The 56663-nt window shown below is 67.1% G+C and carries 51 protein-coding genes and 2 tRNA genes (1 of these 53 running past the window's edge); 33 read left to right on the top strand and 20 right to left on the bottom strand.

Features of this window, described 5'->3' with window-relative positions:
• From ilvN to ilvD, 3 genes are all read right to left on the bottom strand, one after another.
• A protein-coding gene (gene ilvN, locus AB0N75_RS12890; protein WP_136786644.1) for an acetolactate synthase small subunit crosses the window boundary here: on the bottom strand, positions 1 to 276 show its 5' portion. 237 nt of this gene lie to the left of the window's left edge; only the first 276 of its 513 coding nucleotides appear in the window; its start codon is at positions 274 to 276; its stop codon lies off the left edge, out of view.
• A 2-nt stretch (positions 277 to 278) separates the two neighbouring features.
• A complete protein-coding gene (locus tag AB0N75_RS12885) occupies positions 279 to 2180 on the bottom strand; it encodes an acetolactate synthase large subunit (RefSeq protein ID WP_364650328.1) in 1902 nt (633 codons plus the stop codon).
• Positions 2181 to 2580: 400 nt separating this feature from the next.
• Positions 2581 to 4284, bottom strand: coding sequence for a dihydroxy-acid dehydratase (gene ilvD, locus AB0N75_RS12880; protein ID WP_364650325.1), 1704 nt, complete (start codon positions 4282 to 4284; stop codon positions 2581 to 2583).
• A gap of 133 nt (positions 4285 to 4417) precedes the next feature.
• Here ilvD and AB0N75_RS12875 point away from each other — a divergent pair, with 133 nt between their 5' ends.
• On the top strand, positions 4418 to 4894 hold the full coding sequence (locus tag AB0N75_RS12875) for a nucleoside deaminase (protein ID WP_364650322.1): 477 nt from the start codon (positions 4418 to 4420) through the stop codon (positions 4892 to 4894).
• Positions 4895 to 5174: 280 nt separating this feature from the next.
• On the opposite strand, the gene AB0N75_RS12870 is transcribed toward AB0N75_RS12875, so the two are convergent.
• Entirely contained in the window at positions 5175 to 5774 is a 600-nt protein-coding gene (locus AB0N75_RS12870) for a nucleotidyltransferase family protein (RefSeq protein ID WP_364650319.1), read from the bottom strand.
• Between the two features lie 13 nt (positions 5775 to 5787).
• Complete coding sequence (locus AB0N75_RS12865) at positions 5788 to 6705, bottom strand: LysR family transcriptional regulator (protein WP_364650316.1); 918 nt, start codon at positions 6703 to 6705, stop codon at positions 5788 to 5790.
• Between the two features lie 72 nt (positions 6706 to 6777).
• Between AB0N75_RS12865 and AB0N75_RS12860 the strand changes: the two genes are divergently transcribed.
• From AB0N75_RS12860 to AB0N75_RS12835, 6 genes are all read left to right on the top strand, one after another.
• Entirely contained in the window at positions 6778 to 6933 is a 156-nt protein-coding gene (locus AB0N75_RS12860) for a hypothetical protein (protein ID WP_364650313.1), read from the top strand.
• Positions 6934 to 7081: 148 nt separating this feature from the next.
• Positions 7082 to 7510 (top strand): hypothetical protein, encoded by a 429-nt coding sequence (locus tag AB0N75_RS12855; protein WP_364650310.1) that lies wholly within the window; start codon positions 7082 to 7084, stop codon positions 7508 to 7510.
• 170 nt (positions 7511 to 7680) lie between these two features.
• A complete protein-coding gene (locus AB0N75_RS12850; RefSeq protein ID WP_364650307.1) occupies positions 7681 to 8361 on the top strand; it encodes a hypothetical protein in 681 nt (226 codons plus the stop codon).
• A 3-nt stretch (positions 8362 to 8364) separates the two neighbouring features.
• Complete coding sequence (locus AB0N75_RS12845; RefSeq protein ID WP_364650304.1) at positions 8365 to 9444, top strand: PQQ-dependent sugar dehydrogenase; 1080 nt, start codon at positions 8365 to 8367, stop codon at positions 9442 to 9444.
• Positions 9445 to 9555: 111 nt separating this feature from the next.
• Positions 9556 to 9628 (top strand) — tRNA-Lys (locus AB0N75_RS12840).
• A gap of 271 nt (positions 9629 to 9899) precedes the next feature.
• On the top strand, positions 9900 to 10883 hold the full coding sequence (locus AB0N75_RS12835) for a nitronate monooxygenase (protein ID WP_364650301.1): 984 nt from the start codon (positions 9900 to 9902) through the stop codon (positions 10881 to 10883).
• A gap of 49 nt (positions 10884 to 10932) precedes the next feature.
• Here the strand turns inward: AB0N75_RS12835 and AB0N75_RS12830 are convergent, their stop codons facing one another.
• Positions 10933 to 11415: a MarR family transcriptional regulator gene (locus tag AB0N75_RS12830; protein WP_364650299.1), complete on the bottom strand. Its 483-nt coding sequence runs from the start codon at positions 11413 to 11415 to the stop codon at positions 10933 to 10935.
• A gap of 89 nt (positions 11416 to 11504) precedes the next feature.
• Between AB0N75_RS12830 and bcp the strand changes: the two genes are divergently transcribed.
• From bcp to AB0N75_RS12805, 5 genes are all read left to right on the top strand, one after another.
• The gene (bcp, locus tag AB0N75_RS12825) at positions 11505 to 11978 is read left to right on the top strand and encodes a thioredoxin-dependent thiol peroxidase (RefSeq protein WP_364650296.1); all 474 of its coding nucleotides are present in this window, start codon (positions 11505 to 11507) and stop codon (positions 11976 to 11978) included.
• A 95-nt stretch (positions 11979 to 12073) separates the two neighbouring features.
• Positions 12074 to 12158, top strand: a tRNA-Leu gene (locus AB0N75_RS12820).
• 293 nt (positions 12159 to 12451) lie between these two features.
• Positions 12452 to 14146, top strand: a complete 1695-nt coding sequence (locus tag AB0N75_RS12815) for an ABC transporter substrate-binding protein (RefSeq protein WP_364650293.1) — start codon at positions 12452 to 12454, stop codon at positions 14144 to 14146.
• A gap of 93 nt (positions 14147 to 14239) precedes the next feature.
• Positions 14240 to 15241 carry an ABC transporter permease gene (locus AB0N75_RS12810; RefSeq protein ID WP_127511529.1) on the top strand — a complete coding sequence of 334 codons (1002 nt, stop codon included), beginning with the start codon at positions 14240 to 14242 and terminating at the stop codon, positions 15239 to 15241.
• Positions 15241 to 16188, top strand: a complete 948-nt coding sequence (locus AB0N75_RS12805) for an ABC transporter permease (RefSeq protein WP_364650289.1) — start codon at positions 15241 to 15243, stop codon at positions 16186 to 16188. Before AB0N75_RS12810 ends, AB0N75_RS12805 begins: the two co-directional genes overlap by 1 nt.
• A 35-nt stretch (positions 16189 to 16223) precedes the next feature.
• Here the strand turns inward: AB0N75_RS12805 and AB0N75_RS12800 are convergent, their stop codons facing one another.
• Both AB0N75_RS12800 and AB0N75_RS12795 read right to left on the bottom strand, forming a co-directional pair.
• Entirely contained in the window at positions 16224 to 16532 is a 309-nt protein-coding gene (locus AB0N75_RS12800) for a hypothetical protein (RefSeq protein ID WP_364650286.1), read from the bottom strand.
• Positions 16522 to 18258 carry an ABC transporter ATP-binding protein gene (locus AB0N75_RS12795; protein ID WP_364650283.1) on the bottom strand — a complete coding sequence of 579 codons (1737 nt, stop codon included), beginning with the start codon at positions 18256 to 18258 and terminating at the stop codon, positions 16522 to 16524. The genes AB0N75_RS12800 and AB0N75_RS12795 overlap by 11 nt, the downstream gene beginning before the upstream one ends.
• Positions 18259 to 18385: 127 nt before the next feature.
• On the opposite strand from AB0N75_RS12795, the gene AB0N75_RS12790 reads away from it, so the two are divergent.
• From AB0N75_RS12790 to AB0N75_RS12765, 6 genes are all read left to right on the top strand, one after another.
• Positions 18386 to 20062 carry an ABC transporter substrate-binding protein gene (locus AB0N75_RS12790; RefSeq protein ID WP_364650280.1) on the top strand — a complete coding sequence of 559 codons (1677 nt, stop codon included), beginning with the start codon at positions 18386 to 18388 and terminating at the stop codon, positions 20060 to 20062.
• 174 nt (positions 20063 to 20236) lie between these two features.
• The gene (locus AB0N75_RS12785; protein ID WP_364650277.1) at positions 20237 to 21730 is read left to right on the top strand and encodes a malate:quinone oxidoreductase; all 1494 of its coding nucleotides are present in this window, start codon (positions 20237 to 20239) and stop codon (positions 21728 to 21730) included.
• Positions 21731 to 21778: 48 nt separating this feature from the next.
• Positions 21779 to 25081 (top strand): efflux RND transporter permease subunit, encoded by a 3303-nt coding sequence (locus AB0N75_RS12780; RefSeq protein ID WP_364650274.1) that lies wholly within the window; start codon positions 21779 to 21781, stop codon positions 25079 to 25081.
• A 38-nt stretch (positions 25082 to 25119) separates the two neighbouring features.
• Complete coding sequence (locus tag AB0N75_RS12775) at positions 25120 to 26262, top strand: aromatic acid exporter family protein (RefSeq protein ID WP_364650271.1); 1143 nt, start codon at positions 25120 to 25122, stop codon at positions 26260 to 26262.
• Between the two features lie 172 nt (positions 26263 to 26434).
• On the top strand, positions 26435 to 27544 hold the full coding sequence (locus AB0N75_RS12770) for an LLM class flavin-dependent oxidoreductase (RefSeq protein ID WP_127511521.1): 1110 nt from the start codon (positions 26435 to 26437) through the stop codon (positions 27542 to 27544).
• The gene (locus tag AB0N75_RS12765) at positions 27537 to 27995 is read left to right on the top strand and encodes a MarR family transcriptional regulator (protein ID WP_364650268.1); all 459 of its coding nucleotides are present in this window, start codon (positions 27537 to 27539) and stop codon (positions 27993 to 27995) included. The genes AB0N75_RS12770 and AB0N75_RS12765 overlap by 8 nt, the downstream gene beginning before the upstream one ends.
• Before the next feature lie 104 nt (positions 27996 to 28099).
• Here AB0N75_RS12765 and AB0N75_RS12760 read toward each other — a convergent pair whose 3' ends face one another.
• The 6 genes from AB0N75_RS12760 to AB0N75_RS12735 form a co-directional block, all read right to left on the bottom strand.
• Positions 28100 to 28876, bottom strand: a complete 777-nt coding sequence (locus tag AB0N75_RS12760) for a hypothetical protein (RefSeq protein WP_364650265.1) — start codon at positions 28874 to 28876, stop codon at positions 28100 to 28102.
• A gap of 222 nt (positions 28877 to 29098) precedes the next feature.
• Entirely contained in the window at positions 29099 to 30241 is a 1143-nt protein-coding gene (locus AB0N75_RS12755) for a cysteine desulfurase family protein (protein ID WP_364650262.1), read from the bottom strand.
• Positions 30238 to 31176, bottom strand: a complete 939-nt coding sequence (gene nadC / locus AB0N75_RS12750) for a carboxylating nicotinate-nucleotide diphosphorylase (protein ID WP_364650259.1) — start codon at positions 31174 to 31176, stop codon at positions 30238 to 30240. Before nadC ends, AB0N75_RS12755 begins: the two co-directional genes overlap by 4 nt.
• The gene (nadB, locus tag AB0N75_RS12745; RefSeq protein ID WP_364650257.1) at positions 31173 to 32825 is read right to left on the bottom strand and encodes an L-aspartate oxidase; all 1653 of its coding nucleotides are present in this window, start codon (positions 32823 to 32825) and stop codon (positions 31173 to 31175) included. The genes nadC and nadB overlap by 4 nt, the downstream gene beginning before the upstream one ends.
• Positions 32822 to 34150 (bottom strand): quinolinate synthase NadA, encoded by a 1329-nt coding sequence (nadA, locus tag AB0N75_RS12740; protein WP_364650254.1) that lies wholly within the window; start codon positions 34148 to 34150, stop codon positions 32822 to 32824. Before nadA ends, nadB begins: the two co-directional genes overlap by 4 nt.
• A gap of 67 nt (positions 34151 to 34217) precedes the next feature.
• Positions 34218 to 34925, bottom strand: coding sequence for an NUDIX domain-containing protein (locus AB0N75_RS12735; RefSeq protein WP_364650251.1), 708 nt, complete (start codon positions 34923 to 34925; stop codon positions 34218 to 34220).
• Between the two features lie 191 nt (positions 34926 to 35116).
• Between AB0N75_RS12735 and AB0N75_RS12730 the strand changes: the two genes are divergently transcribed.
• Entirely contained in the window at positions 35117 to 35926 is an 810-nt protein-coding gene (locus AB0N75_RS12730; protein ID WP_364650248.1) for an SUMF1/EgtB/PvdO family nonheme iron enzyme, read from the top strand.
• 9 nt (positions 35927 to 35935) lie between these two features.
• Positions 35936 to 36487, top strand: a complete 552-nt coding sequence (locus AB0N75_RS12725) for a hypothetical protein (RefSeq protein ID WP_364650246.1) — start codon at positions 35936 to 35938, stop codon at positions 36485 to 36487.
• Here the strand turns inward: AB0N75_RS12725 and AB0N75_RS12720 are convergent.
• On the bottom strand, positions 36462 to 36935 hold the full coding sequence (locus AB0N75_RS12720; protein ID WP_353917095.1) for an Lrp/AsnC ligand binding domain-containing protein: 474 nt from the start codon (positions 36933 to 36935) through the stop codon (positions 36462 to 36464). The two genes, AB0N75_RS12725 and AB0N75_RS12720, sit on opposite strands and share 26 nt — an antisense overlap.
• A 195-nt stretch (positions 36936 to 37130) precedes the next feature.
• Here AB0N75_RS12720 and AB0N75_RS12715 point away from each other — a divergent pair, with 195 nt between their 5' ends.
• The 6 genes from AB0N75_RS12715 to AB0N75_RS12690 all read left to right on the top strand — a co-directional run bounded on the left by AB0N75_RS12715 (position 37131) and on the right by AB0N75_RS12690 (position 43029).
• Positions 37131 to 38444 carry an amino acid permease gene (locus tag AB0N75_RS12715; protein ID WP_364650750.1) on the top strand — a complete coding sequence of 438 codons (1314 nt, stop codon included), beginning with the start codon at positions 37131 to 37133 and terminating at the stop codon, positions 38442 to 38444.
• Between the two features lie 185 nt (positions 38445 to 38629).
• Positions 38630 to 39676 (top strand): thiamine pyrophosphate-dependent enzyme, encoded by a 1047-nt coding sequence (locus AB0N75_RS12710; protein ID WP_364650242.1) that lies wholly within the window; start codon positions 38630 to 38632, stop codon positions 39674 to 39676.
• Positions 39669 to 40763 carry an alpha-ketoacid dehydrogenase subunit beta gene (locus AB0N75_RS12705; RefSeq protein WP_364650239.1) on the top strand — a complete coding sequence of 365 codons (1095 nt, stop codon included), beginning with the start codon at positions 39669 to 39671 and terminating at the stop codon, positions 40761 to 40763. The genes AB0N75_RS12710 and AB0N75_RS12705 overlap by 8 nt, the downstream gene beginning before the upstream one ends.
• Complete coding sequence (locus tag AB0N75_RS12700) at positions 40756 to 41088, top strand: biotin/lipoyl-containing protein (RefSeq protein WP_364650236.1); 333 nt, start codon at positions 40756 to 40758, stop codon at positions 41086 to 41088. The genes AB0N75_RS12705 and AB0N75_RS12700 overlap by 8 nt, the downstream gene beginning before the upstream one ends.
• A gap of 2 nt (positions 41089 to 41090) precedes the next feature.
• Positions 41091 to 41897, top strand: a complete 807-nt coding sequence (locus AB0N75_RS12695; protein WP_364650233.1) for an alpha/beta fold hydrolase — start codon at positions 41091 to 41093, stop codon at positions 41895 to 41897.
• Between the two features lie 88 nt (positions 41898 to 41985).
• Positions 41986 to 43029 carry a serine/threonine-protein kinase gene (locus tag AB0N75_RS12690; protein ID WP_364650230.1) on the top strand — a complete coding sequence of 348 codons (1044 nt, stop codon included), beginning with the start codon at positions 41986 to 41988 and terminating at the stop codon, positions 43027 to 43029.
• Positions 43030 to 43114: 85 nt separating this feature from the next.
• On the opposite strand, the gene AB0N75_RS12685 is transcribed toward AB0N75_RS12690, so the two are convergent.
• Entirely contained in the window at positions 43115 to 44053 is a 939-nt protein-coding gene (locus AB0N75_RS12685; RefSeq protein ID WP_364650227.1) for a zinc-binding dehydrogenase, read from the bottom strand.
• A gap of 329 nt (positions 44054 to 44382) precedes the next feature.
• Here AB0N75_RS12685 and AB0N75_RS12680 point away from each other — a divergent pair, with 329 nt between their 5' ends.
• The 5 genes from AB0N75_RS12680 to AB0N75_RS12660 all read left to right on the top strand — a co-directional run bounded on the left by AB0N75_RS12680 (position 44383) and on the right by AB0N75_RS12660 (position 50256).
• Positions 44383 to 45855 carry a fumarylacetoacetate hydrolase family protein gene (locus AB0N75_RS12680; protein WP_364650747.1) on the top strand — a complete coding sequence of 491 codons (1473 nt, stop codon included), beginning with the start codon at positions 44383 to 44385 and terminating at the stop codon, positions 45853 to 45855.
• A complete protein-coding gene (locus AB0N75_RS12675) occupies positions 45831 to 46520 on the top strand; it encodes a GntR family transcriptional regulator (protein WP_364650224.1) in 690 nt (229 codons plus the stop codon). The genes AB0N75_RS12680 and AB0N75_RS12675 overlap by 25 nt, the downstream gene beginning before the upstream one ends.
• 47 nt (positions 46521 to 46567) lie before the next feature.
• Positions 46568 to 48097, top strand: a complete 1530-nt coding sequence (hpaE, locus tag AB0N75_RS12670) for a 5-carboxymethyl-2-hydroxymuconate semialdehyde dehydrogenase (protein WP_364650221.1) — start codon at positions 46568 to 46570, stop codon at positions 48095 to 48097.
• 31 nt (positions 48098 to 48128) lie between these two features.
• Positions 48129 to 49226, top strand: coding sequence for a 3,4-dihydroxyphenylacetate 2,3-dioxygenase (hpaD, locus tag AB0N75_RS12665; RefSeq protein ID WP_364650218.1), 1098 nt, complete (start codon positions 48129 to 48131; stop codon positions 49224 to 49226).
• Between the two features lie 181 nt (positions 49227 to 49407).
• Positions 49408 to 50256, top strand: a complete 849-nt coding sequence (locus AB0N75_RS12660; RefSeq protein ID WP_364650215.1) for a Rieske (2Fe-2S) protein — start codon at positions 49408 to 49410, stop codon at positions 50254 to 50256.
• A gap of 1 nt (position 50257) precedes the next feature.
• On the opposite strand, the gene AB0N75_RS12655 is transcribed toward AB0N75_RS12660, so the two are convergent.
• The 3 genes from AB0N75_RS12655 to AB0N75_RS12645 form a co-directional block, all read right to left on the bottom strand.
• Positions 50258 to 51778, bottom strand: coding sequence for an MFS transporter (locus tag AB0N75_RS12655; protein ID WP_364650212.1), 1521 nt, complete (start codon positions 51776 to 51778; stop codon positions 50258 to 50260).
• Between the two features lie 74 nt (positions 51779 to 51852).
• Positions 51853 to 52389, bottom strand: coding sequence for a hypothetical protein (locus tag AB0N75_RS12650; protein WP_364650744.1), 537 nt, complete (start codon positions 52387 to 52389; stop codon positions 51853 to 51855).
• Between the two features lie 16 nt (positions 52390 to 52405).
• Positions 52406 to 54322: a primary-amine oxidase gene (locus tag AB0N75_RS12645; protein ID WP_364650210.1), complete on the bottom strand. Its 1917-nt coding sequence runs from the start codon at positions 54320 to 54322 to the stop codon at positions 52406 to 52408.
• Positions 54323 to 54473: 151 nt separating this feature from the next.
• Here AB0N75_RS12645 and AB0N75_RS12640 point away from each other — a divergent pair, with 151 nt between their 5' ends.
• Both AB0N75_RS12640 and AB0N75_RS12635 read left to right on the top strand, forming a co-directional pair.
• A complete protein-coding gene (locus tag AB0N75_RS12640) occupies positions 54474 to 55070 on the top strand; it encodes a TetR/AcrR family transcriptional regulator (protein ID WP_364650207.1) in 597 nt (198 codons plus the stop codon).
• A 198-nt stretch (positions 55071 to 55268) separates the two neighbouring features.
• Complete coding sequence (locus AB0N75_RS12635) at positions 55269 to 56195, top strand: helix-turn-helix domain-containing protein (RefSeq protein WP_364650741.1); 927 nt, start codon at positions 55269 to 55271, stop codon at positions 56193 to 56195.
• 6 nt (positions 56196 to 56201) lie between these two features.
• Here the strand turns inward: AB0N75_RS12635 and AB0N75_RS12630 are convergent.
• On the bottom strand, positions 56202 to 56663 hold a 462-nt coding region (locus AB0N75_RS12630), incomplete at its 5' end, for an integrase core domain-containing protein (protein ID WP_364650204.1).

Here is a 56663-nt window from a genome sequence, read left to right as displayed (position 1 = left end):
GACCTTGACCAGGATGTGGTCGCGTTGCACGGAAGTTTCGGGAACCAGCTCGACGATCTTGATGACGTTAACGAGCTTGTTCAGCTGTTTGGTGACCTGCTCCAGCAGGTCACCCTCGGCCTCGACCACCACGGTGATGCGGGAGAACCCGTCTGCTTCCGTGGGGCCGACGGCCAGAGAATGGATGTTGAACGCGCGGCGGGCGAAGAGGCTGGCGACGCGGGTGAGCACACCCGGGACGTCCTCCACCAGCACTGAAAGGGTATGGCGGGCCATGCCTAGTCCTCCTCTTCCCACTCGGGGGTCATGTCGCGGGCAATCTGGATGAGGTCGTTGCTCACGCCGGAGGGGACCATCGGCCACACCATCGCGTTGGGGCTGACCACGAAGTCGATCACCACCGGACGGTCGTTGATCGCCAGCGCCTGTTGGATGGTGGCGTCGATGTCCTCCACTCGTTCGCAGCGCAGGCCCACGCAGTCGTAGGCGTCGGCCATCTTGACGAAGTCCGGCACGCGCACGGTGTCGTGGCCGGTGTTCAGGTCGGTATTGGAATACCGGCCGTCGTAGAACAGGGTCTGCCACTGGCGGACCATGCCCAGCGAGGAATTGTTAATCACCGCCACCTTGATGGGGATGTTGTTCAGCCGGCAGGTGGCCAGTTCCTGGTTGGTCATTTGGAAGCAGCCGTCGCCGTCGATCGCCCAGACCACCCGGTCCGGGTTGCCCACCTTGGCGCCCATCGCGGCCGGCACCGAATAGCCCATGGTGCCCAGGCCGCCCGAGTTCAGCCAGGCGTGCGGGCGTTCGTACCTGATGAACTGGGCGCTCCACATCTGGTGCTGGCCCACGCCGGCAACGTAGACGGCTTCCGGTCCGGTCAGCTCGCCGATCCGCTGGATCACCTGCTGCGGGGCCACCAGGCCGTCGTCCGGTTCGGCGAAGCCCAGCGGGTAGGTTTCGCGGAGCCGTTCCAGCATGGCCCACCAGGCGGAGAGGTCCGGCGTGCCTTCGGCGGCGAACCGCTCGCGGCAGGCGTCGGCCAGCTCCGGGATGATCTCCTTGACGGAGCCAACGATCGGCACATCGGCGGGGCGGTTCTTGGAGATTTCCGCCGGGTCGATGTCCGCGTGGATCACCTTGGCGCCCGGGGCGAAGGTGCTCAGCACGCCGGTGACACGGTCGTCGAAGCGGGCGCCCAGAGTGATCAGCAGGTCGGCCTGCTGCAGCGCGGTCACCGCGGAGACGGAGCCGTGCATGCCGGGCATGCCCACATGCTGCGGATGCGAATCCGGGAACACGCCGCGGGCCATCAGCGTAGTGGCCACCGGGGCACCCACCAGCTCGGCCAGTTCACGCAGCTCCTGCGAGGCGTGGGCCTTGATGACGCCGCCGCCCACATAGAACACCGGGCGCTCGGCCGCGGCGATCAGTTTGGCCGCCTCGCGGACCTGCTTGGAGTGCCCGCGCACCACTGTGCGGTAGCCGGGGAGGTCGATCTTCGGCGGCCAGGAGAAGGTCATCATGGACTGCTGGGCGTCCTTGGCGATGTCCACCAGCACCGGGCCGGGGCGGCCGGTGGTGGCAATGTGGAACGCTTCGGCCAGCACGCGCGGAATCTCCTGCGCCTTGGTGACCAGGTAGGAGTGCTTGGTGACCGGCATGGTGATGCCGACGATGTCCGCTTCCTGGAACGCGTCCGAGCCGATCACGGCCGAGGACACCTGCCCGGTGATCGCCACCATCGGCACCGAATCCATGTGCGCGTCGGCAATGGCGGTGACCAGGTTGGTGGCCCCCGGGCCGGAGGTGGCAATGCAGACGCCGGCGCGGCCGGTGACCATGGCATATCCCTGTGCGGCGTGGCCTGCACCCTGTTCATGACGGACCAAGATGTGGTTGATCTTGGCCGAATCCATGAGCGGGTCGTAGGTGGGGAGGATGGCCCCGCCTGGCAACCCGAAGACGTCATCGACGCCCAGTTCTTCCAGCGAACGGACAACGGCTTGTGAGCCGGTCATTTCCGTGGGCGGCACGATGTTGTTCGGCCCGACTACCGGGCTGAGTCCGTCCACGACGGAAGAGACAGAGGCAGCTACATCTTTGGTTTTGGCGGCGTCGGCCACGGCCGGCGCCTTGTTGGCCATCAGCGAGGGGCTGATTGGCGATCCCTTAGTCATCGGATTTTCCTTTGCGGATCTTACGTTCTGGCGATGTGCTTGCCGTCCTCCGCGAGCGGAAGAAGGCCCTGTGCTCTTCTGCAAATAAAAAAACCCCGTCGAGCCGGTTGGCTCCGATGGGGTTTAGCGCGTGACGTGGTCGAACCAGACGGGCGTTACGCCACGCGCTTGATAAGGACGACCACGGATACGCTTTGCATGGCTTCAGTTTCTGCCACGCGGATACCAGTGTCAACCTGAGACATCAGCGTCTCATTATTTGGGCAATTGCGTCCAAAACATGGACTCCCCCTGAGTACGACGGCGGTGCGCGGCCCGCGCTGGGCGCGCACCCGCCGTCGTGGTTCTGCGGCAGTACGGCCCTCTTTGGGATGCCGTACTGCCGCTGAACTTGCGCGATTTAGCCGCAGTACGCGCCGGTGGAGGCGGACTTGACCAGCTTGGCGTACTTGGCCAGCACTCCGGTGGTGAACTTGGGTGCCAGCGGCTCCCAGCCCACCCTGCGGGTTTCCAGCTCGTCCTCGTCCACCAGCAGGTCGAAGCTGCGGGCCGCGATGTCCACGCGGATCCGGTCGCCGTCGCGCACAAAGGCGATCGGACCGCCGTCGACCGCTTCCGGCGCCACATGGCCGATGCAGAGGCCGGTGGTGCCGCCGGAGAACCGGCCGTCGGTGAGCAGCAGCACGTCCTTGCCCAGCCCGGCACCCTTGATCGCACCGGTGATGGCCAGCATTTCGCGCATGCCCGGACCGCCCTTGGGGCCTTCGTAGCGGATCACCACCACGTCACCGGCCTTGATCTGGCCGTTATCCAGCGCGTCCAGCGCACCCTGCTCGCGTTCGAACACGCGGGCGGTGCCTTCGAAAACGTCGGCGTCGAAGCCGGCGCTCTTGACCACGGCGCCCTCCGGGGCCATGGAGCCGTGCAGGATGGTGATGCCGCCGGTCTTGTGGATCGGGTTGTCCAGCGCGCGCAGGATCTTGCCGTCGACATCCGGCGGGTTGATCGCCTCGAGGTTTTCGGCGACGGTCTTGCCGGTGACGGTCAGGCAGTCGCCGTGCAGCAGGCCGGCGTCGAGCAGCGCCTTCATGATGACCGGCACGCCGCCGATCTTGTCCACGTCGGTCATGACGTAGCGGCCGAACGGCTTGAGGTCACCCAGGTGCGGGATCTTGTCGCCGATCCGGTTGAAGTCCTCAAGCGTCAGGTCTACCTCCGCTTCGCGGGCGATCGCCAGCAGGTGCAGCACGGCATTGGTGGAGCCGCCGAAGGCCATGGTGACGGCGATCGCGTTCTCGAACGCCTTCTTGGTCATGATGTCGCGGGCCGTAATGCCCTTACGGAGCAGGTTCACCACCGCCTCGCCGGACTTGCGGGCAAATTCATCACGCCGGCGATCGGCGGAGGGCGGCGCGGCCGAGCCGGGCAGGGACATACCCAGCGCCTCGCCGATGCACGCCATGGTATTGGCGGTGTACATGCCGCCACAGGCACCTTCGCCGGGACAGATCGCCTTTTCGATGCGGGTGAGGTCTTCCATGCTCATCTTGCCGGCAGCGCACGCCCCGACGGCTTCGAACGCGTCGATGAGGGTGACTTCCTTTTCGGAGCCGTCCTCAAGCTTGACCCAGCCGGGCATGATGGAACCGGCGTAGAGGAAGACGGAAGCCAGATCCAGCCGGGCCGCAGCCATCAGCATGCCGGGCAGCGACTTGTCGCAGCCTGCCAGCAGCACCGAACCGTCGATCCGCTCCGCCTGCATGACGGTTTCGACCGAGTCCGCGATGACCTCGCGGGAGACTAGCGAGAAGTGCATGCCTTCGTGGCCCATCGAAATGCCGTCGGAGACGGAGATGGTGCCGAACTGCATCGGGAAGCCGCCGCCGGCGTGCACGCCTTCCTTGGCGCCCTGGGCCAGTCGGTTCAGGGAAAGGTTGCAGGGGGTGATCTCGTTCCAGGAACTGGCGACGCCGATCTGCGGCTTGGCAAAGTCGTCGTCCCCCATTCCCACTGCTCGGAACATTCCGCGCGCCGGAGCGGCGTGGATGCCATCGGTGACTACCCGGCTACGGGGCTTGATATCAGGGGTTACGTCCGCGCTCATGGGTTTGATTCTATGACCCGCGCCGCAGTGTTCAGGGCATATTACGACGGCGGTGCCCCACCGCCGCGGCCGAGGCACCCTCGCCGTGCCACTATCTGTGGTGTTGGCCACGCTGGCCTGTTAGTCTGCGCCCATGAATGCCGGAAGCAACGAGTACTTGGCCCGCGCCGTTGAAATCGCCGTGGAGAACGTCGGCAAGTCCGGCGGCCCCTTCGGCGCCACGGTGGTCACGCGGGACGGACAGGTCTTCGACGGGGTCAACCGCGTGACCGCCACGAACGATCCGACGGCGCATGCGGAGGTGGTGGCGATCCGCCGTGCCGCCGCGGAGACCGGGTTCAACCTGTCCGGTGCGGTGCTGTATTCCAGCTGCGAGCCATGTCCCATGTGCCTGGCCGCCGCGCTGTGGGCGCGGATCGAACGGGTTGTTTATGCCGCGGACCGCGACGACGCCGCCAGCTCCGGCTTTGACGATGCCTTGTTCTACGACTACTTCGGCCCCGAGGGCGATAAGCAGCTCATGCCGGTGGTCCGCGACGGCTACGAAACGACCGACTACCTGGCACCGTTCCGGCTCTGGGACCGCTTGCCGGACAAAGTGGAGTACTGACCCGCCGGTGATCGAGTAGCGCCGCTTACCCCGAATTTGACCCGCGGCCCCAGAGGCGAGGGCAGGGTAAATCGTTGAGGGCAGGGGCCATGGATGGTGCCCTCACCGATTTACCCCGCCCTGACGAAAAGCTGCCGCGTTTCGCCGCACCCCCGTGATCGAGTAACGCGGCCCGCGGGTTTCTCTCCCGGTGATCAAGTAAGGCCGCTGGCTGCCCGCCCTCCCTCGGTGATCGAGTAAGGCCGCTTGCGGCCGCACCGAGATCCGGCCGCACCAGACGCTAGCCGAGCCGGCCGAGCTCCGACGGCGTATCGATGTCGCCGCCGTCGGTCAGATCCGAGCAGTCCACTAGGTCCACCAGCTCGGGGTGCGCCGACAAGAAGGGCCGCGCACCGGCGTCGCCCGTCGCCTGCTCTGCTGCCTGGGCCGCCAAGCCGGGCGCGAAAAGCACCGGATGCCCGCGGCGCAGCTTTCCGTCCGGGCCGGAATAGCCTGCGGCGGTGATCCGGCCCGGGGTCCCCGCGTGAATCAGGCGGGCCACCAGTTCCGGGCCGAGGCCGGGCTGGTCCACCAGCGCCACGAGCACCGCTTGCTCCGGCTGCGCGTGCTGCACGCCGAGTCGGAATGAACCGGCCATGCCTTCACTCCACTGCTCGTTGACCAGAACCGCGCAGCCGGCCAGATCCGTGGCCCTTTGCACCTCGGCCGCGCCGGCGCCCAGGACCACCGCCACGCTGGCGCAGCCTCCGTGCCGGAGCACGTCCGCGATCTTCCGGACCAGCGGCACGCCGTCGGACCCGGCCAGCAGCGCTTTTGGTCCGCGGCCCAACCGCCGCCCGGCGCCGGCTGCCAAGAGCACCCCAAGGACAGGCGCCTCCATCTGGTCCGCACCTTCAGCCCTGCTGGCTGGCAATCGCCGCGGCTTCCTGCTGCAGCATGCCGATGACCCGGTGCACGCTGCTGCGTTCGGCCACATCGCTACGGGCTAACACCACAATGCTTCGGCTGGCGCGGATTCCCTCCAGCGGCCGCATCACGAAGCCGCGGGCCGTCTGCGCCTTGCGGGAGGTGAACCGCGGCACGATGGCCAGCCCGTGTCCGGCCGCGACCATGGCCTCCATGACGCGCAGATCCGCGTAGCGCGTAGTCCGCTTGGCCAGCCGGCCGGTGCGTGCTTCGATCTGCCGCAACACCTGTTCAAAGGGAAAACCCGGGGGCACGCCGATCCACGGATAGGCCACCACGTCCTCGGGCTTGAGGGCGTCAAATGCGGCCAACGGATGCCCGGCGGGCATCGCCACGTCCAGCGGCTCATCCAGCAGGGGCAGCACGGTGATGCCGCTCCGGGCAAAAGCCTCCACGCCCTGCTGGCTGTGCGCCAGCACCAGGTCATAGTCGGCCGCCAGCCGCAAGAAGCCGTCCACGGAGGGGTCCTCCATGCAGGGCTCGAAGTGCAGCCCCTCGATTTCCTGCAGCCGGTACATCAAGCCTGGCAGGAACATCTCCGCCGCGCTGGGAAAAAACGCGGCGCGGATCTGATTCTGCCAGCCGCTGCGGTAGCCGTCCACGGTGGCCTGCGCCCGCTCCATCGCGGCTGACACGTCCGAGGCAGCCGCCGCCATCGCCAGTCCGGCTTCGGTCAGGCGCACTCCCCTGCCGGCTTTTTCCACCAGCGTGACGCCGACTTCCTCCTGCAGCACCTTGAGCTGCTGGGACACCGCCGAAGCTGTGACCTTCATCGCAGCCGCCGTCGCAACGACCGACCCCCGGTCGCCGAGTTCCCGCAGAATCTGGAGCCGCTTGATGTCCATAAAGCGATCCTACATAGTGTGCTTAGTAACGTTAGATTGAACTTGACGGTCCGCGCAGTTGAGAATAGTGGCATGACAGTCTCAACAGCCATGATCGTAGTGGGGATGGCCGCCGTCCTGGCGCGCCTCGCCGTCGTTGTTCGCCGTGACCTGGGGCCGGTCCCTCGCAGCCACGGGTGGGAGACCGATCACGCGGCCATGCCGGTGAAAGCAGTCGACGCCGTCTGACCTTTCCAGCACCGCAACCGAGCGCCGGGCACCACAAGGGCCAGGCGCTTTTTTGTGGGTCCGGCCCCCTAGGCTGGCCGGGAGCAATGTTCGCTTCCGCGGCCGCAGGCGCCCCCGACCAGCCATTCCCGCAGATCCGAAGGCCACTATGCCCACCAGCGACGAACTCAAAGACGCGCTCAGCGCCATCTTTGACTCCCAGATTCCCAACTACGGCGACTACAACCTGGTCTTCGGCAGCACCCGCCAAGACAACCTGCAGGAGGCACCGGGCGACGGCACCGGGCACTGCTACGTGATTGGCTACCGTTGGCGGCCGCAGGAACTGGTCATCGCCCCGTTCGACGGCACCGGCCTGACGGCCGACGGAATTCCCGTGGCCATCAACATGACCAACCTGTCCCACGCCGTCCAGCTGGGTGGCGGCGAGTACGAAGTCGGCACCAGCACCGGCAAGACGTTCCGCTTCGGCGTGCAGGCCGAAGGCAAACTGCCCGGCGAGGAGCGCATCATCGACCAGTCCGAGGACCAGCCAGACTTCCACAGCTTCATGGCGGAGCTGATCTTCCGGGCGTAGCCCCGCCGTTCCCCGCGCGTAAGTTGTGGCGCTCGGGGCCTGGTTTTCCGGGCAGGACTCGGCCCGGACCAGCCCTCCAGACCGCACTGCCGGCTCTATGGACACCGCTCTCCCCCGCACGTAACGTCGAAACCAGTTGCACCATAACCATCAACTGGAAGGTGAAGTCCGTGGACTGGATATGGGTCATCGGGATCGTCGTCGTCATGATCGTTGCCGCCCTGCTGTGGTGGCTGTTCTCCCGCAACTCCAGTTCCACTGAGGCCGGGGCCCTAGCCCACGCGACCAATCCCCCGCGCGGCGCTTCCGATGCCGACAGCCAGAATCCCGTGGCGGGCAGCCAGTCGGCGGCTGATCGAGGGTCCGCTGGAGAGCCTGAACTCCCCGCAGCCGAGCAGTTGGCCGCAGCGACGGCCGCGACCGCCCAGCCGAGCCAGGCACCGCCGTCGCACAGTTCACCGGCGGGCCCCACAGGCCCAGCCCGTGACCGGGAGCGGCAGGCACGCGACACGGACGCCGACCGTCCGCTCGGGGACTCGGGCAATCGTCAGGAACACGTCGCCGACGCCATGTATGAGGAAGAGGTCGGCGGCGCGGCTGCTGACGAAGACATGATGGTGGAAGAGACGATGCCCGACTCGCCGGGCGCCAGCGGCGCTATCACCGCGCAGGGTGCCGGGGCGGAGGAACCGCCGCCGGCCGAGGTCGAGGACGCGGTGGCCGAGCAGGCGCCGGCTACGGCCGAACCGCTCTACGATGAAACCGAATGGCTCGGCTATGCGGGCGAAGCGGTCATCGAACCGTCCGTCGCGGCTGAGAACGGAGATGGGCCGGACCGGCGAAGGGGATGACGCGTGGACGCCGATAGAAAAGACAGCGCCGAGCGGCCGCGATACGCCGGGCTTGGGCTGGCGGTGGTGCTGGCCACCGTCCTGGCCGGGTGCACCGGCGGCGTCAATGGAGCGCCGAACACCGACGGCGGCGCAGCGTCCGCCCCGGAGGTGGGCACGGCCGCTTCGGGACTGGACGAGCCGTGGTCCATCGCGGTGCTGCCCGACGGCAGCGCCCTCATCTCCGAGAACGACACCGGCCTGATCAAGCACGTGGTGGACGGCGAAACCGTGAGCGCCGTGCCCGTGGAGTCGCCGCTGGAAACCACCGGCGAGGGAGGTTTACTGGGACTGGAGCCCAGCCCGGACTTCGACGCCGATGCGCGGCTTTACGTCTACCTCACCTCCCCCGAGGACAACCGCGTGGTCAGCTACCGCTGGAAAGACGGCCAGCTAAGCGACGGGCGGGAGGTTGTGACGGGAATTCCCAAAGCCGGGAACCACAACGGAGGCAGAATCAAGTTTGGCCCTGACGGCTACCTTTACATTGCCACCGGAGACGCCGCCGTGTCCTCCCGGTCCCAGGATCGTTCCTCGCTCGGCGGCAAGATCCTTCGTGTCACTCCCGAGGGAGACCCCGCGCCCGGCAACCCGTTCGGCGACAGCCCGGTGTACAGCTACGGCCACCGCAACGTGCAGGGACTGGGATGGGATGAGGACGGCCGGCTGTGGGCCACCGAGTTCGGTCCGGACCGGGACGACGAACTGAACCTGATCGAGGCCGGCGGCAACTACGGCTGGCCGGAGGTGACCGGCGCCCCGGGCGACGATCGCTTCATCGACGCCAAGGTGGTCTGGCCGTCCACTGCGGACGCTTCCCCCAGCGGCATGGCCCTGGTGGACGGCACGGCGTGGATCGCGGCGCTGCGTGGCCAGCGGCTGTGGAAGGTGGAGTTGGACGGCACAGACGCCGGCGAGCCCGAAGCGCTTCATGAGGGCGCCTACGGCCGACTGCGCGACGTTGCGGCCGCTCCGGACGGGGGGCTCTGGGTGCTGACCAACGGCACCGGAAACGACCGGATGCTGTCCGTTCCTGTGAAGTAGGCTACAAAGGCCCGCTCGATTTCACTTTCGCGGAAATGTCCTGCTAGAGTTACATGTCGTTGCGAGGGAAAAAACAGAGGGAAACCGCTGCTGAAACCTTCACAGACAGATGCACCTCTAGCTCAACTGGCAGAGCAATTGACTCTTAATCAATGGGTTCCGGGTTCGAGTCCCGGGGGGTGCACGGACAAACCCCGTCCGACAAAGCGAAACGCTGAGTCGGACGGGGTTTCTTTTTGTCCGGAGGCCGCCCAGTCAAAGTTGCCCCTCGCTCTCGCGGTAGGACGAACGCCATTCAATAAGCTGCCCATCGTCACTAGGATGAAGGTCCGTGCGTTGGAGGAGTCCGTCATGAAAGCTGCCCGCTACTACGATCAGAGGGACATCAGGATCGAGGACATCCCGGAACCGGAGCTCACATCCGGAACGGTTGGCGTGGACGTGAATCCGAAAGCATGAGCCTTTCCCCAGCCTCGGATGATTTTTGCGGCCGCCTAGGCCTGGCCCAACCCCTGCTCAATGCCCCGATGGCAGGGGCCGCCGGCGGCCGCTTGGCTGCGGCGGTTTCATCGGCCGGTGGACTGGGCATGGTGGGCATCGGCGGCGGCGTGGCCTCCGACTGGCTGGAGCGCGAGCTGGCCTTGGCAGCCGCTTCGGGCAAGCCGTGGGGTGCGGGGCTAATGGCGTGGGTACTGGAGGAGTCGTTGGAGCCACTGCGCGTGGTGCTGGAACACCGTCCGGATCTGGTCTGTGTCAGCTTCGGCGATCCCGGTGCGGCCGCGACGCTGGCCCGCGACGCCGGTTCGCTGGTGGCCATGCAGGTGGGGAACGCAGCGGATCTTCGGCGTGCGCTGGAAGGGGACATTGACGTCGTCGTGGTCCGCGGCAGCGAAGGCGGCGGGCACGGCCGCAATGAAGTGGCTACCCTGCCGCTGCTGCAACTGGCCCTGGACCAGACGGACAAGCCCGTACTGGCCGCGGGCGGGATCGCCACGGCGCGCGGGGTGGCGGCTGTGCTGGCGGCCGGCGCGCAGGGGGCGTGGATCGGCACCCGGTTCGCGGCCTGCACCGAATCCATCAGCCCCGCCAAGGTCAAGGAAGCCATCGCCAGCGCGGGCACGGATGACACGGTCTACACCCGCGCGTTCGACATTGCCCAGCATCTGGCGTGGCCCGCCGAGTTCGGCGGCCGCGCGTTACGCAACCGTTTCAGCGAGCGTTGGGCCGACGACATTGAATCGCTGCAGGGCGAGGTAGCTGCATCGCCCTCGATCACGGAGACGGTCGAGGCCGCACGCCGTGATGCGGATGTGGCCCAGGCTCCCGTTTATGCCGGGCAATCTGCAGGCCTCACGCACGGCGGGGAATCTGCCGCCGACGTAGTGGCGGATCTAGCCGGGTTCCGGACCTACCTGAGGGCGTCGGTGTCCCGCTGGTAAAGCCAGAGCCGGCGCTGGTGAACAACCAAGCCGAAGGTTATGCGGCGGATTAGTCGCCGTCCTCGAACTTCTCAAGTTCGACGACGTCGATGGGTTCGCCTGCGCCGATGCCAAAACGGGTGTTGCCCAGCCTGCGGATGATGACGGTCAAGCGTTCCTTGAGCTCTTCCATCTGGTCGCCGTTGCCACTGCTGAGCAGGCGCTCGAGCTCGGCGGCCTGCTTGAGTGCCAGATGCCCCTCGTCGCTGATCTGTACGATCTGCCGCCGCCGGTCCACCTCGCTGCGTGCCCGGACGATGTGCCCGTGCACTTCGAGCCGGCCCAGCGTCTTACCCATGGTCTGAGCCTGAACGCGCACCCGGTTCGCCAATTGCGCCTGGGTCATTTCGCCGTCGGCTGCCAGCACCTCAAGGGCGATCACACCGGCATGGGTTAGTCCGAGGCCGGCCAGTTTGTCGTTCCACTCATGCTCCACCAACCGCGCGGCGGTGGAGAGCAACCGTGGCATCGGCCAATTTTTCAAATCCGGCATGCCCACAAGTATACGTACGATGCCCGGGCAGGCCGAGGGCCGACTTGGCTATGCTGGTGCTGGAACCCGAATTGCTAAGGAGCTGCCCTATGGCCGAACGACTGTCTACCGGCGACATCGCCCCGGAATTCACGCTTCAGGACTCGGCGGGCAACAATGTCTCGCTGGCGGACTATCGTGGCCAAAACGTTGTGGTCTACTTCTATCCGGCCGCATCCACACCGGGCTGCACGAAGGAAGCCTGCGATTTCCGCGACAGCCTCGAGTCCTTAAAGAGCGCCGGTTACGCAGTGCTGGGTGTCTCGCCCGACCCGCTTCCCAAGCTGGTGAAGTTCGCGGACAACGAGCAACTGAATTTCCCCTTGCTCTCCGATGAAGACCATGCCGTGGCCGAGGCCTACGCCGCCTGGGGAGAAAAGAAGAACTACGGCAAGGTCTACGAGGGCCTGATCCGTTCCACGATCGTGGTGGATCCCGCGGGCAAGGTGGCGCTGGCACAGTACAACGTGCGCGCTACCGGACACGTGGCCAAATTGCGCCGCGACCTCGGCCTGGACAACTAGGCCCGCTTCTAGACGGCAGGGCGCCCGAAGGCCCGGCTGGATGCCGGTAGACTAATGGCTGTTCCAGATCGGCCGGAGTCAGGCCCGGAGCAGATGCGCGAGTGGCGGAATTGGTAGACGCGCTGGATTTAGGTTCCAGTGTCTTCGGACGTGCGGGTTCAAGTCCCGCCTTGCGCACCACCTTCCAAGAGCCCTGCAGCCCAGACGCTGCGGGGCTCTTCGGTTTAACGCCGTTGCCCCTCCGGTGCCCGCCCGCGCCGGCACCTGCCGGCGGAAGACGCGCACCGCCGTCGTGCTGCATGGGTCGCTGTCACCAAATTGTGATGCTTTTGTCCCGCGCCAGAACGTGAAACCGATGCTTTCGATCTTTCCTGTGACTAAGCTCTCATCAAGCGGAGCCGTGCCATAGCGCGGCTCCGCCGGTCGCCGCACACACGGTCGGCGCCCCACCTCACGTCCACGAGGAGCAGTCCATGTCATTCACTGGCACCACTTCAGGTGGCCCGCGCCGAGGCCGGCGCACCGCAGCCGCTATAGCCGGTCTGGCCGCCGGCGCACTCTTCCTGTCCGGCTGTGCCGCAAGCGAGCGCGGTGGCGGAACGGACGCCGAAAGCGAGGGCGGGGTCAACTCGACGTTTGTCTTCGCCGCATCCTCCGATCCGAAATCGCTGGATCCGGCGTACGCGAGCGACGGCGAATCGTTTCGCGTGAGCCGCCAGATCTTCGAGGGCCTGGTGGGCGTGGAGCCCGGCACGGCCGATCCCGCACCGCTGCTGGCCGAGTCCTGGGAAGCGTCCGACGACGGGCTGTCCTACACCTTCCAGCTGAAGGAAGGCGTGAAGTTCCACGACGACACCGCTTTCAACGCCGATGCGGTGTGCTTTAACTTCGACCGCTGGTACAACTTCACCGGCGTCCAGCAGTCCCAGGCGGTCAGCTACTACTATGGCTCGCTCTTCAAGGGCTACTCCGACTCCCCCGAAACCGCCGTCTACGACTCCTGCGAAGCCGCCAGCGACACGGAAGTGACCGTCAAGCTGGCCAAGCCGTTCGCCGGGTTCATCGCGGCGCTGTCGCTGCCCGCCTTCGCCATGCAGAGCCCCGCCGCGATGGAAGAGTTCAAGGCCGATGAGGTGGGCGGCTCGGCCGAGGCTCCGGTACTGAGCGAATACGCCGAGGGACATCCGGTGGGCACCGGACCGTTCAAGTTCGACAGCTGGGAGGCCGGCCAGTCGCTGGAGCTCTCCTACTTCGACGGTTACTGGGGCGACCGCGGACAGATCGACAAGATCATCTTCCGGATCATCGACGACCCGAACGCCCGGCGTCAGGCCCTGGAAGCCGGACAGATCGACGGTTATGATCTGGTGGCCCCGGCCGACACCCAGGCGCTGGCGGACGCCGGCTTCAAAATTGTTCCGCGCGATCCGTTCACCATCCTCTACCTGGGCCTCAACCAGAAGGTGAAGGCGCTCTCCGACCTCAAGGTCCGCCAGGCAATCTCCTACGCGATCGACAAGGACGCGCTGGTCAAGCAGACGCTGCCCGAGGGAACCAAGGTTGCCTCGCAGTTTGTGCCGGACATGGTCAACGGCTACAACGAGGACGTCACCACCTACCCCTATGACCCGGCGAAGGCCAAGGAACTGCTGGCCGAGGCCGGCTACGCGGACGGACTGGAGCTCCAGTTCAACTACCCGACGGGCGTCTCGCGGCCGTACATGCCGACGCCGGAGCAGGTGTTCACCAACGTGAGCGCCCAGCTGGAGGAAGTGGGCATCACCATCAAGGCACAGCCGGACAAGTGGGCGCCGGACTACCTGGACAAGGTCCAGGCCAGCGACGACCACGGCATCCACCTGCTGGGCTGGACCGGCGACTACAACGACACCGATAACTTCGTCGGCGTGTTCTTCGGACAGGAGAAGCCGGAGTTCGGGTTCGAGAACAAGGAACTGTTCGACAAGCTGGCCGAGGCCCGCGGCACCAGCAAGGTGGAAGAGCAGACGCCGCTGTACGAGGAGATCAACGCGGACATCGCCGAGTACGTCCCGGCCATTCCGCTGGCGCACCCGGCCCCGTCACTCGCCTTCGCGCCCCGGGTGGAGTCCTACCCGGCCAGCCCGGTCAATGACGAGGTCTTCAACACGATCAAACTGACCGAGTAAGTCCCGCCGCCGGGGCCCGCCTAGTGCGGGTCCCGGCGTTTCCACCCCACAGCAACAGGACGAGGTGCCTCCCCCGGGCACCGGAAGGACACTGTGCTCAGAGTTATTGGCAAACGCATCGCGTTGCTCATCCCGACGCTCATCGGGCTCTCGCTGCTGCTCTTCCTCTGGGTGCGCAGCCTGCCCGGCGGCCCGGCCACCGCATTGTTGGGCGACCGGGCCACTCCCGATGCCGTGGCCCGGATTAACGAGCTTTACGGCTTCGACCGGCCGCTGATCGAACAGTACTTCGTCTATATGGGCAAGCTGCTCCAAGGCGATTTCGGCACCTCGATCCTGACCGGCCGGCCGGTGCTTGAAGAATTCGGCACCCGCTTCCCGGCAACGCTCGAACTGACCATCGTGGCGTTGATCTTCGCCGTCGGAATCGGGATTCCGCTGGGGTACCAGGCAGCGAAGAACTACGGGAGATGGCCGGACCACTCCTCGGTGGTCCTGTCGCTGATCGGCATCACCGTTCCGGTTTTCTTCCTCGCCTTCATCCTCAAATGGATGTTCGCCATCAAGCTGCCCTGGTTCCCCACCGACGGGCGGCAGAATCCGCGCATCGACGCAACGCACGTGACTGACTTCTACGTGTTGGACGGCATCCTCACCCGCGAATGGGACGCGGCATGGGACGCGTTCATGCACCTGGTTTTGCCAGGCATCGCGCTGGGCACCATTCCGCTGGCCATCATTGTCCGCATTACCAGGGCCTCCGTGCTGGAGGTCCAGAATGCGGACTACGTCCGCACGGCCAGAGCCAAGGGGCTGCAAGAGAAAACCATCCGCAACCGCTTTGTGCTGCGCAATGCCATGCTGCCGGTGACCACCACGATTGGGCTGCAATTGGGGCTGCTGGTCTCCGGTGCGGTGCTGACAGAAACGGTCTTCGCCTTCAGCGGGATCGGCAGGTTCCTGCGCGACGCCATCTTCAACCTGGACTATCCGGTACTGCAGGGGTTCATTATTTTCATTGCCTTGATCTATTCGCTGATCAATTTGCTGGTGGACGTTTCCTATAGCGTCATCGACCCGAGGGTGCGTGTCTGATGAGCACTACTCTTCCTCCCCAGCCCGGCGGCGATACCGACGTCGCCGCACCGGCGCCCGTTGTCCGGGACACCGGCGGCACCAGCCTCTGGAAGGACGCCTTCCGCCGGCTGCGCAAGAACCCTCAGGCCATCGCCGGCGCGGTCATTGTGGGACTGTTCCTGCTGGTGGCGCTGCTGGCCCCGCTGCTGGCCCGCTACGGTGGCGAAGAGCTGCCCGGCCGCACCTACATCACGCCCACCCACATTCCGGGCTTCGGCGAGGTGGACGGCTTCCCGCTGGGGCTGGACCGCTTTGGCGGCGATCTGTTGAGCAAGCTGATCTGGGGCGCTCGGGCGTCGCTGGTCATCGGCGTCATGTCCACGGCCATTGGACTGGTCGGCGGCATGCTCTTGGGCATCATTGCCGGCGGCTTCGGCGGCAAGATCGACAACGCGATCATGCGTTGCGTGGACATCCTGCTCTCCGTGCCGAACCTGCTGCTGGCCGTGTCGATTGCGGCCATCCTGGGCCAAGGGGCCTTCGCGGTCATGATCGCCATCGGCGTGGCGCAGGTGCCGATCTTCGCCCGGCTGTTGCGCTCGTCAATGATTTCGCAACGCAGCGCCGACTACATGCTGGCCGCGCAAACGCTGGGCCTCAGCCGAGGCGCCATCATCATCAACCACCAACTGCCCAACAGCCTGGGCCCGGTGATCGTGCAGGCCACGCTGACGCTGGCCACCGCCGTGATCGACGCCGCCGCCCTGTCCTTCCTGGGTCTGGGCGGCGGAAGGCCGCAAACCGCCGAATGGGGCCGGATGCTCACCTACGCCCAGGCCGAACTCGGCATCGCCCCCCAGCTGGCCTTCTTGCCGGGCCTCTGCATCGCCATCACGGCGCTGGGCTTCACCCTGCTGGGTGAATCGCTGCGCGAAGCGCTGGATCCGAAGACCCGGGCCAAGTAGCCGCCACGAGGACGACGCCGGTCGGCTGAATGAATTCAGCGGGTCTGCGTGGCCGGCGGCTGTCCGCCGTCGCGGCGGCGCTGGCGGGCCATGTGCAGCATGGCCGCGAAGCCCGCGATAAAGAACAGTTCCAGCACCACCAGCAGCCAGACGGCGCCCCACTGGCCTTCCCCCGCGAAGATGATGGCGCCGAAGGCCACCAGCACGGTGCCGATCACCAGCACGAAGACTGCGAAGCCGGTGGCGACGGCAGCGCTCCGCACCCCGGTCCGGAAGCCAAAACCTTCCGGGCGGTGATCCTCAGGCTCCGGAGTGGAACCGGGTCCGGCTGGCTTAGGACGCAATCTCCGGATCCTCCGCCTCGATGTCCAGCTCATTGCTCGGGATGGAGGCCAGCAGCCGCCGGGTATAGGGGTGCCGCGGATTGGTGAAGACTTCCTCCGAACTGGCCGCCTCCACGAGTTCGCCGTCCTTCATCACGCAGACGAAGTCGGAGATCAGCCGCACCACGGCCAGGTCATGCGAGATGAAGAGGTAGCTCAGCCCCAGCTCCGACTGAAGGTCGCCGAGCAGCTTCAAGATCTGCGCCTGAACCAGCACGTCCAAGGCGGACACCGGCTCGTCGCAGACAATCAAATCCGGCTTCAGCGCCAGCGCCCGGGCAATCGCGACGCGCTGGCGCTGGCCGCCGGAGAGCTCGGACGGATAGCGGCGCAGCATGCTCTGCGGCAGGGCCACCTGGTCCATCAGTTCGCGGACCCGGGCGGCGCGTTCCCTGGAGTTGCCGCGCTTGTAGGTGGACAGCGGCTCGTCCACGATCCGTTCGACCGTGAACATCGGGTTCAGCGACGAATACGGATCCTGGAACACCGGCTGCACCCGCTGCCGGAACTCCCGCAACTGCGGCTTGGTCAGGGTGGCCACGTCCATGCCGTCGAACGACATGGTGCCGCTGGTCGGTTCGATCAGCTTCAGCAGCATCCGTGCCGTAGTGGTCTTGCCGGATCCCGATTCGCCGACGATCGCGACGGTTTGGCCGCGCGGAACATCGAGGGTGACGTTCCTTGCGGCGTAGAAATCTTCGGCCTGGCCGCGGATCTTGTACACCTTGGTCAGGTCGCGCAGTTCCACGATGTTGTCCGGAGCCATCCGGTGGGAGAACGCCTCGGCGTCGTGGTCTTGCTCGTGGTTTTGAAACACCTTTTCGGCGCGGTCGGCCCGCGCCTCGGGGCTGGATGTATAGGCACCCGGCAGCAGGCGGACGGCAGCAACGCTGGGCGCCGCCTTCACCAACGACTGGGTGTACGGGTGCTGCGGGTCCTCCAGCAGCTGCCGCGCCGGCCCGGCCTCCACCACCGTGCCCCGGTGCATCACCACCAGTTCGGAGGCGCGTTCGGCTGCCAGTCCCAAATCGTGGGTAATCAGCAGCACGGCCGTACCCAATTCCTCGGTCATCGAGTCGATCTGGTCCAGGATGGTGCGCTGCACGGTCACGTCCAGGGCAGAGGTCGGCTCATCGGCGATCAGCAGCCGCGGCCGGCAGGCCAGGCCAATGGCGATCAGGGCACGCTGGCGCATGCCGCCGGAGAACTCATGCGGGTACTGCTTGGCGCGTTCCTTCGCGTTGGGCAGTCCCGCCGCCTCCAGCACCTCGACCACCTTCCGGTCCACGTCACGCTTGGTCGCCATCCCGTGCACCAGCAGCGTCTCCGCCACCTGCGAGCCGATCTTGGTGACCGGGTTCAGGTTGGACATCGGATCCTGTGGGACCAGGCCGATCTGGCGTCCGCGGATGGCCCGCATCCGCTGCTCCGGCAGCCCCACCAGCTCCTGGCCGTCGAACCGGATGCTCCCCGCGGTCACCCGGCCGTTGCCCGGCAGCAGGCCGATCAGCGACATGGCCGTGGTCGACTTCCCCGAACCGGACTCACCCACGATCGCCAGCGTCTGGCCCTGTTCCAAGCGCAGCGAGGCGCCCTCCACTGCGGCGACTTCCCCGTAGGTCGTGCGGAAGGAAACGGCCAGATCCCGGACTTCGAGCAGCGCGGCGTCGTCGATATGTTCGGTCATGTGTCCATCCTGCCCCATCTCACGCCGGATGTGGCCTATCTCTCATCGGGATTTCGCTGCTCGGGGCGCCGGACGGGCGTCGCTTAGACTTGAGGATCATCCCAGCCTGCCCCGAGGAGCCCGAAGCGTGACACCACTTCCCGCGCGCCGCACCGTGCTGCAGGCCGGCGCAGCGGCAGCGGCTGTGTTGCTCGCCGGCTGCACCTCGGAACCCAGCCGGCCCGCCGCCTCCTCGACGGCGGCTGCCGCGCCGACGGCATCGCCCGAGGACACCACCTTTTCGATGGGAATCGCCGCCGCTCCAGTGACGCTGGACCCCGCGCTGGCACTGGACACCGAGTCGTACCGGGTGACCCGGCAGATGCTGGAAACCCTGATCGGCGTGGATCCGGCCACCGGTGTGCCGGCGCCGCGGCTGGCCGTCGAATGGACCGAGTCGGAGGACGGCCGCTCCTATCGCTTCCGGCTGCGCGAAGGCGTCACGTTCCACGACGGCACCGCGTTCAACGCCGAAGCGGTCCGCACCAACTTCGAACGCTGGTATCGGCTCCCGGAGGACGCCCAGCCCGTGGAAGGCGGACTGGCCTTCCGTTCGGTCTTCGGCGCGCTGGCCAGCGATGAGGCCGAGTCGCTCTACGAAAGCTGCGAGGTGGTGGGAGAACTGGAGGTCCAACTGAACCTCAGGCGCCGGTTCACCGGGTTGGTGGCTTCGCTGGCCATGCCGGCCTTCGCCATCTCCTCGCCCGCCGCGCTCAAGGCCGGACGGGCCGACCGGTTGACCGAGGAACGCAGCGGCAACAAGGTCTCCCGCTACGGACTGGCACCGGTGGGCACCGGACCATTCGCCTTCGCCAATTGGGAGCAGGACCGTGTGGTGCTCTCCGCCTACGACGCATACTGGGGAGCGGCCGGCGCCGTGCGCACCGTGGTGTTCAAGACGCTGCCGCACCCGGCCGCCCGGCTGCGGGCGCTGCAGGCCGGGGAGATCGACGGCTACGACCTGGTCACCCCGGCCACCTATGCGGACCTGGTCCGGGCCGGCATGCAGGTCCTCCAGCGCGACCCCTTCTCGGTGGCGTACCTGGGCATGAACCAGGCTGCCGACGGGCTGAAAGACATCACCATGCGCCAGGCCATCGCCCATGCCATCGACCGGAAGACGCTGATCGACAGTTTCTACCTGCAAGGCACCACCGAGGCCAAGCAATTCATCCCGCGCAGCCTGGGCGTGACCAACGAGACCATCACCTATTACGAGTACAACCCGGAACGTTCGCGGCAACTGCTGGCAGAGGCCGGGTACGACGGCGCTGACCTCACTTTTTACTATCCGCTCGACGTGACGCGGGCCTACCTGCCCACCCCCGAAAAGGTTTACGGGGAACTGAGCCGGCAGCTCACCGCCGTCGGAATCAATATCAAACCGATGCCGGTTCCGTGGGATGAAGGCTATCTGGAGGCGGTCCAAGGCGGCGACGACCATGCCCTGCATCTGGCCGGCATCAGCGGCAGCTACCGCGACCCTGACAACTTTGTGGGTCCGCTGTTCGGCAGCAAATCGCTGGAGTTCGGCTACGACAGCGCGCAGGTCCGCAGCAAGATTGCCCGTGCCAAGACCCTGCCGGAGGGCGAAGACCGCGTCGACGCGTATTACAGCATCAACGAGCAGCTGGCTCGAGCGGTCCCCGCCGTGCCGCTGGCGTTCCCGATTTCGGCGCTGGCCATGGGGCCCCGGGTGGAGAGTTACCCGGCCAGCCCGCTGCTGGACGAGGTCTACAATCTGATTCAGCTGGGCCCGGCCTAAACTGAGGTGAGGCTGCTGCCGCAGCGGCTTACCGCGCAGTTTTACCGCTGGATTACTACGCCACCCCCGGCTGCGTCTGTCTATTGGGTCACAACGGAGACAACAAATTTTAGTCTCGCTGTGGCATCGCGCTAGGCTTCTGAATGCTGGCAAAGCTGCTATTGGAGATTGAAGTTGACTGCAAACACCCCCTCGGGATCATCCAACAACGTCGACGTCGCGCTGATTGGCGGCGGCATTATGAGCACCACCCTCGGCTCCTTCATCAAGCAGCTGCAGCCGGACTGGAGCATCAGCCTGTTCGAGAACCTGGACGAGGTTGGCATGGAAGCCTCCGACCCCTGGAACAACGCCGGAACCGGCCACGCCGCGCTCTGCGAGCTGAACTACACCCCCGCCGCCGCTGATGGATCCGTTGCCACAGGCAAGGCTGTGGGCATCAACGAGAAGTTCCATGTGTCGCGCCAGTTCTGGTCGCACATGATCCGCGAGGGCCACATCTCCTCGCCCAAGGAATTCGTCAACCCGCTGCCGCACATGAGTTTTGTCTGGGGCGATGACCACGCGAACTACCTCAAGCGCCGGTATGAGGCGCTGAAGAACGAACCGCTGTTCGAACAGATCGAGTTCACCGAAGACCACGCCACCATCAACGAGTGGACCCCGCTGATCATGGCTGGCCGCGACCCGCAGCAGCGCGTGGCGGCGTCCCGCGTCACCGGTGGCACCGATGTGGACTTCGGCTCGCTCTCCCGCAAGCTGGCCGGCTACCTGACCGCCAACGGCGTCGAACTGAACTACGGCCACCGCGTACTGGACGTCTCCCGCAACACCGATGGCCGCTGGACGCTGGAAGTCAAGAACAACGCCACCGGGGAAAAGACCAAGGTCAACGCCCGCTTCGTGTTCATCGGCGCAGGCGGCGGAGCGCTGCACCTGCTGCAGCGCTCGGGCATCCCCGAGTCCAAGGGCTTCGGCGGCTTTCCGGTGTCCGGCCAGTTCCTGCGCTGCACGGACGAGACCGTCATTGCCGCCCACAATGCCAAGGTGTACGGACAGGCTTCCGTGGGCGCCCCGCCCATGTCCGTGCCGCACCTGGACACCCGCTTCGTCAACGGCAAGCGCTCCCTGCTCTTCGGCCCGTACGGCGGGTTCTCGCCGAAGTTCCTCAAGACCGGATCGCTGCTGGACCTGCCGCTGTCCGTGCGCCCGTCCAACCTGATCCCCATGCTGGCCGTGGCCAAGGACAACTTCGGCCTGGTCAAGTACCTGGTCACCGAGGTGCTCAAGACCCGCGAGGGCAAGAACAAGGCCCTGCGTGCCTTCCACCCGGAGGTTGCGGGCGAGGCGTGGGAACTGATCACCGCCGGCCAGCGGGTCCAGGTCATCAAAAAGGACCCGAAGAAGGGCGGCGCCCTGCAGTTCGGCACCGAGATGATCGCCTCCGCCGACGGCAGCATTTCCGCCCTCTTGGGTGCCTCCCCCGGCGCTTCCACCGCCGCCCCGATCATGATCAGCCTGCTGGAACGCTGCTTCCCGCTGGAGTTCAAGGGCTGGGAGCCCAAGCTGAAGGAAATGATCCCCGGCTATGGCGCCAAGCTGAACGAGAACCAGTCGCTGCTGGCCGAAATCACCGCCGAGACCAACAAGGTGCTCGAGCTGGCCTGACACCGGTCCGTTGCGGCGGCCCAGCCCTGACAAACTAAGCTACATCCCATGCACAAGCTGGCAACACTGTCCCTGGCGAACCGGGCGCTGATCGCGCTGATTACGGTCTTCGTGGCCGTTTTCGGCGTGATCACCATGGGCTCGCTCAAGCAGGAACTGATCCCCTCGCTGGAATTTCCGCGGGTCACTGTGGTCAGCTCCATGCCCGGCGCGTCCCCTGAAGTGGTGGACAAGCAGGTCAGCGAACCGCTGGAACGCGCGCTCACCGCCGTGGAGGGTCTGGAATCCTCCTCGGCGGTGTCACGCACGGGGTTCTCCACCGTCAACCTGACCTTCGTCTACGGCACCAACCTGGACCGTGCCCGCAGCCAGGTGGACCGCGCCATTTCCAACGTCCGCCAGCAGCTGCCCGACGACGTCTCGCCGCTGTCGCTGGCCGGCAGCATCGACGATTTCCCGATCGTTTTCATGGCGGTCGGCTCCGATGTGGACTTGAGCGAGCTGAGCACCGAGCTGAACCGGCTGACCGTGCCCCGGCTGCAGAACATCGCCGGCGTGCGCGGCGCCGAAGTCTCCGGTGGCCCCGGCCGGCACATCGCCATCCTGCCCGACGACGATGCCATGGCGGAGGCAGGCGTCGGCGTTTCCGCTGTGGTGGACAGTCTCGCCAGCAGCGGCGGACTGGTCCCGGCCGGGGCCGTGCAACAGGACGGCAAGAGTCTCTCGGTGCAGATCGGCAGTCCGCTGGACAGCCTGAAAGCCATCGAGAACCTGCCGCTCTCCCCCGCTGGAACAACGACGGCGGAGCAGCCTTCCGCTCCCGCCTCACCGGGCGCGGGGCAGGCCCCGGGACAGTTTCCGGGCCAAGGCCAGCCGGCACCGCCGGGCAACCCGGCGGACCAGGGCCAGGTGCCGGTCCCTGACACCGTGCCCGGTCAGGCACAGCCCGGCCAGCAACCAGAAGCCGCCGCCGAAGATCCCGCCACCATCGGCGACGTGGCCAAGGTGTCCATCGCCGACGACGACCAAACCTCAATCACGCGGACCAACGGGGAACTGACGCTGGCGCTGGCCGTCACCAAGACGCCGGACGGCGACACGGTGGCCATCTCGCACGCGGTCAAGGACATGCTTCCCGAGCTGGAGGCCGAGCTGGGCAACGGCGCGCAGATCACCACAGTGTTCGACCAGGCTCCCTTCATCGAGAAGTCCATCAAGGACCTGACCACCGAGGGGCTGCTGGGGCTGGGCTTCGCGGTGCTGATCATCCTGGTCTTCCTGCTCTCCGTGCGCGCCACGCTGATCACCGCGATTTCCATCCCGCTCTCACTGCTGGCCACGTTCATCGGCCTGAATGCGCTGGGCTACTCGCTGAACATCCTTACCCTCGGCGCGCTGACCATCGCCATCGGCCGGGTAGTTGACGACTCGATCGTGGTGGTCGAGAACATCAGGCGGCACCTGAACTACGGCGAAGCCAAGCGCGACGCCATCATGGCCGCTGTGCGCGAAGTGGCCGGCGCGATCACCGCCTCCACGCTGACCACCGTGGCGGTCTTCCTGCCGATCGCATTCGTCGGCGATCTGGCCGGTGAACTGTTCCGCCCCTTCGCCGTCACCACGGCGCTGGCCTTGCTGGCCTCGCTCGCGGTGTCGCTGACGATCGTGCCGGTGCTGGCGTACTGGTTCGTCAAGTCACCGCAGCCCCAGTCACGCTCCGACGCGCTGGCGGTGCGCGAAGCGGCTTCGGAGAAGGAACGCCGGTCCCTGCTGCAGCGCGGCTACCTGCCGGTGCTCGCCGGCACCCAGCGGCACCCGGTGGTCACCACCGTGGCGGCGCTGCTGGTGCTGGGCGGCACCGTTGCCATGGTCCCGCTGATGCAAACCAACCTGTTGGGCGACAGCGGCCAGAACAGCTTCAGCCTGCGGCTCCAGATGCCGGCCGGGTCCAGCCTGGAGTCCACCGATGAGGCATCGGTGCCGGTCGAGGAACTGCTGGCCGGCATGGACGGCATCCAGGACGTCCAGGTCACCATGGGCAACGCCGGCGGCGGCGTGGGCACGTTCCTTTCCGCAGGCGCCTCGGTGGCGCAGTACACCGTGATCACGGAAGAAGGCATTGACCAGGCGGCGCTGCGCGACAAGGTGCGCTCCGCCGTCGAGCAGCTGCCCGGCGACGCGACGTTCACGCTGGGCACGCAGGGTGGTGGCTTCGGCACCTCCAGCACCGTGGACGTGGAGATCTCGGCCAGCGAACCGGGCCAGTTGCAGGACGCGTCGGACCGCCTGGTGGAACGGCTGCAGGACCTGCCGGGAGCCGCGGAGGCGTCCAGCAACCTGTCCGCGGCCGAACCGGTGGTGCAGGTGTCCGTGGACCGGGCCAAGGCCGTGGCCGCCGGCCTGGACGAGGAACAGGTCGCCGGTTTGCTGGCGTCAACGATCAGCCCGCTGCCCGGCGGCACCGTGCGGATCGGCACCACCGACTTCCCCGTGCTTATCGGCGAAGGCAGCGACTTTGCCAGCGTCGAGGAACTGCGCGGCGTCGAACTGCCGACGGCCGGCGGACCGGTGCCGCTGACCGATCTGGCCACGGTGAAGGAAACCGACGTGCCGACGTCGATCAGTGCCAGCGGCGGCGAACGCACCGCCGTCGTCTCCGTCACCCCGGAGGGAGATAACCTTGGTGCGCTCAGCGGCGAGGTGGCGGCGGTGCTGGACAGCACCGAGCTGCCGGCCGGCGTCACCGCGAGCCTGGGCGGCGCGGCCACCCAGCAGGCCGAATCCTTCGCCCAGCTGGGCTGGGCGCTGCTGGCCGCCGTCGCCATTGTGTACGTGATCATGGTGGCGACCTTCAAGTCGTTGGTGCAGCCGCTGATCCTGCTGGTCTCGATTCCGTTCGCGGCCACCGGCGCGATCGGGCTGCTGGTCCTCACGCAGATTCCGCTGGGGCTGCCGTCGCTGATCGGCATGCTGATGCTGGTGGGCATCGTGGTGACGAATGCAATTGTGCTGATCGACCTCATCAACCAGTACCGTCGCCCGCATGACGGGCAGCCCGGCATGAGCGTGGCGGACGCCATCACGCACGGTGCGCGGCGCCGGCTGCGGCCCATCCTGATGACCGCGCTGGCCACCATCTGTGCGCTCACGCCGATGGCGCTGGGACTGACCGGCGAGGGCGGCTTTATATCGCAGCCGCTGGCCGTGGTGGTGATCGGCGGGCTGGTCTCCTCGACCGCGCTGACACTGGTGCTGGTGCCGGTGTTGTACCGGCTGGTGGAAGGCCGGCACGAGCGCCGGACGGTCAAGCGCAATACACTCGAGGCAGAACTGGTTCCGGCCGGGCGCTGAATCCCGGCGGGTGCCCCCGAGCCTTGGAGGTACCGCGCATGACAGAGCCTGACGCAGCGCAAGCGGGCACGCCCGGCCGGCTGGCCCGATCCATCGGCCGGTTCGTGGACGGGCTGCCGGCGCCGGTGCGAAAGTTCGGCCAGCAGCTCGGCGGTTGGCAGCGGATCCAGCTGGCGTTCAAGACAGCCTTGGCGTGCGGCATCGCCTGGGTGATCGCCCGGCAGTTGCCTGGCGAGGTGGCCGACTATCCGTATTACGCCCCTCTCGGTGCCCTGATCAGCATGTATTCCACCGTTGCGGATTCGGTGAAGACCTCCTTGCAGACGCTGGCAGGGCTGCTGCTGGGCATCGCGCTGGCCTGGGTTTTGCTGCTGACGGTGGGCCTGCACGTCCTCACCGTGAGCCTGCTGGTGTTCCTGGGTGTATTGGTCGCCGGGCTTCCGCGGCTCGGTGCCGGGCGGGACTGGGTACCGATGGCCGCGCTGTTCGTCCTGCTGGTGGGCGGCTCCGATGCCGGCGACTACTCGCTGGGGTATGCGGTACAGATGGCGGTGGGAGTCCTCGTCGGCATTACCGTGAACTTTCTTTTGATCCCGCCGCTGAACTTCAGCGCCGTGGGCCGCAGCCTGCAGCAACTGCAGTCCGATCTGGCGGGCCAACTGGAGGAAATGGCCGAGGCACTGCTGGAAGACTGGCCGCCGGAACGCGACGAGTGGGCCTCCAACGGCGAAAACATCGTCCGGCTGAGCGAGCAGGTGCGGCAGGCCGTCCAGACCGCCGACCGCAGCCGCAAGGCCAATCCGCGCCGCCGGTTCCACGACCGGGATCTGGAGGCCGACTGGTCCAATTTGCGCACGCTGGAACGCGCGGCATTCAACACCCAGGACATCACCGAGGTGCTCGGCGCGGTGATCTGGGACGATCACCTGCGTATCCCCGAGCCGGTACTGGAACCCATGTCCGAGGCGCTGAAGGCCTCGGCCGCCGCGGTCCGCAGCCTGGCCGCCGACGACCTGCAGGAGAAACTCGACGCCGCCGACGCCGCCCAGCAGCAGCTTGGACGGAAGCTGGCCGGAGCGGTCACCGAGGAGACCCCGGCCACGGCAGCCGGTTATGTGGTGGTCAGCCTGGACCGGATCCTGAGCACGATGCGCCGCCAGTTGAGCGATTCCAAGGACTAGCAACCGGAAACGCCGCCCAGCCGGCCCGTCACGCGCCTCCATCGCGGCCCGGCATGCCGCCGTGCCCCGGCCCACACCCGAGGCGGGGAATCTTTCCGCTCGACGCGCCGTTGAAGACAGTGAATGCATATGCATGTAAACTGATTCCGAACAAAGCAACGAGAGGTACATCATGGAACTCGGCGTATTCAGCGTCAGCGACGTCACCCTGGACCCCACCACCAACCGCATGCCCACCGAGCGCGAGCGGATCAAGGCGGCCGTGGCCATTGCCAAGAAGGTCGAAGAAATCGGCATGGACGTTTATGCCGTCGGCGAGCACCACAACCCGCCGTTCTTCTCATCCTCCCCCACCACCCTGCTGGCCTACATCGCCGCGCAGACCGAGCGGATCACGCTCTCCACCGCCACCACGCTGATCACCACCAACGACCCGGTGAAGATCGCCGAGGACTTCGCCATGCTCCAGCAACTGGCCGACGGCCGCGTGGACCTGGTTCTGGGCCGCGGCAACACTGCCCCGGTGTACCCCTGGTTCGGTAAGAACATCCAGGACTCGCTGGAGCTGACCGTGGAGAACTACGCCTTGCTGCGCAAGCTCTGGGATGAAGAAGTGGTCAACTGGCAGGGCAAGCACCGCACGCCGCTGCACAACTACACCTCCACGCCGCAGCCGCTGGACGGCGTCGCGCCGTTCGTCTGGCACGGCTCCATCCGCACCCCACAGGTAGCCGAACTGGCCGCCTACTACGGTGACGGTTTCTTCGCCAACAACATCTTCTGGCCGAAGGAGCACTACATGCAGCTCATCGGCCTGTACCGGGAGCGCTACGAGCACTACGGCCACGGCACCGCCGACCAGGCCATTGTGGGTCTGGGCGGGCAGTTCTTCATGCGCAAGAACTCGCAGGACGCGGTCAACGAGTTCCGTCCGTACTTCGACAACGCCCCGGTCTACGGCCACGGCCCGTCGATGGAGGACTTCACCGCGCAGACCCCGCTGACCGTGGGCAGCCCCGAGCAGGTGATCGAAAAGACCCTGGCCTTCGCCGACTACTTCGGGGATTACCAGCGCCAGCTGTTCCTGATTGACCACGCCGGCCTGCCGCTGAAGACCGTGCTGGAGCAACTGGACCTGTTCGGCGAGGAGGTGCTGCCGGTGCTGAAGAAGGAATTCGCCGCGCGCAAGCCGGCACACGTGCCGGACACCCCCACGCACGCCAGCCGCAAGGCCGCCCGCGACGCCAAGCAGGCTGCCGGTGAGGCGGTGGCCAATGGCTGATTCCTCCAGCCCTGATGTCAGGACGACGGCGGAGGCCTGGGAATCGCTGTTCCGCACCCAGGTGGCGGTCATGCGCCGGATGCAGCAGCTGCCGGAGTTCAAGAAGCTCGCGATGCGGGAGTACGACGTGCTCTTCAACCTGAGTCTGTGTCCGGGCGGCTGGAGCCGGCTGAACGAGCTGAATGAGGCCCTGCTCATCAGCCAGCCGAGCCTCAGCCGAATGGTTGACCGGTTGGAAAAGAAAGGCCTGGTTCTCCGCCGCACGGCCCAGAACGACCAGCGGGGCATCGAGATCTCGCTGACCGACGAAGGCCGCGAGCTGCAGAAAACCATCGGCCGGGAGCATGTGAAGCACCTGCACGCCATGCTGGCGCCGCTGCTCACCGAGGATGAATTCGGCCAGCTCCAGGGGCTGACCGACAAGCTGCACGCGGGCCTGAAAAACGACTGACCCGCAGCTGAAGTCCAGAAGGCCCGGCTGCTTCCGCGAATGCGGCAGCAACCGGGCCTTGTGCTTGCCTCTGTGGGCGGGGGGGTGAAGCCGCCGCTTCCGCCTTAGGCCTTCGCGTCTCCGCTGATCTGCAGGGTCATGATGACCTGCTGCACCGTCTTGAAGCGCTTGGTGGTGATGAAGCGCTCCGCCTCGGAGATCAGCCCGTACTTATCCAGCAGGCCGGTCTTCTCCCCCGGTGCCGGCGTCCCGTGGCGCACGGCCGTGCCAAAGGAGTAGGTGCCCACGGATTTGGGGCCGTTGACGGTGTTTTCCACCGTGCAGGCCTGGAAGCCGTTGCCGGCCGGCTTGTCGGTCAGCCCGTAGGAGCCGAAGTACTTGTAGCCCAGCAGCGTCCGGTAAACGAACACCGGCTCGATGGTGTCGGCGGATGCCACGGCGGGCACCTTGGCCGGCTTGCTGAGCAGCACCCGCAGTTCGGTGACGCCGCCCGCACAGGTGGCCTTCGGCAGCTTCAGCCGGGTGTGCAGTTGGGCGGCGAGCTCGCCGTCAGAGTCGCGGATATCCAGATGCAGTCCTTTATCCGAGGGCTGGCTGGGCTTGATCTGCCGCTGCACCACCCAATCGGCGGGGATCTCGAAACTGAGCACCCGGTCGGGGTCGGTATAGACCTTCCAGCCGTCGATGGTGGCTTTGCGCACGGGCGCTTTGCCGAGCGGCGCCGTGGTTCCGGCGGAACCGCCCCCGCCCGCCACCGTCGCCGGTGACGCGCCCGCGCTGGCCGAGGCACCGCCGTCGGCTGGCAGCAAGTTGCAGCCGGAGACCAGCGCCACGCAGAGGGCTGCAGCGGCACCACGGCCCAGTAGATTCGCTGTCCTCATGGCCCGCTCCCCCTCCGTCAGGTTCCTACCGTAGCCACTGTGCGGGCCGGTCCGGTAGAGCACCACGCCGTGTCCCATCCGATGCCCCATCCCAAACCCATCTGGGGTCCCTTCGGGGCCCACGCGCAGCCGTGACTGGAGCCTACCCCGCCCCAACGCCGGAGGGCGATACCCGGTTCGGAGTTCACGTCCCCGTGCTCCGGTACCGGCACCGGGACCGGCTCAGCGCCGCAGTGTCTGGACCTCTTTGACCGCGGCGACGACCGACCGGGCGGCCAGCGCGATCTCGGATTCCTTCACACCGGCGGTAAAGGTCAGCCGCACCGCGGTCTGCGCCACGGCCCGGTCGATGCCCATCGCCAGCAGCACCGCCGAGGCCTCGTCGGAGCCTGCCGCGCAGGCGGAACCGCTGGAGCAGACCACGCCGCGGCGTTCTAGCTCCAGCAGCACCGCCTCGCCGGATGTCCCGGGGAAGCAGAAGGAGGCGCTGGCCGGCAGCCGCTCGGTCCGGTGTCCGGTCAGCACCGTGCCCGGCAGTTCGCGCAGCACCGTGTCGATCAGGTAGTCGCGGTAACCGGTGAGCCGGGGCACATCCGCCGCCCGGTCGCCGTCCGCCAGCGACAGCGCCGTGGCCACGGCGACCGCGCCGGCAACGTTCTCGGTGCCGGACCGCCGGCCGCGTTCTTGTCCCCCGCCGTGCAGCACCGGCTCCAGCGGAATCCTGCCGGCAACGTAGAGCAGGCCGCAACCCTTGGGCGCGCCCAGCTTGTGGCCGGACACGCTGAGCGCGTCCACGCCCAGCGCCGAGACGTCCAGGTCCAGCCAACCGGCGGCCTGCACGGCGTCGGTGTGGAACGGCACGCCCGCGGCCCGGCAGAGCGCGCCGATCCGGGTGATCGGCTGGATGGTGCCCACCTCGTTGTTCGCGTACATCACCGTGCACAGCGTGGTGTCTTCGCGCAGCGCCGCTTCCAGTCCGTCCACGCGGACCATGCCCGCGGCGTCCACCGGCACCCTGGTGGCCTCGAAGCCGTGGAACCGGACGAGGTAGTCCACCGCCGCCAGCACCGACGGATGCTCCACCGCGCTGGTGACGATGTGCCTGCCGCGCGGGGCAGCGAGCGCGATCCCCTTGATCGCCAGGTTGTTGGATTCGGTCCCGCCGGATGTGAAGATGATCTCGCCGGGCCGGCAGCCCAGGGCCTCCGCCGCCTTGCCGCGGGCATAGTCCAGCGCCCGCAGCGCCGCCTCGCCCACGGTGTGGTGGCTGGACGGATTGCCAAAGTCCTGCGTCAACGCCGGCCACATGGCCTCCAGTACCTCGCGGCGCACCGGCGCCGTGGCCGCGGCATCCAGATAAATCACGACGACGCTGCCTCACCGGCCGCGGGAGCTGCCTCTGGATCCGCTGGGGCCGCAGCAATACGGATGTCCAGGCCCAGGTCCAGCGACCGGACGCTGTGGGTCAGCGCGCCGGAGGAGATGATGTCCACCCCGGTCCGTGCGATCGCGGCCACGGTTTCCAGCCGGACGCTGCCGCTGGCCTCCACCAAGGCCCGGCCGGCCACCTGCTGGACGCCGGCGCGGAGTCCGTCCAAGCTGAAGTTGTCCAGCAAGATGGTGTCCACGCCCGCGGCGAGCACCGGCTCGATCTGCTCGGCCCGGTCCACCTCCACCTCGAAGTGCACGGTGTGCGGCAGCTTGGCCTTCGCCGCCCGCAGCGCCTCGGTCAGGTCGCGGGTGCCGTCTGCGGTGAGTACGGCCAGATGGTTGTCCTTGGCCATCACCGCGTCGGAGAGCGAATAGCGGTGGTTCTGCCCGCCGCCGCAGCGCACCGCGTAGCGCTCCAACGCCCGCAGCCCCGGCGTGGTCTTGCGCGTGTCCACCACCCGGACGCCGGTACCGGCGGCTTCGGCGACGAATGCCGCCGTCTGGGTGGCGATCCCGCTCAGCCGCTGCAGCAGGTTCAGGGCTACCCGCTCGCCCAGCAGGATAGCCCGGGCGTTGCCGGACAGCACCGCCAGCACATCACCGGCTTCGAACGCCGCGCCGTCATCGGTTTTCAGGTCCACCTGCACGGACGGGTCCACTTGGCGGAACACTTCGGCCAGCACCGGGCCTCCCGAAAAGACCCCAGGTTCGCGGGCCGCGAGCTCGGCGGTGGCCGTCGCGTCGGCAGGAATCAGCGTGGCGGACGTGATGTCGCCCCAGGGCGCATCCTCGGCGAGCGCCCCGGCGACAATCCGCTCCAGGGCTGTGCCGTCGACCGGCTGGATCTCGATCGGCTGGATAGGATTCATGGCTGCTCCTGCAGGATTCGCTGGGACGTTGGGTAGTGGCCGTGCGCGGCAAGCGTGTGGGCGTTCACGAAGGCCAGCCGCGTCCGGTCGGCCGGTGCCTGGCTGTGGTCGTTGCGGAAGTGCGCGCCGATGCTGTTCTGCCGTGCGGTGGCGGCCGCCACCACCAGCCGGGCCAGCGTCAGCAGGGCCGCATCTTCGGCCGGCGCGGCGGCGGTGACGGGGATGTGCCATTGCCTCAGCTGCCGGGCCGCCCCCCGGAGCGCCTCACCGTCGCGGACCACGCCGGCGGCGGCCGCCATTACGGTCTGGATCTGTTTCCGCGTGCATGACGTGGTTCCGTTGGCCGGGCCGTCGGCATCGACCGGCACCGCGTCGAACTCGGGCGTATGCTCCGGCCGGTCCAGCGCGGCCACAGCGCGGCGGGCGAAGACCAGCCCCTCCAGCAGCGAGTTCGAGGCCAGCCGGTTGGCGCCGTGCACTCCGGTGCAGGCCGCCTCGCCCACCGCGAAGAGGCCGGGCACCGAGGTCCGCCCATCGGTATCGGTCTGGACGCCTCCCATCCAGTAATGCGAGGCCGGACGCACGGGCAGCGGCTGGCGGGTCCAGTCGAAGCCGAGCGATCGGACCGTGGCATCGATCAGCGGGAACCGCGCGGCCAGGAAGCCGGGGCCCTTCTCCCGCTCCACCGCCGTGGCGTCCAGGAAGACCTGCGGCACCAGGCCGCTTTCCTCCTGCAGCCGCAGCTGCTGGTGGATGCACCGCGAGACCACGTCCCGGGGCGCCAGCTCGGCCGCCGGGTGGAGCGCCGGCATGAACCGCTCCCCCGCCGCGTCCACCAGCACGGCCCCCTCGCCTCGCACCGCCTCCGAGATCATGAATGGCCTGCCGCCGGTCGCCGCAGGGTCCAGCAGGGTGGGATGGAACTGGATGAACTCCAGGTCGGCCAGCACCGCGCCGGCCGCCCAGGCCAGCGCCACGCCGTCGCCGGTGGCCGTCGCCGGGTTGGTGGTGGCAGGGAACAGCTGCCCCGCACCGCCGGTTGCCAGAATCACGACGTCGGTGTCCAGTTGCGCGGGCAGCGCACCGTCGCCTTCGGCCCGCATTTCCATCAGTTCCACGCCGGTGACGCGGTTGCCTTTCGTCAGCAGCCGCCGCACCATGGTGTGTTCGAGGATCTCCAGCCGGCCGGCATCGGCCATGCCGCGGGCCACCCGGATCAGGACTTCGGCGATGCCCGCTCCGGTCCGGTCGCCGCCGGCATGCAGGATCCGCGCCGCCGAGTGCGCGCCCTCTAGCCCGAGCGAGAATGTCCCGCCGTGCCGGTCGAAGGCCACACCCCAGTCTTCCAAGGTGGCGATCTCTCGAGCCGCGCCTTCGCACAAAAGGCGGACGGCACCGTCGTCGTTCAGCCATGCGCCCGCGGTGAGTGTGTCCGCCGCGTGGGCCGCCACGGAATCCCCGGCAGCGATGCCCTGCGCGGTCACCGCGGTGATGCCGCCCTGCGCGTGCCAGGTGTTGGACTCGGCGAGCCCGCCCTTGGTGATCAGGGTGACCGCGGTGTCCGCCCGTTCCGCGGCGAGCGCGGCGGCGTAGAGCCCGGCGATGCCGGACCCCACCACCGCGATGCGCCGGGCCGGTGTGCCGTTCACGGCTTGGCTGCCAGCATCCGTTCCAGCGCCACGCGGGCGGGGACGGCCACTGAGTCGGGCACGGTGATGCGGTTGAGCACCTCGCCGCCGGGCAGCTCGCCGGTGCCGGCGTAGGCCTCGAGCACCCAGGCCAGGTAGCCCGGGTGGATCCGGTACATGGTGGAGCACGGGCAGATCACCGGATCCAGGCAGAAGATGGTGTGCTGCGGGTACTCGGCGGCCAGCCGGTTGACCATGTTGATCTCGGTGCCGATCGCGAAGACCGTCGGTTCGGTGGCCGCGGCCACTGCCTTGCGGATGTAGTCAGTGGAACCGGCCTCGTCCGCGGCGTCCACGACCGGCATGGGGCATTCGGGGTGCACGATCACCCGGACGCCGGGGTGGTCGGCACGGGCCTTGTCGATCTGGTCCACCGTGAAGCGCTTGTGCACCGAGCAGAAGCCGTGCCAGAGGATCACCCGGGAGTCGAGCAGCGCGGCTTCGTCGTTGCCGCCGAGTGCCTGGCGCGGGTTCCACATGGGCATCTGCTCCAGCGGCACTCCCATGGCCTTGGCTGTGTTGCGGCCCAGGTGCTGGTCCGGGAAGAAGAGCACGCGGTGGGCGCGCTCGAAGGCCCATTCCAGCACGGTCTCGGCGTTCGAGGAGGTGCAGACGATCCCGCCGTTCTCGCCGCAGAACCCCTTGAGGGCGGCCGACGAGTTCATGTACGTGACCGGGATGACCGGGACCTTGCCGTCCGCGTCCGTCCCGGTGCCGAGCACGCCGGCGAGCTGATCCCAGCAGGCCTGCACCGAGTCGATGTCCGCCATGTCCGCCATCGAGCAGCCGGCCGCCAGGTTCGGCAGGATCACAGCCTGGCCGGGGCCGGAGAGCATGTCCGCGGTTTCGGCCATGAAGTGCACGCCGCAGAACACGATGACCTCGGCCTCCGGCTTCTCCTTGGCGGCCCGCGCCAGCTGGAAGGAATCGCCCACGAAGTCGGCGTACTTGACCACTTCATCGCGCTGGTAGAAGTGGCCCAGGATCACCAGCTTGTTCCCGAGCTTTTCCTTGGCGGCCAGGATCCGCGCATCCAGCTCGGCGTCGCTGGCCAGCCGGTATTCGGCCGGAATCTCCCCCTGCCGCGGGGTGGCGGGCGGCGCCGGGTCGGCCAACGACGCGCCCGGCCCGTACGACGGCGCCCACGCCCCGCTGGCCGACGCGGTATCGAAGGACCACGGCCCCTTGGCCAGGCCGGGCGTGCAGGTGGACGCGGGCGCGCCGGAGCCGGCGGCCTGCGCTTCCTCACGGGTAATCAGCTGAATGGTGCTGTTGACCGATGGCATGGTGTTCTCCGTTGTTCTGGGCAGTTGGTCACGTCTGGGAGCCGGTGGGAATGTTCTCGCGGCCCCGCTAGGCGGGCGGGCTGCCGCTGAGCTGGGCGGTGCTGCCGGTGTAGCGGTAGAGCCGGGGCGGCCGGTGTCGGCCGCCTTGCAGGTACTCGTCGGTGGGTTCAATGTCCGGGGTGGCGCGCAGCTGGCGGCGGAAGTTGGCCGGATCCAGTTGCTTGCCCAACACGGCCTCATAGACTTCGCGGACCTGGGCCAAGGTGAATGTGGAGCCCAGGAAGGCGTAGGCGATGGAGCTGTATTCCACCTTGTTCCGCAGCCGCCACAGCGCGTACTCCACGATCCGGTTGTGGTCGAACGCCAGCTGCCCGAGGCCGTCGGCGCGCACCCAGCGAACGTTCTCTGTTTCGCGGGCCAACGCCGCCTCGTCCGGCTTCACCAGCGCCCAGTAGACAATCGACACCACCCGCTGGACCGGTGACCGGTCCAGGCCGCCGAAAGCGTAGAGCTGCTCCAGATAACTCGGCTGCAACCCCGTGGTCTCCTGCAGGTTCCGTGCCGCCGCATCCTGCAGCGATTCGTCCGGGCTGAGCGGGCCGCCCGGCAACGCCCAGCGGTCCCGGAACGGCTGGCGGGTGCGGCGAACCAGCGGCAGCCACAGAGTGGGGACCCCTGCCTCCGGGTCCGGACGGAGGGCGAAGATAACGGTTGAGATGGCCAGCTCCGGCGGCTGCTGCGCGCGCTCGGACACGTTGGCCGAATAGACCGGCATGGCCGCCTCCCTCCGTGAATTGAGTAAAAGTCATAGTGACTAGAACAGATGATAGCGCGTTAAGGTCATTTTGACCCAATCAATTTGCCCGCCCACGGAAATGTGACGGAGCCATTGCTGCGCCACGGCAGCGGCCATTCCGCGCAGGCGAGTGGCACCGCGGCCAATCAGCGGCAGCTAGAGTACGGTCCATGCCCCCTTCGTTGCCGCAGCTGGTTGCGGTCCCCGCCGGCAGCGTCCTGCTGCGGGACGCCCGCTCGGAGAGCTCCCGCGAAGTCAGCCTGGCACCGTTCAGGATGAGTGCCACCCAGGTCACCCGCGCCCAGCATGCAGCCGCCTTCGGCTCTGCCGAGGCCGTCGTCGGATCACCGCAACAGCCTGCCCATCCCGTCACGTGGTTCGAAGCGGTCCGGTGGTGCAATGCAGCATCCCGTCAGGAGGGGATCGACCCCGCCTACACCCTCCGTGGCCGCGAGGTGCATTGGGACGTCAGCGCCGACGGCTTCCGGCTGCCCACCGAGGCGGAATGGGAATGGGCCTGCCGGGCGGGCACCTCCGGCCCTGCCTACGGAGCGCTGCCGGACATTGCCTGGACAGCTGCCGATCATCTGGAAGGGCCGCAGGAGGTGGGGCTCAAACGGCCCAACAACTTCGGACTCTTCGACACGCTCGGGAATGTTTGGGAGTGGTGCTGGGACTACGCCGATACGGCTCGCTATGCCGACTACCGGAGCTTGCGGGGCGGCGGCTGGTCCGACCGTTCGTGGAGTTGCCGCGCGTCCGTCCGCCGTGCCAGCGCTCCCGATGCGGTCTTGGAGGATGTTGGCTTCAGAGTTGCACGCGGAGCAGTCGGCGACAAAGGCTCCGCTGCCGCTCAAGGCTGGTCGGCAGCGGCCGACCGGGCGCGGGCCCGGGCCATCTGGCCTTTGCCAGTGGGCTGGACACCGCTAGTGCCGTTGTCCCCGGATGATCCGGACAGCGGCACGGTCGTCGGGCACTAGGCTTCAGCCATGCAGCCAATGGAGCAGCGCCGCGGGTTCGAGTGGCCGAACAACGAGGAGATCCTGCGTCGTCGCTACGGTGCCAAACCGCGGGCGGCGAACCACCGGGCAGTGCTCAACCGCTACGCGTTCTTCAAGGGCTGGCTGCTGGCCTTCGGCTCGTGGTTCGTTACTTCCCTGACCGTCAGCATTATCGATACGGTAATCTCGCCCGGCTCGGCCGCCCTGAGCTTATGGGGCCTGGTGCTGATGGGGAGCTTCTTTTTTGCTGCACTCCTCGGTGCCCCCGTTGCCCTCATACTGGCGGCCCTGCTGCGCCCGGTTCGGCGGCAGTGGCTCCACGTCCTGGTCTTCACGGTCGGCATCGGCGGGTTCACCTGGGCAGTTTTCGCGGGCCTCGCTCCGGATACGGGAGCGTTGTCTGCTGTCTTCGCCGCGATCGCCGGAATCACTGCCGGCCTTGGCCGGGCGGCGGTGATTCCCGATGTCGAAATTCACGACGACGGCGCTGCTGGCTCCGCCGGTCCGGCTACGGTCAGCGAGGATCCGCAGCAGCTTTGACCAACGGGAGCGTCCGCTCTTGGAAATGGCTGTTGAGCACGATCACGGAGGAAGAGCGCAGCACCGTATTGGTCGCCATCACCTGATCGAGCACGCGCTGCAGATCGGCGTTCGAACGGGCAACCACACAAGCCAGCAGGTCGCTTTCGCCGGACACGGTGTGCAGTTCCAACACCTCCGGAATGTCGGCGAGCGCCGCGGCCACGGCGTCGTGGCCGGACTCCTGCCGGATCACGAAGGAACAATACGCGCGGACCACGTAGCCCAGCGCTTCCGGCGAGAGCCGGGGCCCCCAGCCCGAGGTCACGCCGGCGCGTTGCATCTTGTCCAACCGGGCCTGTACTGTGGCACGCGCTACTTTCAGTACCCGCGAGGCTTCCAGCACGGACATCCGCGGGTCCTCCGTGAACAGCGTGACGATGTCCGCATCAAGAGAGTCGATCTGCATGACGCTGGGCGTCCTTTCGCCTCGGTAACCGCCAGGTGCGGAAACTGCTAGACAAATTGTCAGCCCCCGGGCTGATTTCACCAAACAACAGGACAGTCGATGCCGCGACCGCGACCCGCCAGCACCCACCACCGCGACCCCAGCGGTCCGGCGCCCGCCGGCCTCGGCCACGCCATGAAACAGCGACAGCTGATCATGATGGGCCTGGGCAGCGCCATTGGCGCCGGCCTCTTCCTCGGCTCGGGGGCCGGGATTCAGGCTGCCGGACCGGCCGTACTGGTTTCCTATTTGCTGGCCGGCACGCTGGTGATCATCGTGATGTGGGCGCTGGGCGAGATGGCGGCGGCCAACCCCAGCAGCGGCGCCTTCTCCACCTATGCAGAGAAGGCGATGGGCCGCACCGCCGGCGCCACCATCGGCTGGCTTTGGTGGCTGCAACTGGTGGTGGTCATCGCCGCCGAGGCGGTCGGCGCCGCCGGACTTTTGGCCACCATTTGGCCGGTATTGCCGGTCTGGCTGCTGGCGCTGGTGTTCATGGTGGTTTTCACCGTGGTCAACTTGTTCGGGGTGCGGAACTACGGCGAATTCGAGTTCTGGTTCGCCATCTTCAAGGTCATCGCCATCCTGACCTTCCTCGCCGTCGGCGCCGCCCTGATCTTCGGCTGGTTGCCGGACGTCCCCTCCCCCGGACTGGGCGTCATCTTCGGCGGTGACGGCTTCGCCCCCCATGGAATTGCCGGAATCGGTGCCGGACTGCTGGTGGTGATCTTCGCCTTCGGCGGCACCGAGATCGTGGCCGTGGCCGCCGCGGAAACGGAAAACCCGGGCTCCAGCGTCGCCAAGGCCATCCGCACGGTGGTCTGGCGGATCCTGGTGTTTTACTTCGGTTCTGTGCTGGTGATCGCCTTGACCGTGCCGTGGGACTCGGAGGCGCTGGCATCACCCTTTGCCGCAGTGCTGTCGGCCGCGCAGATCCCCGGGGCGGATGCGGCCATCACCTTGGTCGCCGCCGTCGCCCTGCTCTCTGCCCTGAACGCCAACTTGTACGGCGCTTCGCGGATGATCTTCTCGCTCTCGGAGCGGGACGAGGCGCCCGGCGCCCTCCGCCGGCTCAGCCGCAGGCGGGTTCCGGTCCGGGCGGTGCTGGCCTCGGTGGCGTTCGGTTTTATTGCCACCGTGCTGGAACTGATCTTTCCGGAAAAGGTCCTGCCGGTGCTGCTGAACGTGGTCGGCTCCACCTGCCTAGTGGTCTGGGCGATGGTGCTGCTGTCCCAGCTCGTGCTGCGCCGCCGGGCGGACCGGGACGGCACCGAATTGCCGTTCCGCATGCGCGGCTTTCCCGCCGTCACCTACATCGGTCTGACCCTGCTGGCCGTCATTCTGGTGCTGGGCTTCTTCTCCCCCACCACCGGCATCCAGCTGCTCTCCACCTTGGTACTCATCGCCGGCATCGCCGCGGCGGCGAAATTCAACGCCCGCAGATCTGCAAAAAGTTCCCGCCTATTTTAAAATTCATGACAATTTGCCCACGCTATTGCCGCACACGCCAGACGAACTGCACACGTTGTGCGGTGAATGAGTTGCATATTGCGCACCCCCGCCCCGGGTGACTATCGTCACGGTTAGCAACCGACGCCGTCGGCCGCCGCCTGAGCGGTGGGCCCGCGGCACCGAAACTACGTGGAGGAGCAGGCATGAGCGACACTCTTGCCCTGGACCCGTCGGCCCAGCCCGACCTGTCCGCCGAAGACCTCAAGGAGCTCTACCGGCTGATGGTGGCGGTGCGCCATCTGGACGAATCAGCCATCCGCTGGCAGCGCCAGGGCCTGATTCCCGGCTACGCGCCGGAACTGGGCCAGGAAGCCGCGCAGGTCGGCAGCGGCTCCGCGCTGGACATGACCCGGGACTTCGTCTTTCCCACCTACCGGGAAATGGGCGTGGCCCGGACCGTGGGTGTGGACATGGTCGAGTACATGTCCACCCACAAGGCCAGCTGGCACGGCGGACTCTATGATCCGCAGGCCGCCCGCTTCGCGCCGATCCAGGCGGTGGTGGCCGGTTCCGTGCTGCACGCCGTCGGCTGGGCCCACGGCCAGACCCTTTCCGGCACCCCTGCCGGCGAGCTCGGCGTCGCCATCACCTACTTCGGCGACGGCGCCAGCTCGCAGGGCGACGTGCATGAAGCCATGAACTTCGCCGCCGTCATGAAGGCCCCGGTGGTCTTCTTCATCCAGAACAACGGCTTCGCCATCTCGGTGCCCACCGAGCGCCAGGTGGCCGGCGGCTCGGTGGCCGCCCGCGCCGCCGGCTACGCCATGCCATCCCTGCAGGTGGACGGCAACGACGTGGTGGCCGTCCATCAGGCCACGGCTGCCGCCCTGGCCCACGCCCGCTCGGGCAGCGGCCCGGCCGTCGTGGAAGCCATGACCTACCGCCGCGGACCGCACTCCACCAGTGATGATCCCGGCCGCTACCGCTCGTTGGCCGAGGAACGCGCGGACGGCGGCGAGGATCCGCTGGCCCGGATGCGCAGCCGGCTGCTGGCCGAGGGCGTCGCCGGCGAGGACTTTTTCGCCGAAGCCCTCGAAGCGGCCCAGGCCGAAGAGGAACGGATCCGCGCCGGCGTGGGAGCACTAGGCTCCCGTCCGGGCACCGAAATGTTCGAGTTTGTCTACCAGGAACCCACCCACGCCTTGAAGGCCCAGGCACGTGCCTGGCGAGAGGAGTCCGAGCATGTCTGAGCACACCACCCTCAGCGACCTCGAAGCCGCCATTGACAACACCTTCGCAACCGATGCCCAGCAGGCATCCGTTGACGTGGTGGAGCCCGGAATTGTCACCGCCGTCGAGACCCTCTCCATGCAGCAGGCGCTGAACCGCGCGCTGGCCGAGGTGCTGGAGGGCAACCCCAAGGCACTGGTGCTGGGCGAGGACGTCGGGCTGCTCGGCGGCGTCTTCCGGATCACCGATGGCCTGCAGAAGCAGTTCGGCGAGGACCGGGTCTTTGACACGCCGCTGGCCGAATCGGGCATCCTCGGCATGTCGGTGGGCTTGGCCATGGCCGGCTACCATCCCATCCCCGAGGTACAGTTCGACGGCTTCGCCTACCCGGCGATCAACCAGATTGTCTGCCAGGTGGGCCGGATGAACTACCGCAGCCGCGGCACCATGCCGATGCCCATCACGCTGCGGGTTCCCAGCTTCGGCGGCATCCGCGCCCCGGAGCACCACGGCGAGTCGCTGGAATCGCTGTTCGCCCACGTACCCGGCCTGAAGGTGGTCTCGCCGTCCAGCCCGAACGAGGCCTACCACCTGCTCAAGCACGCCGCCACCCGGCCGGACCCGGTGATCTTCATGGAGCCGAAGTCCCGCTACTGGCAGAAGGGCCCGGTGGACACCAGCGCCGACGGCTACTCCCCCGAGGGCTCCAGGATTGTCCGCGAAGGCAAGCACCTGACGCTGGTGGCCTGGGGCGCCATGGTGGCCCGCTGCCTGCAGGTGGCCGAACTAGCCGCCGAAGACGGCATCGACATCGAGGTGCTGGACCTGCGCTGGCTCAAGCCCATCGACGCCGAGGGCCTGGCGGCCTCCGTGGCCAAGACGCGGCGCGCCGTCGTCGTGCATGAAGCGCCGCTGACCTCCGGCCTGGGCGCCGAAGTGGCGGCACTGATCACCGAGCACTGCTTCGGCACCCTGCGTGCACCCGTCGAGCGGGTGACCGGATTCGACGTACCGTACCCTTCAGGAGACCTGGAAGACGAGTACGTGCCCAACATTGACCGCATCCTGTTCGGGATCCAGCGAGTATTGGAGTATCGCCGTGGCTGAAATTTCGTTCCCCCTGCCCGATCTGGGCGAAGGCCTGATCGAGGCAACCGTGCTGGAGTGGCTGGTGGCCGAGGGCGAGCAGATCGAACGCAACCACCCGCTGGTGGAGGTGGAGACCACCAAGTCCGCCGTTGAACTGCCGTCGCCGCAGGCCGGCAAAGTAGTGAAAATCTACGGCGGACCGGGCGACACCATCAAGGTGGGCGAACCGCTGATCATCTTCGAGGTCCCCGACGACACCGCCGGTATTGTGGGCACTGTACCGAAGGAAGAAGCGCCCAAGCGCCGCGTCCGGCTGACCGCGGCGCTCGACGACGAGGACTAAACATGAAGACCCACCGGGAGCACACCGTAGAAGGCGTCGACCCGCACCTGCACGTGCAGGTGTACGAGGCGGCCGAGGGCACCGAAGGTCCCCGCCGGCCAGTCATCCTGCTCCACGGTTTTGCCTCCTCCGCCAAGCTCAACTGGGCGGACGCCGGCTGGATCACCGCGCTGACCCAGGCGGGCCGGCGGGTGGTCACGGTGGACCTTCCCGGGCACGGCGAAAGCACGGCTCCCGAAGAGATGGATGCCTACGCGCCCAGCCGGATCCGCGCCGACCTGCTGCAACTGATCCAGGACGCCAAGGTCCGTCTGTTGAAAGAGGACGACGGCGACACCGGGGTTGACCTGATCGGCTACTCCTTGGGAGCGCGGCTGGCCTGGGAATTCGGCGCCACCCAACCGGAACTGGTCCGGCGGATGGTGCTCGGCGGCCCGGGCAGCGCGGACCCGCTGGCCGACTTCGACCTGCGTGCCGCGCAGCGCTTCCTGGCCGACGGGACCCCGATCGAGGACGTCAATACCGCCGAATTGCTGCGGATGGCCAAGCTGGTGCCGTCCAACGACATCTTCGCGCTGATGACCATGATCGAAGCGATCAAGACCGAACCGTTCGTCCCCGCCGAAGCCGTGCCGAAGATGCCGGTCCTGCTGGTGGCCGGCGACAGGGACGACCTGGCGGCCACCGCTCCGGAACTGGCCGAGCTTGCCGCAGGGGCGGAATTGATGTGGCTGCCGGCCCGGACGCACGCCAACGCGGTGACTTCCCGCACCTTTAAGACCGCAGCCATCGAATTCCTCGCCGGATAACCCTTTTCGCGTGCAACCATAGACGTGAAGCAGGCTGATGATCGGTACAATTACCGACGACAGTAAAATCCTGGGGCGTGGAGGCTTTATGGAGACAATCCTGGGCGGGCGCTACAGGACCCTGGAGCTGATCGGCACCGGTGGGGCAGCGTCCGTATACCGGGCGGTAGATGAATCCTTGGGCCGCGACGTGGCCGTCAAGATGTTCGCGCCGACGACCCCCGATGACGACGAATACCGGCGGCAGCACACCGAAACCCTGCTGCTGGCCACCCTGAACCACCCCGGTTTGGTCACTCTGCTGGATGCCGGCCTGCACATCGCCGACGACGGCGCCACCACCAGTTTCCTGGTGATGGAACTGATTGAAGGAGCCGACCTCCGCCGCCGATTGCGCGGCCGCCCGCTGACCTCCGTGGAAACTGCGCAGATTGGTGCCGATCTGGCCGACGCGCTGAACTATATCCACGACAAAGGCGTGATTCACCGCGACGTGAAGCCCGCCAACATCCTTTTGGCGAACGGCCACGCCGAAGACACCCGCCACCACCCCAAGTTGTCCGATTTCGGCATCGCCCGGATGGTCGAAGCCAGCATGGCCACCGCCCAGGGCGCAACCATCGGAACCGCCAACTACCTCAGCCCGGAACAGGCCTTGGGCCATCCGGTCACCGGAGCCAGCGATGTGTATTCGCTGGCTCTGGTGCTGCTCGAATGCCTCACCAGCGAGAAGGCCTTTTCCGGCACGCCGATGGAGGCCGCCTTGGCCCGGCTGCTGCGCGATCCCGAGGTGCCGGACTCGCTCCCCGATCACTGGAAAGACCTGCTGACGCGGATGACCAACCGCAACCCGGACGCGCGTCCCACCGCGCACCAGGTTGCCGTGAGCCTGCGAAACCTGGCGGAAGCCCCACTGCCCGAGCAGTCAGCCCTGTTTGCGCCCCCGATCGAATCCAGCCGGGCCGACTCGGCCGGCGACGCTGCCGCATCCGCCGCGCCGGTGTCCCCGGTTACCGGGCTGCCCACGGCCGGGGACCCCTCCGCCGGGTCGCCCGGAGAGCGAACCGGCGGCAATACCACCGGCAACCTGGCCATTCCCGCGCCGCCGAACCGCGCCCCCAGCGTGGGTTGAGCCTGGCCCTCGGCCCACGAAGGCACCCCCAGCTGGGCTGGAGGTGCCTTGGGTGTGTGGCTAGGGGGCCGGAGACAGTCCTGGATCAGTCGATCAGGGCGACCAGCCGGCCGATCACCTCACCGCGAGCCAGCTTGCCGATGCCTTCTCCGATTTCGTCGAAGGAAATCTGACTGATGTGGGCCGACAGCTTGCCGTCGGCCATCAACTGAAGCACGTCGGCGCAGTCCTGCAGCGTTCCTGCCTGGGAACCAATCAACTCCACTTCGTTCAGCGTGAGCTGCTGGAGGTTGATGGTGCCCTCGCTCCGCCCGAGCCCCACCTGGACGACGCGGCCGCCGCGACGAACGACGTCAACGGCGCCGGCGGTAGTGGTGCCGAAGCCAGCAAAGTCGACCACTAGGTCCAACTCCTTGTCGGCAAAGTCGCGGATGTCCTTGGCTACTGCAGTGGCACCAATTTCGAGTGCCATCGCGTGCACCTTCTCATTGATTTCGGCCACGTACAGTTCGGCGCCGTTGGCGACCGCCGTCTGCGCTCCGAGGGATCCGAGTCCACCCAGGCCAATAACCCCGACCTTCATCCCCGGCCTAAGCCCGCCCTGCACCATCATGGCGTGGTATGAAGTCATGCCCGCGTCCGTCGCGGCCGCGGCCTGGTCAAAAGGCACTCCGTCCGGCAACGGTGCCACCAACCGGGCGGGAGCCTTCACTTTCTCCGCAAAGCCCCCGTCAAGCGAGGTGCCGGGGCCTTCGATCGCGGCGGGAATGACGGCTCGGTCACCCACCGAGAAAGTAGTGACATCCGCACCAACGGCTGAGACAATTCCAGCTATCTCATGACCGAGCGTGATCGGCCGGAACGGAAGCAGCGCTGTCAACGTGCCGTCAATGAACCCGACATCGCTGTGGCACAGCCCAGCGGCCTTGATGTCCAGAACAACTTCATCCGCAGCAGGTTCCGGTGCAGCAACTAGATTGAGCGAGAGAGGTGCGTCGGTTTCTGTAAACTGCCAAGCCTTCATTTACACAATCACTTCCTTGAGCTGTACGCAGGCAACACCATGCGTATGCATCCACTCTAGTCTGTCCCCCCAGGGCTACAAGCCGGACAGCCAGTGAGCCTCCCCACCCGACCAAGGGGGCGGCATCCCCTGCACAAGGACTTTCCCTCCCCCCACATATCCCGACCACAAGAACGTAGCTATGGGGACGCCGCCGACCGACCGTTCAAGAAATGTTTCGCCATCCCTTGACGTGGCTTCCGCCACACGCGATGATGGATCGTATACGATTTCGTACTTCACAGGAGGATGCTTTGTCCGAAGGCAACGTCACCCAGCCCGCCGCCACCTTGCAGGCGGTGGATAGCAAGGTCCTGGAGGACGCCGGCAAGGTGCTGGCCGTACACCTCTCCTACAATTCCCGGGCAGCACAGCGCGGGCGGGTTCCCGCCAACCCGTCCTACTTCATGAAGGCTTCCTCCTCGCTGGCGCTGTCGGGCGGCACCGTGGAGCGTCCCGCCAACACCGAACTGCTGGCCTTCGAGGGTGAAATCGCCCTGATCATCGGCAAGCCCGCCCGCCGCGTCTCCGTCGAGGAAGCCTGGGATTACGTGGGCCAGGTGACCGCCAGCAACGATCTGGGCGTCTACGACATCAAGTATGCGGACAAGGGCTCCAACATCCGTTCCAAGTCCGGCGACGGCTTTACTCCGATCGGCCCGGCCCTGCTGCCGGCGGCATCGGTCAACCCGGACGCGCTGCGGATCCGCACCTGGGTCAACGGCGAGGTTGTCCAGGACGACACCACCGCCGGATTGATCTTCTCCTTCGGGCGGATTGTGGCCGATCTGTCCCAGCTGATGACCCTGCACCCAGGGGATGTCATCCTCACCGGCACGCCGGCCGGATCGTCCGTGATCGTCCCGGGCGACGTCGTCGAGGTGGAGGTAGCAGACGAAGCCGCCGGCCTGAGCACCGGCCGCCTGTCCACCACGGTCACCCAGGGCGAAGCGGAATTCGCCTCCTTCGGCAACACCCCCAAGATCACCGACCAGGACCGGATCGATGCCTTCGGCAGCGAAGAAGCGGCAGGCCTGGCCCCGGCTGTCACCGGCAAGTCCGCCCTGACCGAGGAGGTCAAGGCCAAGCTGCTCTCGGTTGCCACGGCCACCGTCTCCGGCGCACTGCGCAAGCGCGGGTTGAACAATGTCAGCGTTGACGGCCTGCTGGCCACCAAGCCCGGCCAAAAGGTCATCGGCACCGCGCGCACGCTGCGCTACGTGCCCAACCGCGAGGACCTGTTCAAGTCCCACGGCGGAGGCTACAACGCCCAGAAGCGCATCATCGACGCCATCGGCCCGGGCGAAATCCTGGTCATGGAGGCCCGCGGCGAGAAGGGCTCCGGCACACTCGGCGACATCCTGGCCCTGCGCTCCCAGGTGCGCGGCGCGGAAGCCATCATTACCGACGGCGGCGTCCGCGACCTGTCCGAGGTGGCGGCGCTGGACATCCCCACCTTCTACAACGGCGCCCACCCGGCGGTCCTCGGCCGCAAGCACGTGCCGTGGGACACCGACGTGACCGTCGCCTGCGGCGGCACCACCATCCAGCCCGGCGACATCATTGTGGCCGACGACAACGGCATCCTGGTCATCCCGCCGGCGCTGGCCGCGGAGGTCGCCGACGAGGTCGTGGAGCAGGAACGCCAGGACACGTTTGTCTTCGAGATGGTCAAGGAAGGCAACAAGATCGAGGGCCTGTTCCCGATGAACGCCGACTGGCGCGCCCGTTACGACGCATGGGTCGCGGAGCAGCCGAAGTGACCACCCTGGCCCCCAGCAAATCGCAGCAGGCTTACGAGCTGCTGCACGAGCGGATCGCCAAGGGCGAGCTGGTGCCCGGGTACCGGCTGGTCCTCGGCACCATCGCCGCGGAACTGGGCTGCAGCACGGTGCCGGTCCGCGAGGCGATCCGCCGGCTGGAGGCCGAGGGCCTGGTGACCTTCGAGCGCAACATCGGGGCGACGGTCGCAGCCGTTGACGCCGAGTTGTACCTGCACACGATGGAGACGCTGGCGGTGATCGAGGGAGCGGCCACGGCCCTGGCCGCGCCGCTGCTCTCCGCGGTGGACATGGCGGAGGCTCGGGCGATCAACGCCGAGTTGCGCCGCTGCCTGGAGGACTTCGATCCACCCCGCTTCACCCAGCTCAACGACAGGTTCCACGCCGTGTTGTACGAGCGCTGCCCCAATCCGCACATCCTGGATTTGGTCCACCGGGGCTGGAACCGGCTCAACGCAATGCGGGCCTCCAGCTTCAGCCACATCCCCGGCCGCGCCCGCTCCTCCGTGGAGGAACACGAACACCTGCTGGATTTGATCGACGCCGGTGCCAGCACCAGCGAGGTGGAGAAGGCGGCCCGGGCCCACCGGACCAACACGCTGAACGCCTACCTGGCCGCGGACGGCATGCCGCCCTCGCCCCTCTAGATCCGACCGACTACCCAAGACCGCAATCCCCAATGGAAAGGACCATCATGGCCGAGCACTTTGTTCCGGACAACCTGCCCACCCACCTGCAGCACTACATCGGCGGCAAGCTCGTCGACTCCATCGACGGCGATACCTTCGACGTGCTGGACCCCGTCACCAACAAGCCGTACATCAAGGCAGCTTCCGGCAAGGTCGCCGACGTCGCCGCGGCCGTCGCCGCCGCCAAGGACGCGTTCGAGAACGGTCCCTGGCCGACCATGCTTCCGCGCCAGCGCTCCCGCGTGCTGCACAAGATCGCCGACATCGTCGAGTCCCGCGGCCATGAGCTGGCCGAAATGGAATGCTTCGACACCGGGCTGCCGATCAAGCAGGCCCTGGGCCAGGCCCAGCGCGCGGCGGAGAACTTCCGCTTCTTCGCCGACCTGATCGTTTCCCAGCACGACGACGCCTTCAAGGTCCCCGGCCGCCAGGCCAACTACGTCAACCGCAAGCCCATCGGCGTTGCCGGCCTGATCACGCCGTGGAACACCCCGTTCATGCTCGAGTCCTGGAAGCTGGGACCGGCGCTGGCCACCGGCAACACCGTGGTCCTGAAGCCGGCCGAGTTCACCCCGCTCTCCGCGTCCCTGTGGCCGGGAATCTTCGAGGAAGCCGGCCTGCCCGCGGGCGTCTTCAACATCGTCCACGGCTTCGGCGAAGAAGGCTTCGCCGGCGACTCCCTGGTCAAGCACCCGGACGTCCCGCTGATCTCCTTCACCGGCGAGTCGCGCACGGGCCAGATCATCTTCGGCAACGCGGCCCCGTACCTGAAGGGCCTGTCGATGGAGCTGGGCGGCAAGTCCCCCGCCGTCGTCTTCGCCGACGCCGATCTGGAGGCAGCCATCGACGCCACCATCTTCGGCGTCTTCTCCCTCAACGGCGAGCGCTGCACCGCCGGCTCGCGCATTCTGGTGGAGCGGAGCATCTACGACGAATTCGTGGAGCGCTACTCGGCCCAGGCTAAGCGCGTCAAGGTGGGCTATCCCCATGATCAAGCCACAGAGGTCGGCGCCCTGGTCCACCCGGAGCACTTCGAGAAGGTCATGTCCTACGTGGAGATCGGCAAGCAGGAGGCCCGCCTGACCGCCGGCGGCGGCCGTCCCGAGGAGTTCCCGGAGGGCAACTTCATCCAGCCCACCGTCTTCGCCGATGTGGCCCCGGACGCCCGCATCTTCCAGGAGGAAATCTTCGGGCCGGTCGTGGCCATCACTCCGTTCGACACGGACGAAGAGGCCCTGGAACTGGCCAACAACACCAAGTACGGGCTGGCCGCTTACATCTGGACGAACGACCTCAAGCGGTCTCACAACTTCGCCCAGAACGTCGAGGCCGGCATGGTCTGGCTGAACTCCAACAACGTCCGCGACCTGCGCACCCCCTTCGGCGGAGTGAAGGCTTCCGGTCTGGGCCACGAGGGCGGCTACCGCTCCATCGACTTCTACACCGACCAGCAGGCCGTCCACATCAACCTCGGCGAGGTACACAACCCGGTCTTTGGCAAGGCCGAAGACGCCGCCGCCGTGACGGACGCCTAACCCTTATCCCTACCGCTCGAAGGAGAGAATCATGAGCAACGTCATCCCCAAGCCCTCCGTCCCGGCCCCGGACATCCTGCGCTGCGCCTACATGGAGATCGTAGTAACCGATCTGGCCAAGTCCCGCGCGTTCTACGTGGACCTGCTGGGCCTGCACGTGACCCACGAAGACGACGAGGCGATCTACCTGCGCTCGTTCGAAGAGTTCATCCACCACAACCTGGTGCTGCGCAAGGGCCCCATCGCCGCCGTCGCCGCCTTCGCCTACCGGGTTCGGAGCCCGGAAGATGTGGACCGAGCCGAGGCCTACTACAAGGAGCTGGGCTGCCGCACCGAACGCCGCAAGGAAGGCTTCGTCAAGGGCATCGGAGACTCGCTGCGGGTGGAGGACCCGCTGGGCTTCCCGTACGAGTTCTTCCACGAGGTGGAGCACGTGGAGCGCCTGCACATGCGGTACGACCTCTACTCCGCCGGCGAACTGGTGCGTCTGGACCACTTCAACCAGGTCACCCCGGACGTCCCGCGCGGCCGCAAGTACCTGGAGGATCTGGGCTTCCGCGTCACCGAGGACATCAAGGACTCCGACGGCGTGACCTACGCGGCCTGGATGCACCGCAAGGGCACCGTGCACGACACCGCCCTGACCGGCGGCAACGGCCCGCGCATGCACCACGTTGCCTTCTCCACGCATGAGAAGCACAACATCATCCAGATCTGCGACAAGATGGGCGCCCTGCGCATGTCCGACCGGATCGAGCGCGGCCCGGGCCGCCACGGCGTCTCCAACGCGTTCTACCTGTACATCCTGGATCCGGACGGCCACCGTGTGGAGATCTACACCCAGGACTACTACACCGGCGATCCGGACAACCCCGTCATCACCTGGGACGTGCACGACAACCAGCGCCGCGACTGGTGGGGCAACCCCGTGGTCCCGTCCTGGTACACCGAGGCCTCCCTGGTGCTGGACCTTGACGGCAACCCGCAGGAAGTCGTCGAGCGCACCGACAGCTCGGAGATGGCGGTGACCATCGGCGCCGACGGATTCTCCTTCACCCGCGAAGACGATGAGGACGGCACCTTCCGCGGCCAGGCCGCCAAGGGCTTCAAGATCGGCAACCAGGTCTAGTTCCTTCAGGCCCGCTTGAACAACGACGCCGGTGGGCGGCTTCCGTACGGAGGCCGCCCACCGGCGTATGCGCCCTTGCCGCTTCCGCCCGCCGATGGAACACTGGCAGCTATTGGGGGGCCGGTCAGCGGCCAGCGGGGCTGCCCGTTGGCCACCGCTCTATGGGGAAGAGGAAACGCCCATGTCTGCTCTGCACAAGCTGATGGCACGGATCGAACAAACCGAGGCCCTGGATAAGGTTGCCCAGCCGTTGGCCGGGCTGGTGGGGCGCCTCGTCAAACCGCGGCCGGTCCGGAACATCCTCAGCGGCAGCTATCTGGGGCATCCGCTGCACCCGCTGATGACCGACCTGCCCATCGGCGCATGGACCATGGCCACGCTGCTGGACACGGTGGGCGGCCGCCGCGCCGAACCCGCCGCCGATCTGCTGGTCACGGCCGGAATCCTGACGGCCGCGCCCACTGCCTGGGCCGGGCTCAACGACTGGTCGGACACTCAGGGCGAGGACCGCCGCGTGGGACTCGTGCATGCCGCCGCCAACGCGTCGGCACTGGTCTGCTTCACTGCATCATTGGTGGCCCGCCGCTGCGGCCGCCGCGGAATCGCCAAAGTGATCGCCTTGGGCGGGTTCGGCCTGTTGATGTCCGGCGGCTACCTGGGCGGCCACCTGAGCTATTCACGCGGGGTGAACGTCAACCACACGGCGTGGCGGGAGGGGCCGGCCGACTGGACGGGCGTGATGGCCGCGAGCGAGCTGGCCGATGGCACGCCGCAGCCGGCGCAGGTCGGCGACCTGTCGCTGGTCCTGTACCGAAGCGGCGGCACGGTCTGGGCCCTGGACAGCGTCTGCAGCCACATGGGCGGGCCGCTGGACGAGGGAACGGTGGACGACGGATGCATCACCTGCCCCTGGCACGGCAGCACGTTCCGCCTGGCGGACGGCAGCGTCGTCAGAGGCCCTGCCAGTTCCGAGCAACCTGCCTACGAGACCCGCGTCCGCGAGGGAAACATCGAAGTCCGCCGGCGCTGAATCAGCTGCCGGAGCGCAGCAGGGCCACCCTCGAGCCGCGGCGGGCGTCGGACACGGCAATTACCAGCGTGGCCACCACGGAGACAGCAGTGACACAGAGTCCCGCGGTGATCGCAGCGGTCCAGCCCGCCTGAGCCTGGACGGAAAAGGCGACGGCGGTGATCACCGCGATGCCCACCGCGGTGCCAATCCGCTGCGATGTCTGGAGCACTCCCCCGGCGCTGCCGGAATACTCCAACGGCACCTCGGCCAGGGTCAGCGTCTGGTTGGGGGTGATGATCAGTCCCTGTGCCATACCGATGAAGGACAACGTCAGCAGCATCCACCAGATGCTGAGCATGCCGGCCGCCTCCAGTTGGATGACGGCGATGGTCAGGCCCAGCCCCAGCAGCGCGCAGAGGATTCCGACGACGATCGACTGCCGCCCGTGCTCCAGCACTCGCCTGCCGGACCAGTGCGAAGCGTACGCGCCGAGCAGGGCGGCGGGCAGACCGATCAGCCCGGCCTCGAGCGCGGTGCCGCCCAGCCCTTGCTGGATATAGAGAGCCACCAGCACCCACACGCTGGTCACGCCCATGAAGTACAGGCCGGCGATCACGGAGCCATTCGAAAAGCTGTGCGTCCGGAAGATCCGCAGGTCCACCATCGGGCTCCGGCCGCGGCTCCGGTAGGCATGTTCCCACCACGCCCACAAAGCCAGCAGTGCCGCGCCGCCGGGGAGCAGCAGCCAGATCCAGGGCCCGGTCCCGCGTTCCACGAAAGGCAGCAGCAGCGCCAGCACCGCCAGGCCCAGGAGCACCGCGCCGAGCGGATCCAGGCCCCGATCGGCTGTGGCGGTTTCGGAGCGGGCGCCGGCGCGCTGCGGCTTGAACCACATCAAAGCCAGCACGATGGCCAGGATCCCGACCGGGACATTCACCAGGAACGTCCAGCGCCACCCCTCCTGCACGCCGACAAGCTCAATGATCATCCCGCCGAGCAACGGCCCGATGGCCACCGAAATGCCAATCACACTGCCGAGTGCGCCATAGGCCCGGCCGCGTTCGGCGCCGCGGAAGTACTGCTGGATCATGCCCACGGCCTGCGGATTCAACAGCCCGGAACCCAGCCCTTGCAGAAAGCGGGTGATGTTCAGGCTGAGCGGGTCGGGCGCCAGTCCGGCGGCGACCGAGGAGAGCGTGAAGAGCGCGACGCCCGCGATGAACAACGGCCCGCGGCCCAGGATGTCGCCTGCCCGCCCGGCGGCCACCAGCACCACACCGAAGGTCAAGGCGTAACCGGAAAGCACCCACTGCAGGTCCGAGTCGGAGGCCCCCAGCCCGATCTGGATGGACGGCAGCACCACGTTGACGATGCTGACGCTCACCAGCGACATGAAGATGGACACCAGCAGCACGGTCAGGATCCGCCAACGGCCGGGATCCGGAACGAAGCCTTCTTCGGCGCCGTCAGGACCGTCGGGGCCGACCGTAATGCTGGCGGCGGGACGGTTCTCTGGAACGGAGTTGGAGTCTGGGGTCACCCCCTATTCATACGCCGGGAGCACGACGCTGCCAAACGGCGGGGGACCTTGGTGCCGCCACACGGGCGAAAACGTCAGGCAGGCGTGAGCTTCTGCTGACGCTGGCGCAGCCGGTGCAGGTAGATGGCCGCGGACATGGCCGCCGCCAACTCCAGCAAAATGACGCCCAGCATCATTTCGGTGTGCGGAAGGGCTGCTGTCAGCGGCGCGGACCCCACGGCGGTCCCGGCGTGGCCTCCGGCCATCACCGTGCTGCCAGCGACTGCCGCCATGCCGTGCCCGGCGTGGGCCCCGGCATGGCCGCCGGCATGCGAGCCGGCCCCGGTCAGCAGCAGGGTGTGGAAGGCTGCCATGGCCAGCGCCGCCAGCATCAGCATACGAGCAGGTCCGGCCCCGCCGTGGCGCCAGGTTTTTACTGCGCACGGCAGGCAGAACGCGGCCATGGCCAGCATCAGCAGGCCCTGCCACGGCGTGTCCCGGTGCTGCCAGGCCATCCACAGATGGGCTGCGATGGATAGGAAGGCGACCACGGCGCACAGCCGGGCCAACGGCACAAGCCACGCCCCGCCGTCGTACGGTGCGGTGGATCTCAGCCGCGCAACCGCGGTCATCTCCACACCCCCCTGGTTAGCGGTGGCAGTGCCCGCCGGCGGCAGGCTTGCTTGCCGGCACGTCCAGCACGGGGCTGCGGTCGAAGAAACCATCCGGACGGAGCCTGAATCCGGCCGTGTCTACCGGCATAATAGGCCAGTCCTCCACCCGCGGGTAGTGGGTCAGGCCGAAGGTATGCCAGAGCACAATGTCCTCGCCGTCGATGTTGCGGTCCTGGGCCACGTAGGCCGGCAGCCCGGCGCCGCCGGCATGCTGGTTCACGAAGTCGCCGGTCGGGTAGCGCTCATCCTCGGCGTACTGGGTGACCCAGAGGTCCTTGGCGGCGAAGGCGGCACGTTTGGCCACCGACGACTCCGGGTCGGCCAGCAGCATGGGCTGGCCCTGCGGCAGCAGTTTGTAGGCCACCGGCTCGCCCAGCCGGTTGGTGGATTCCGGGTTGGAGATGTGCCAGGTCCGGCCGGCTTGCATGTTGGCTTCGCGGACGCCCTCGGACTCGGTCGCCAGCAGCGTGCGACGGCGGCTGAAGGCGTTGCCTCGCTCGTTGCCCTTGCCGAGGGGAACCCGCACCGCTTCTTCTTCCTCGACCCGGTTGGTGAAGCCGTCCAGCGCCATGTCCAACCGGGCGGAGAACAGGTGCTGGTGGAACGGCGCGCCCAGGCCCGGGGCCATCTCGGAGGCGTACTCGTAGCCCTTGCCCGGGTAGGCACTGGTGAACACGATACCGGTGGCCTTGGCCTCGAACTCGATGGTGCCGTCCAGGTAGAGGTACCAGTAGAAGCCGTAGTCATAGTTGCCGATGGTGGTGAAGAAGGAAACCACCATGCGCCGGTTGCGGCGGGTGTAGTTGATCCCGGTCCACAGGTCCGAGTGCTTGGCCAGGATGGAGTAGTCCTCTTCATGCATGCAGATGCCGTTGCGGATTTCCCGCGGGTTGCCGAAGCCGTCGGCGATCACGGGCGATAGGTAGGTGATCTCGCCGAGGCAGTCGCAGCCCAGTTCCAGCGAGTTGGCGTACTGGCCCACCAGGTATTCGCCGGTGTCGAAGTAGTTCTGCCAGGAGCGCACCGGCGACGGGTCGCCGTAAGGGACCACCATTTCCGCGATCGAGGCACGTTTGATGATGGAGCGGGTGCGGTCCCCGTCCTGGAAGCCGATGTTGTGCAGCACCACGCCCTCGCGGACGTCGAAGCCGACGTCGAAGGACCACTTCTCCCACTCGATGTGGTTGCCGCCGGTGACCGTGAAGCTGGGGCCTTCGGGCTGGGTGATCTCGATGGGCTTCTGCGTGGTGCGGAGCTCGCCGGTGAGCTCCGGATCCGTGTAGTTTCCGTGCTCGGCCGGGACCGGCATCGCGCCGAAGTCCAGCACCTGGTCAACGGTCTTGTTCACGATGTCCACGTAGGCCACCAGCCCGTCGATCGGGTGCGCCCAGGCACTGTCCTCGGGGAAGTTTTGGTAAAACGCCAGGCCGCGCAGGATCCGCCGGCCCTTCTCCTCCGGGTACTCGAACACCCCGGCAGAGAGCGGAGCGACCCGCACCTTGTCGATCTCCAGACCGCGGCCGGCAATGGCCTCCAACCAGCGCTCATCGGTGGACAGGATGGCTTCAACAACCTCGAACTCCTCCTCCAGCACCGGCAGTTCACCGGTCACCGAGGTGTCCAGTTCGGCCACGGTCAGGACCTTGCGGGAAGTAACGGAGACGGTCACGTCCTTCGGCGCGGCACCGGTGACATCGAGCAGGAAAGCCCGGAAACGCCGGTCTTCGGTCGCTCCGCCGCCGCGGCGCGGCGGGTCCAGCAGCCCGAGGTAGGCGAACCGGGTGTTCTCCCCCGCCAGTCCCGCCTCGGCCAGGACGGCGCGGACGGCGGTGATTTCTTCGGCGGAGGCCAAAGCGTAGGAGGAAACAGTGGCGGCAGCAGCGGTGGTCATAGCGGCCCTTTCACGAACGACTAGAGGAAACGCGGGCCGGAATGCATCTGTGATCGACACCACGTTCTTTTTTCTATGTTCGTAGAGAATAACCCTCAGTAGGATTCATGGCAAGGGTTTTTTCTACACACGTTTTATCAGGAGGCGGCCGGTGCCGAAGATCGTCGACCACGACCAACGCAGGATCGAACTGGTCCAGGCCACGTGGCGGATCGTCGCCCGGCACGGCATCGACGGCGCCACCATGCGGGAAATTGCCGCGGAAGCAGGCTTTGCCAACGGCGCCCTGAAGCCCTACTTCCCCACCAAGGACGACCTGCTGGCTTTTGCCTTCGGCTACGTTTTCGATCAGACAAACCGCCGGGTGGCCGACTCCATCCGCGGGCACAGCGGCCTGGACGCCCTGCGCCGCTACTGCATGGAAGTCCTTCCCGTGACCGACGTGACCATCAGCGAGGCCCGACTGGTCATCCCCTTCTGGCAAAAGGCCCTCAACGACCCGGACAAGGCCGCGCTGCACGCCAACTCGATGGAACGCTGGCGCGTGGACTTCATGCGCTTCCTCGCCGAGGCACGGGAGGCAGGCGAAGTCCACAGCCAGGCCAGCGACGACGTCTTGGCAGGGCAGCTCATGTCCTTCCTGCTCGGAGCGCAAATCACCGCCTCCCTCACCCCGGACCACCACTCCCCCGAACAATTGACCGAACATCTGGACAGCTGGCTCCGAATGGTCGCGGCCGATTCCTGATCACTTCTTTTTTCGCCGGTTGTGGAAAATAGATGACAAGGCGGACGCGCAGGCGCTAAGGTATGGGGAATGTGTCGCGAGACACACCCGATCCAGGTTCCAAGCGAAGGGGCCACCGTGACGATTACCTATCCCGAGCGCAGCACCCACAGCCAATCCGGCACCGCCAGTGACTCCAATGGCCCTGCGCCGTCCGCCGTGCAGGTTGCCGAAGCCCACTCATTCTCCGAGTGGAACACGCTGATCTCCGAGTCCTTCGTGCCCCTCCAGGCCCGGACCAGCTCCCCCACCGGTTTCCGCGGCCGCCTGCGATCCCGCGTCCTCGACGAACTGTCGGTGGTGGAAGTGACCGCGAACAGCCACAAGGTGCTGCGCACGCCGGCACTGATCACCCGCTCCGACCGCCTTTACTACAAGCTCAACCTGCAACTCTCCGGCACCGGCATCCTCATCCAGGACAACCGTGAAGCCGCGCTGCGCCCCGGCGATCTGGCCGTCTATGACACCCACCGGCCCTACACCTTGGAGTTCGACGACGACTTCCGCACCCTGGTGCTCATGTTCCCGCACGACGCGCTGGACCTGCCGGCCGATTCGGTCGCCGAACTGACCGCCGTCCGGATGGCCGGGGACGCCGGCATCGGCCGGATGATCAGCCCGTTCATGGTGCAGCTGGCGGACAACCTCGAGCTGCTGTCGGGCCCCAGCGGCCACCGGCTGGCCCATAACGCCGTAGACCTGCTGGCAACCCTGTTCGACAGCGAGCTGCACAGCGGGGACGGGCCGCCGCAGCGCGGCCACCATGGCGAGCTGCTGGCGCGGATCCGCCAGCACATCGAAGCGAATCTGGGCGACCCGGAATTGTCTCCGGCAGCCATCGCCGCGGCCCATTTCATCTCCACCCGGCACCTGCACAGCATCTTCCACGACGCCGGCACCACAGTCGCCGGGTGGATCCGCGCCCGCCGGCTCGAACGCTGCCGCCGCGACCTGCGCGATCCGTTGCAGGCCGACCGCGCCGTCGGCGCCATCGCCACCCGCTGGGGCTTCACCGATGCAGCCCATTTCAGCCGGGTCTTTCGCAGCGCCTTCGGCGTCCCGCCGAGCACGTACCGGCGCGGCTAGCTGTACTTAGACAGCAGGTTGTTTACACCGGCTGATGGGTGGGCGGCCTCCGATGGCACTGTGTGCCCGGTGGTGGTTGTAAAAGTCTAGCCATGTCGGCAGGGCGTCGGTGCGTTCCTGGTTGGAGGCGTAGGGGCGGCGGTAGGCCCAGCCTTCCTGGAGTGTGCGGTTGAAGCGTTCGGCTTTGCCGTTCTGCCAGGGGTGGCGGGGCTTGATCAGCTTGTGCTTGACGCCGAGTTCATTGAGCGTGTCCTGGAAGTCTCGGGACTTCCGGTAAGCCCAGGCGTTGTCGGTCATCACGCGTTGGACCGGTGCCCCGTGTGCAGCCATGAACGCGGCGGCGCGTTGCAGGAAACCGGCGCAGGTGGGGCCTTTCTCGTCCGGCAGGGCCTCGGCGTAGGCGAGCCGGGAATGGTCGTCTACCGCGACGTGGATGTAGTCGAAACCAATCCGCCGCTCCGAGGAGCT

It is taken from the genome of Arthrobacter sp. NPDC089319, from assembly GCF_040684925.1.
Lineage (GTDB): Bacteria > Actinomycetota > Actinomycetes > Actinomycetales > Micrococcaceae > Crystallibacter.
The sequence above is the reverse complement of the archived record's forward strand: the minus strand, read 5'-3'. Positions and strand labels throughout refer to the sequence as shown.

What these genes read in the sequence shown, in the direction of transcription:
- AB0N75_RS12885 (WP_364650328.1), bottom strand. Translation starts at nt 2,180, where the DNA reads ATGACTAAGGGATCGCCAATCAGCCCCTCGCTGATGGCCAACAAGGCG.
- ilvD (WP_364650325.1), bottom strand. Translation starts at nt 4,284, where the DNA reads ATGAGCGCGGACGTAACCCCTGATATCAAGCCCCGTAGCCGGGTAGTC.
- AB0N75_RS12875 (WP_364650322.1), top strand. Translation starts at nt 4,418, where the DNA reads ATGAATGCCGGAAGCAACGAGTACTTGGCCCGCGCCGTTGAAATCGCC.
- AB0N75_RS12870 (WP_364650319.1), bottom strand. Translation starts at nt 5,774, where the DNA reads ATGGAGGCGCCTGTCCTTGGGGTGCTCTTGGCAGCCGGCGCCGGGCGG.
- AB0N75_RS12865 (WP_364650316.1), bottom strand. Translation starts at nt 6,705, where the DNA reads ATGGACATCAAGCGGCTCCAGATTCTGCGGGAACTCGGCGACCGGGGG.
- AB0N75_RS12860 (WP_364650313.1), top strand. Translation starts at nt 6,778, where the DNA reads ATGACAGTCTCAACAGCCATGATCGTAGTGGGGATGGCCGCCGTCCTG.
- AB0N75_RS12855 (WP_364650310.1), top strand. Translation starts at nt 7,082, where the DNA reads ATGCCCACCAGCGACGAACTCAAAGACGCGCTCAGCGCCATCTTTGAC.
- AB0N75_RS12835 (WP_364650301.1), top strand. Translation starts at nt 9,900, where the DNA reads ATGAGCCTTTCCCCAGCCTCGGATGATTTTTGCGGCCGCCTAGGCCTG.
- AB0N75_RS12830 (WP_364650299.1), bottom strand. Translation starts at nt 11,415, where the DNA reads ATGCCGGATTTGAAAAATTGGCCGATGCCACGGTTGCTCTCCACCGCC.
- bcp (WP_364650296.1), top strand. Translation starts at nt 11,505, where the DNA reads ATGGCCGAACGACTGTCTACCGGCGACATCGCCCCGGAATTCACGCTT.
- AB0N75_RS12815 (WP_364650293.1), top strand. Translation starts at nt 12,452, where the DNA reads ATGTCATTCACTGGCACCACTTCAGGTGGCCCGCGCCGAGGCCGGCGC.
- AB0N75_RS12805 (WP_364650289.1), top strand. Translation starts at nt 15,241, where the DNA reads ATGAGCACTACTCTTCCTCCCCAGCCCGGCGGCGATACCGACGTCGCC.
- AB0N75_RS12795 (WP_364650283.1), bottom strand. Translation starts at nt 18,258, where the DNA reads ATGACCGAACATATCGACGACGCCGCGCTGCTCGAAGTCCGGGATCTG.
- AB0N75_RS12780 (WP_364650274.1), top strand. Translation starts at nt 21,779, where the DNA reads ATGCACAAGCTGGCAACACTGTCCCTGGCGAACCGGGCGCTGATCGCG.
- AB0N75_RS12775 (WP_364650271.1), top strand. Translation starts at nt 25,120, where the DNA reads ATGACAGAGCCTGACGCAGCGCAAGCGGGCACGCCCGGCCGGCTGGCC.
- AB0N75_RS12770 (WP_127511521.1), top strand. Translation starts at nt 26,435, where the DNA reads ATGGAACTCGGCGTATTCAGCGTCAGCGACGTCACCCTGGACCCCACC.
- AB0N75_RS12765 (WP_364650268.1), top strand. Translation starts at nt 27,537, where the DNA reads ATGGCTGATTCCTCCAGCCCTGATGTCAGGACGACGGCGGAGGCCTGG.
- AB0N75_RS12760 (WP_364650265.1), bottom strand. Translation starts at nt 28,876, where the DNA reads ATGAGGACAGCGAATCTACTGGGCCGTGGTGCCGCTGCAGCCCTCTGC.
- nadC (WP_364650259.1), bottom strand. Translation starts at nt 31,176, where the DNA reads ATGAATCCTATCCAGCCGATCGAGATCCAGCCGGTCGACGGCACAGCC.
- nadA (WP_364650254.1), bottom strand. Translation starts at nt 34,150, where the DNA reads ATGCCATCGGTCAACAGCACCATTCAGCTGATTACCCGTGAGGAAGCG.
- AB0N75_RS12735 (WP_364650251.1), bottom strand. Translation starts at nt 34,925, where the DNA reads ATGCCGGTCTATTCGGCCAACGTGTCCGAGCGCGCGCAGCAGCCGCCG.
- AB0N75_RS12730 (WP_364650248.1), top strand. Translation starts at nt 35,117, where the DNA reads ATGCCCCCTTCGTTGCCGCAGCTGGTTGCGGTCCCCGCCGGCAGCGTC.
- AB0N75_RS12725 (WP_364650246.1), top strand. Translation starts at nt 35,936, where the DNA reads ATGCAGCCAATGGAGCAGCGCCGCGGGTTCGAGTGGCCGAACAACGAG.
- AB0N75_RS12720 (WP_353917095.1), bottom strand. Translation starts at nt 36,935, where the DNA reads ATGCAGATCGACTCTCTTGATGCGGACATCGTCACGCTGTTCACGGAG.
- AB0N75_RS12715 (WP_364650750.1), top strand. Translation starts at nt 37,131, where the DNA reads ATGATGGGCCTGGGCAGCGCCATTGGCGCCGGCCTCTTCCTCGGCTCG.
- AB0N75_RS12710 (WP_364650242.1), top strand. Translation starts at nt 38,630, where the DNA reads ATGAGCGACACTCTTGCCCTGGACCCGTCGGCCCAGCCCGACCTGTCC.
- AB0N75_RS12705 (WP_364650239.1), top strand. Translation starts at nt 39,669, where the DNA reads ATGTCTGAGCACACCACCCTCAGCGACCTCGAAGCCGCCATTGACAAC.
- AB0N75_RS12695 (WP_364650233.1), top strand. Translation starts at nt 41,091, where the DNA reads ATGAAGACCCACCGGGAGCACACCGTAGAAGGCGTCGACCCGCACCTG.
- AB0N75_RS12690 (WP_364650230.1), top strand. Translation starts at nt 41,986, where the DNA reads ATGGAGACAATCCTGGGCGGGCGCTACAGGACCCTGGAGCTGATCGGC.
- AB0N75_RS12685 (WP_364650227.1), bottom strand. Translation starts at nt 44,053, where the DNA reads ATGAAGGCTTGGCAGTTTACAGAAACCGACGCACCTCTCTCGCTCAAT.
- AB0N75_RS12675 (WP_364650224.1), top strand. Translation starts at nt 45,831, where the DNA reads ATGGGTCGCGGAGCAGCCGAAGTGACCACCCTGGCCCCCAGCAAATCG.
- hpaE (WP_364650221.1), top strand. Translation starts at nt 46,568, where the DNA reads ATGGCCGAGCACTTTGTTCCGGACAACCTGCCCACCCACCTGCAGCAC.
- hpaD (WP_364650218.1), top strand. Translation starts at nt 48,129, where the DNA reads ATGAGCAACGTCATCCCCAAGCCCTCCGTCCCGGCCCCGGACATCCTG.
- AB0N75_RS12660 (WP_364650215.1), top strand. Translation starts at nt 49,408, where the DNA reads ATGTCTGCTCTGCACAAGCTGATGGCACGGATCGAACAAACCGAGGCC.
- AB0N75_RS12650 (WP_364650744.1), bottom strand. Translation starts at nt 52,389, where the DNA reads ATGACCGCGGTTGCGCGGCTGAGATCCACCGCACCGTACGACGGCGGG.
- AB0N75_RS12645 (WP_364650210.1), bottom strand. Translation starts at nt 54,322, where the DNA reads ATGACCACCGCTGCTGCCGCCACTGTTTCCTCCTACGCTTTGGCCTCC.